Below are 57,671 nucleotides of genomic sequence, written 5' to 3' on the forward strand. Positions count from 1 at the left end.
AATTGTCTTTTTTTGTTCCTCATTTGCTACTTTGTACTTTTTAATATCTTTCTCATATTTATCTAGAACATTTTTTGAGTTAACATATTGAAAAATAAGCAACAATGCTGAAAAAATAAATAGGTACATAAATACTCTTGCCTTCATAATATTTTAAATAGTGATTTGTAAATTATCGTATGCTAAAAAAACGTTTTTTGGTAATTTTTGTTGCACCTCGTCATGAAAACCCAAAAGGTGACTAATATGTGTTAAATAGGCTCGCTTTGGGTTAACTTTTTTAATAAAAGCCAATGCTTCCTCTAGATTAAAGTGCGACATGTGTGGTTCTTCTCTAAGAGCGTTAACCACTAATACTTCGAGGTTTTGAAGCTTATCTACCTCAGTATCTGCAATAGTTTTCATATCTGTGAGATAAGCAAAGTCTTTAAACCTATAGCCATACACTTGTAATTTATAGTGAAGCCCATCTATGGGTACAACTTTTAGACTACCTAAGCTAAATGACTTATTATTAACAACATGCTTTGTAACACTAGGTACACCAGGATATTTTACTTTAGAAGTAAAGATATAATCAAAGCGCTTTTCTAAGGCTTTGAATACACGTTTATGCGCATATAAATCTATATCTCCCTGTCTAAAGAAGAAAGGCCTAATATCATCTAAGCCCATGGTATGGTCTGCATGCTCATGCGTAAAGAGAATACCATCTATTTTAGAAACCTTAGCATTAAGCATCTGTTGCCTAAAATCAGGACCACAATCAATAACATAAGTATACGCATCCCATTCTACTAAAACAGAAACACGTAATCGTTTGTCCTTTGGGTTTTGACTCAAACAAACAGGATGATCACTGCCAATAATTGGTATTCCTTGAGATGTTCCTGTCCCTAAAAATGTTATTTTCAAATGGTACTAAGTTTAAAACAAAAATAAGCTTATTTTTTTGTTTGCAACACTAAATTAATACCTTTGCAAAAACGATACAATCCCTATATAGATGGAAGAAATAACGTATAAAGGCGACTTTGAAATTGAAAATATCCCTTCACTTAAAGACAAGGCCTTACGTATAAACCTCAACAAAGACATTTACGGTACATTTGCAGAGATTGGCGCAGGACAAGAAACTGTACGTCATTTCTTTAGAGCTGGAGGTGCTTCAGGAACCATCGCAAAAGCAATGTCTGCGTACGATAAACTTTTTAGTGATGCTATTTATGGTATTGAAGATGATAAGCGTTATGTGACAGAAGCTAGACTTCGAAAAATGCTAAATCACGAGGTTAATCTAATGGAAGAGCGTATTCCAAGAACCGATAATCCTAATAAGATTTTCTTTTCTTATGCAAATACTGTGGCTACTATAGATTTTGCAAAGAAATACAAAGGACATGGTTGGGTTGGTATCAAATTTCAAGTTGAACCTGAAGGTGAATACAATGAGATTGTTCTTCATATTCGTTTTAAAGAGAATGATGCACGTTTACAGCAAGAAACCCTAGGGAAATTAGGAACAAATCTTGTATATGGTGCGTTTTACAAATACAATCAACCACGTAAATTATTACGTTATTTATACGATCATTTAGATAAAGATCAGTTAGAAATTGATACTATTAATTTTTCTGGTCCAGTTTTTAAAGATGTAGATAACCGTTTAATGAGTTTACAACTGGTTAAAAACGGTATGACTGATGCCGTAATGTTTGCACCAGATGGTAATAATGTTTTGCCTGCTGCTGTACTTTATAAAAAGAATATTTTAACATTAAGAGGTAGTTTTAGACCTGTTACTAAAGTAAACATGGATATGTATGAGAAATCATACGAGATGTTTATTAAAGAAAATAAAGTAAATAAAGACAAAACTCAGGTAATCTTTGAAATTACCTTATCTAATTTACGTGCTGAAGGAGAAATTGATGAGCAAGACTTTATGGATAGAGCTAAGTTACTGTGTTCATTAGGGCAAACTGTACTGATTTCTAATTTCCAGGAATATTATAAATTAGTTGAGTATTTCTCTCAATACACCAAAAATAGAATGGGTCTTGCCATGGGTGTAAATAATCTTGTAGATATTTTTGATGAAAAATATTATCGCCATTTAAGTGGTGGTATTCTTGAAGCCTTCGGAAAGTTATTCTACAAAGATTTACGTGTCTACCTATACCCTATGCAAAAAGAAGATGGAAGCGTAACTACCAGCGAGAATCTTAAAGTTCACCCACGTATGAAAGAACTTTACAAGTTCTTTAAATACAACGGAAAAGTAGTTGATATTACTGATTTTGATACTTCTAACCTTTCGGTTTTCTCTAGAACTGTATTAAAAATGATTGCTAATAATGAAGATGGTTGGGAACGTATGCTGCCTAAAGGTGTTGCCAAATTAATAAAAGAAAAGAGTTTGTTTGGTTGCGAATCTGAAGAAGTAATTCATAAATAACGAATTATAACATCAAATACAAAAAAGACCTTTCAGTTATGAAAGGTCTTTTTTTTACTCGCCTAATATCTGCTCAGTATGTGCTTTAGTCTTAACTTTAATAATTACATCTTTTATAATACCATTTTCATCAATTACAAATGTCGTTCTATGAATACCATCATACACACGACCCATAAATTTTTTAGGTCCCCAAACACCAAAAGCTTCTATTACTGATTTATCTTCATCTGCTAAAAGTGGATATTGAAACCCATATTTATTCTTAAAATTTAATTGTCGCTTTGCACTATCTGCACTCACCCCCAAAATTTCATAACCTTGAGCTTTAAATCGCTCAAAATTATCATTTAAGTTACAAGCTTCTACTGTGCAACCTGGTGTACTTGCTTTAGGATAGAAAAAAACTACTAGTTTCTTTCCGTGATAATCTGATAATGAAATTGTATTTCCTTGTTCATCTTTTGCTGAAAAATTAGGTGCCTTATCACCTACTTTTAAATGCGTCATAATGCTTAAATTTGTTTTTACAAAAATACATGAAATGACCAAGCAAGAAAAGGTAGCGTTTGTTATAAATACTTTAAGTGAATTATATCCAGAAATTCCAATTCCATTAGATCATAAAGACCCTTATACACTGCTTATTGCAGTTTTAATGTCTGCACAAAGTACTGATGTTCGCGTTAATCAAATCACTCCACTCCTCTTTGAACGCGCAGACAACCCTTATGATATGATAAAGCTTAGCATCGAAGAAATTAGAGAAATTATTAAGCCTGTTGGTTTATCACCTATGAAAAGTAAAGGCATTCATGGATTATCTCATATACTTATTGATCAGCACAATGGTAAAGTGCCACAAACCTATGAGGAACTAGAAGCCTTACCTGCTGTTGGACACAAAACAGCTGCTGTAGTATTATCGCAAGCTTTTGGAATACCAGCTTTCCCAGTAGATACACATATACATCGCTTAATGTATCGTTGGAATTTAACAAACGGAAAAAATGTTACTCAAACAGAAAAAGATGCTAAACGTCTTTTTCCTAAAGAACTATGGAATGATTTACACCTTCAAATTATTTGGTACGGTAGAGAATATTCACCAGCTAGAGGTTGGGATTTAGACAAGGATATCATTACCAAAACTATTGGTAGAAAATCTGTTTTAGACGAATATTATAAAAAGAAGAAATAATAAGTTATTGGTATAGTTGTTGATACTTTTTCAAAAACTATCCATCAATGAAAAGATTATTATTTGGGTTGCTCTTTATAAGCTTATCATCTTGTATTACCATAAGAAAAGCTCCCAAAATTACAACTCATAAAATATCTACTGCAAAAAAGTTTCAACGCAAATTCCCTAAGGAAAAAGCTTTTATTTTTGAAGATCCAAAAAATGCAGATGAATTCTATCATTTTATAAATACTAAGTTTAAACTAAATGATATAGACGTTGGTTTTGATGTTCCAATAACCATTAATAATAAAACCTATTATTTCACCTACTATGAGGCCGAAATACCAGATAAAAAATTTAATTTATTAGGTCTAGCCGTTGATGCTACACTTAAAGTAAAAGGTATGGATCCTTTGTTTGATGAAGGCTATGTAAAACGTAATGGACATTGGTATATTGCAATAACAGTATACGATGAAGAAAACAAAAATTGTTTAAAATCTAAATACCCAAACCGCAAAGCAATATTAGATTACCTAAGACTATTACATAATGAATATTTGCATAGTCCAACATATTAAACAAAAAAATCCTGATTTTTCAATCAGGATCTCTTATTTAATTTAATTCTGAAGTGCTTCAAACTTCAATTTATTATAATTTATAACACTTAAAGCCTTTGAGTAATTCAAAAGAAAACGTATTGTTTCATCTTTTGGTTTTAGGTTATTATTTTTTGGGGAAGCGCTAGAGTAAATATTTGCCATATTTATAATTTATAGTTGATAGTATGACAATAACGTACTTACATAATCTTTTATTGCATCAATTTGTTAAAATAATATTATTCTGCTCTATCACCTTGCGCATATTAATAAGCGCATAACGCATTCTTCCTAATGCAGTATTGATACTAACTCCTGTTCGCTCAGAGATTTCTTTAAAACTCATATCCTGATACATACGCATCAATAAGACTTGCTTTTGGTCTTCTGGAAGTTCTTCTATAACACGTCTTACATCAGATTCTACCTGAGTTTTAATCATGCTTTTCTCAGCATTTAAACTAGAATCGCTTAAAACAGAAAAAATACTAAACTCACCTGCATTATCAAACTTAGGCATACGACTATTTTTTCTAAAATAATCAATAACTAAGTTATGTGCTATACGCATTACCCAAGGTAAAAACTTACCTTCTTCGTTATATTTTCCTCGTTTTAATGTTCTAATAACTTTAATAAAGGTATCTTGAAAAACATCTTCCGTTACATCTCTATCATAAACTTTAGAATAGATAAAGCTATAAATCTTTTGTTTGTGCCTTTCTATTAAAACTGATAATGCACTTTCATCTCCTCTAATGTAATTGCTGACTAACTCTGAGTCTTGGATAAGTTCTGATTTCATAATATTACTCTTATTAGTAAGAAGCGAACTTCTTAGCAAGGGGTTAAAGTTTTATAAAGTAATATTATGCTATAAGCAGAGTTTTTTGAATGAATATGTGGTAAATATAACAACATTCATTCCGAAAAAACAAAAATAATGACCAAATTTTAACATTTTATCTGTTATTAATGCATTTTATAAGCTTAAATACTTTAGGTATCTTTGCAAAATTATATCTGCAACAATCTTATGAATACTACTATTTTAGACGTAAATCCTAAAGAAAACATCATTATTAAAGGCGCAAAATTGCATAACCTCAAAAATATAGATGTTATAATTCCTAGGAATAAATTAGTAGTTATTACAGGATTATCTGGCTCAGGAAAATCGAGTCTAGCCTTTGATACGCTATATGCAGAAGGTCAAAGACGTTATGTAGAAAGTCTATCGAGTTATGCACGTCAATTCTTAGGAAGGCTTAACAAGCCTAAAGTAGATTATATAAAAGGTATTGCACCAGCAATTGCTATTGAACAAAAGGTAAATTCTACCAATCCTCGTTCTACAGTTGGTACAACAACAGAGATTTATGATTATTTAAAATTACTATTTGCTAGAATTGGTAAAACCTACTCACCTATTTCTGGTGAAGAAGTGAAAAAACACACAGTCACAGATGTAATAGAACATATCTCAAAATTTGATGAAGGCTCAAAGCTCTTGCTGTTATCTCCAATTTCGCTTGAAGAAGGAAGAACTCTAGAAAATAAGCTTCAAACGCTTTTGCAGCAAGGCTATGCTAGAGTTAAGCACAACAATGAAGTTTTAAGGATTGATGATGTCATAAAGCAAAACATTACATCAGATAAAGGATTGTTCTTGGTTGTAGATAGAATTATTTATAAAGACGATGAAGATTTTCTTAACCGATTAGCTGATGCCATAGAAACTGCTTTCTTTGAAGGAGTTGGTTCTTGTATTATAGAATCACTTTCAGATAGTAAACAAACTCTTTTTAACAATAAGTTTGAATTAGATGGCTTAACTTTTTTAGAACCTAATTCGCACTTATTTAGTTTTAATAACCCTTATGGTGCTTGCCCTAAATGTGAAGGCTATGGAGATGTCATAGGCATAGACGAAGATTTAGTTATTCCAAACACAGCACTTTCTATATATGAAAATGCAATTTTTCCTTGGCGAGGTGAAAGCATGAGTTGGTATAGAGATCAATTGGTTAATAATTCTCATAAATTCGACTTTCCCATACACAAACCCTTTTTTCAGTTAAGTGACGAACATAAAACCTTAATATGGAAAGGAAATGAATACTTTGAAGGTTTAAACAGTTTCTTTAATGAGCTAGAATCTAAAGCCTATAAAATTCAGAATCGCGTAATGCTATCTCGCTATCGTGGTAAAACTAAATGTAGTGTTTGCCAAGGAAAACGATTACGAGAAGAAGCTAGCTATGTTAAAATTAATGGTTCTACAATATTAGATTTGGTAGATCTACCTCTAAATGAACTTACTGTTTTTTTTGAAAAATTAGAATTAAACCCATATGATGTTAAAATAGCTAAGCGTTTATTGACCGAAATTAACACACGTTTAGAATTTCTATCTAATGTTGGGTTGAATTATTTAACCTTAAACAGACGTTCAAATACCTTGTCTGGCGGTGAAAGTCAACGCATAAACTTAGCAACATCTTTAGGAAGTAGCCTTGTAGGCTCTATGTACATTTTAGACGAACCAAGTATTGGTTTACATCCTAAGGATACTGAGCGTTTAATTAATGTTTTAAAATCTTTACGCGATTTAGGCAACACAGTTATTGTTGTAGAGCACGATGAAGATATAATGCGAGCTGCAGACGAAATTATAGATATTGGCCCTGAAGCTGGTACTTTTGGAGGTAATGTTGTTGCTACAGGTGGATTTAAAAATATTTTAGTTTCCGATACGTTAACAGCAAAATACCTTAATGGCCAGCTAGAGATTAAAGTACCTGAAAAACGAAGAACTTCAAAATACCATATCGATATTATAGGAGCTCGCGAAAACAACTTAAAAAATATTGATGTAACTTTCCCTCTAGAAATGTTAACTGTTATTACAGGTGTTTCTGGTAGTGGTAAAAGTACATTAGTTAAAAAGATTTTGTTTCCTTCAATTCAAAAGAAACTAACCGGTTTTAGTGATAAAGCAGGTCAGTTTACAGAAATGAAAGGTAATTTTAGCAATGTGCAACATGTAGAGTTTGTAGATCAAAACCCTATTGGTCGTTCTTCGCGTTCTAATCCAGTCACTTATGTAAAAGCTTATGATGACATTAGAGCACTATTCTCTTCTCAAAAGCTTAGTAAGATTAGAAACTATGCTGCAAAACACTTTAGTTTTAATGTAGATGGTGGACGTTGCGAAACCTGTAAAGGCGAAGGAGAAGTGACTATTGAGATGCAATTTATGGCAGATGTTCATTTAACCTGCGATACCTGTGGTGGAAAACGATTTAAAAAAGAAGTCTTAGAAGTTACTTTTGAAGGTAAATCTATTGATGATATTCTTAATATGACCATTGATAATGCCATTGAATTCTTTTCAACGCATAAACAAACTAAAATTCAGAATAAATTACAACCTTTACAAGATGTGGGCTTAGGCTATGTTACTTTAGGGCAGTCCTCTTCTACCCTTTCTGGTGGTGAAGCGCAACGTATTAAGCTCGCTACATTCTTAGGTAAAGGCAGTAAAAGGGACAATGCGCTTTTTATTTTTGATGAACCAACAACTGGTTTGCATTTTCATGACATACAAAAACTACTAAAGTCTTTTAACGCTCTTATTGCTAAAGGACATTCTATTATTGTTATTGAGCATAATGTTGATTTAATTAAATGTGCAGATTATATCATTGATTTAGGTCCAGAAGGCGGAAAACAAGGTGGTAACCTTGTAGCATCTGGCACGCCAGAACAAATAGCTTCTGATAAAAACTCTGTTACTGGGAAATATCTTCAAGGAAAGTTATAGTCTAATAAAACAAAAACGAAATAAACCCTAAAATCGTAAAGGACAACGGTAAAACAAAAAGCAAAAACAAAAAACTTACGACACCACTTTTTATAAAGCTTAAAAACCAGTTTTGCTTATAAAATTTAATGATTGCTATTAATAAATAAAAGAATGTAGATAGCGCTATAAGCCAATCTATCCCATCTGGTATTTCCCAAAATCTATTGATACCAAAAATGATACTAAATACCACGAATAGAAATGAAAAATAGTAAAAGCTAAACACAAGATGATGCGCATACCTCCCTTTATTAAAAAAGAATAGCTTTAAAAGAAAAGCAAATATCGGCAGCAAAAAAAACATCGCCAACGGAATACTATCAATAAACGTCTGCATAATCTGGCCCAATCCCATAGATTTATAAAACTTTAAGCCTTGAGCATAGAATTTTCTGGTAAAATATCCTGCATCTTCTTCCATACCTAAGTGTTTATATATTTCCTCATCAGATGCACCAGAAGCAATTAAAGAATCCATCTCTCTTTCATTAAAAGTAAAAGATGAACCAATATTATTTTTCGGGATTTTAATATTAGATATTGAGTCTAACGTTTTCAAATCCTTTTCATCTAAACCAATTGTAACTCTATTGTCTTTTAAAGGTTTTACAAAATTATCTATTGCTATAGAATCTTGTGAAATGCTATCTTTAACATTAGCTCTCTCTTTTCGGTCAGCCAATACGCGCTCCATATTTTTATCGAGTTCTGCTCTACCTTCTCTTACGTAAAAATTAAAAATAAAAAAGAAGATAACTGCCACAAAAAGATACATCTGCGCAGGATGCAAATACAACAAACGCTTCCCTTTAACAAACTCTTTAGCTAAATAACCTGGTTTGAACATTAAAGGAATAAAACTCTTTAAAAAACGAGCATCAAAAGAAAAATAATTACTTATGGTATTATAAAAAAGTACACCAATAGTTAACTCATCATTGGTTTTTTGTCCGCAATGTGGACAGAATTTAAAACCACTATCAAACGGTTGTTCACAATTTTGGCAAGAATCTTTGTTGGTGTTAGCGCTCATATATAATGGTTAATCAACATTAAAATTAATGAAATTAATCATAAATAAGTTTAATTATCTGAAGATCTAAAAACAACAATGTTACAAAGTAACCTTATTAAAACACACTAATCCTCTACATATAAACCACTTAACAATCTTGGCACGCTAATTGGTTTTCCTAAAAATATTAGCGTAAACCCAAAAGTTCTAAACGAGTTAGCAACTGGGTAAATCTAAAAACCTATACATTATGAGAAGTAAACTACTTTTTATGGCAATGGTGTTAGTAGGACTAACATCTGCCACAGCGACAACAGCAGGAGATGCTGTTTTAGATGGGGAAGATTTAAACCAAAAACGTTATCGTTTTACACAACCAATAGAGTTTGTAGAACGTGGTGTAGAATTCTTAATCTTTCCGGATGGAAGCTTCGATTTTAATACCGAAGTGTTTCCTACAGAACCAGATAATGATAATTACTACTACAGACGTAACAGACGTAGTACAAACCGAACTTACGGAGCTCCAGGCACAAGATACCATCATGGAAATAGAGGTGTTCTCATTAGACATGATAGACAAGGTCGTATAAGACGTATTGGAAACGTATTTATTAACTACGATAGACAAGGCAGAATAAAACGAGCTGGATCAGTATATATGAGTTACAGACGAGGGCAGTTAAGACAAGTTGGAGGGTTACGTATTATTTATAACAGATACGGAGACGTTATTGGAACAAGAGGTTTTGTAAACTTCAACAATCAAGGAAATGGCTTCCCTTCTAACCAATTTGATTCTGACTATTATGATAACGACTGGAATGATGATTATTACTACTATCGAAAAAATGGTGAAGTAAAAAAGCATAAAAAAATAAAATCATAGATATCACATTGATTTTATAACTATTTAATGGATTTAAAACCCTGAATTTTTCCTCAAATAATTCAGGGTTTATATTCTCATAAACCAACCACTTATTCGCAAACCTCTACTAGTCAATAATTAATAATCGAAAATATTTTTTGGCACACTGTTTGTTTTATATTAATCGAGTTTAATTTTAAAACCTTTATCTATGAAACGGATTCTATTTTTATTAGCAAGTTTAGTAGCTTTTTCTACAACTTCTTTCGCAACTACCACAAGTACCTCTGAAGCTGAAGCTTCAGCAAACAATTATGTGAGAGGTTATAATAATTCTTTCATATTTAATGAAGGCGGTATTGAATTCTCTGTCTACAGAGATGGTCAGTTCGATTTTTATATTCCAGATTATGGACCAGACGTAAGTGTAAATATAGATACACCTGGCTTTACATTAAGCTTTAACTCTGGTTACAATTATAATCCTTACGTACAGTATGATCGTTTTGGTGCAATTATTCAAATTGAAAACACACCAATTTTCTATGATTTTTATGGCAGAGTAAATCAAATCGGTGATATTTTCATTACATACAATGGGTTTAATAGAATTAGTAGAATTGGAGGCTTAAATGTGTATTATAGAAATAATGTATTCTGGAGATATGATGGCTATATCAATGCTTATAACAGAGCTTATGTTTGGAGACCATGGCACAGATTATACATAGTACCACCTGTAAACTTTTGTGTGATTAATGTAAATCCGTACAGACAGTTTTACTCACCTGTAAGACACATTTGGTACAGACCATACAGAAACAATGTAAGGTATTACAATGTAAATACAGGTAGACGTGGAAATACTACACGAGTAGTAACAAGAAGAAACAGTAGTAATAGCTATCTACAGACGCCTAGAAACAGAAGAGAGCGTACTGTACAGAGAACTGTTACTCACAGAAATGCAGAGATTACTAGAACAAGAACTACGCGTTTGGCTGAAAACACAACAACGCGTACTACAACAAGAAGCACATCTAGAAATGCAAATACTGGTACATCGAGATCTGTAACCAGAAGTAATAACGAAGGAACAAGAACTGGTTCTAACACTCGTATGACTTCACCAAGTACAAGAAGTAATGATAATAGCCGAAGTATAAGATCTACACGTTCTAGTACAAGAGTATCAACTCCTACAAGAACAACCCGTAGTATGACCAGAAATTCTGGAAATAATGTGACCAGTACCAGAAGTACTGTGTCTAATAAAACAAAGAGAACAAAAAACACTTCGGTGCGTAAACCAAGAACAACTACTCCTCGTACATATAATAGAAGTAGCTCTAAAAGTAGCAAGCAACGAAGCACGGTTCAAAGTAAAAGAAAGTCATCTTCAGTATCGTCTAGATCTAACACAAGTAGAAAAAGCAACCAAAATTCTACAAGATCTAGTTCAAGACGATCTAGAGGATAAAAATAAAAATGATTTTTTTGGTTGGTTAGTAGAAGTCCCGTATGATGTATGCCTCAGAGCACCTTACGGGATTTCTCGTTATACGATTCTCACGTCCGCGTTCGCCATAGCTTTAGCGGAGGTGCAAAGTGGGAATCTTTTTTATTATAAATAATATAAAACTTTGTAAAGCTAAGTCTAAAATTTTTATTAATTCAAACGCAAATACTTCTTTATTTGCTCAGAAATATCATCAGAAATATTCAATTTAAAAATTATAGTAAAGTATAAGAGTGTTATTAAAATAGACTTTAATGCAATATTAATTATTGGATGAAATGAAAACTCCCAAAAATACATTGCTAGAGCAAGCACAATTAACAACAACACAATTTTTAATGAAGACCAGGAAAAAGGCTGCATATTTAGCTTCTGTTTAACAAATACTACTTTGATGGTATTATAAATCGTAACAGCCAAAAATGTTGCAAATGCCGAACCTTCAATACCATGAATAGGAATAAATATAAAATTAAGAATTATAGCTATAACAGCTAAAATCACACCAAAGAGTAACACCATTTTATAATAATCGCTATTGAATAAAATGGCATTATTATTACCTAAACTATTGTCATACAGCTTTGCTATACTTACTATAAGCACTACAAATAGACCTCCTGTGAACTCTTCTGGAAGAATTTTATACAACTGATTAATATTCAATACAATTAACAGAAAAATAAAACCACTAATTACTAATAAACTTATTGAACTGCGTTTATATAAATCTTCAAGCGATAAATGATCTTGTTCATTTAAGTACTTGGCTGTTAAAGGCATCATTATTTGATGCATTGCGCGTTGCGGTACAGCAATAACTGTTGCAATAAAAATAGCAACACTATAATAGGCTACTTGCTCAATATTTTCTAGCATTAAACCAATCATAAACTTATCAATATCTAGAATAAGCATAGCTACCGATCCTGCAATAATCATAAGTGCTGCATATTTTAAAATAGAAGATAAACCATCTACTCTCTTAAATTTAAACTTTGGAAATCTAACATAATATGCATAACCTTTCATTATTAACATTCGCAATACATAAATACCAACTAGAGCTAAAATAAAATCATCTGCATTTAGCCATTTTAGATAAACAAAATACAATAAAATCATTATGCCCACACGATGAAATATTTCTTTCATCACGTTACCAAAAACAGTCCTTAACTGTACTTTAGACCAAGCAAAAAAGATTTCAAAATATGCCATGGCTATTGCTAAAACAAAAATGTGCCAAACGTAATTTCCTGCAATAGCATTCTCTTTTGAAAGCAAAGCTCCTATACTTTCGTAAGAAACGTAACCAATTAACATTGTAGGAATTATAAAAGCAAATGGTAGAAACAACATTAAGGTTAAAAAACTATTGACACCTTTTTCAGTATTAAAAGACGAATAATATTTAACGATAGCATTGTGTACACCAAATGCCATAAAAGGCATCATTATATTCGCTGCAGATAGTAAAAACGCAACCAAACCATAATACTCATCGGTTAAAAAATTGGTATAAAGAAAAAGGGTATTAATAGCACCAATACCAAAGCCTAGATAAGTACTTATTGTATTTGCAAAAGATTGTTTTAATACAATGCCCATAGTGCTGTAAATTACAATTATAAAAAATCAAATACCAAACGATTGCAAAATAGCATTAGAAACTTTTATAAGTTCGCTTAACTTTCCTGTTAAAGCTTTTCTACTATAAGGCTGTAAACCAATAGCATTCACTCTTAAATCGTTGTTTTTATAAGCTTCAAAATAACTTAACAACTGCGCTTTAAGTTTTTCTTTTTCTTGATAATTAAAATAAACACCTGTATTGGTCGACACAATAATTTGTTGCACATCTGAATCTTTTGGACCAATGGCTAGTATTGGAGTTTCTGAAATTAAATACTCAAATAATTTTCCGGGAATAATAGCTTTTGTGTCTTCGGAATCAATTTCTATTAATAATAAAACCTGAGATTGCATCTGAAATTTAATAGCCTCATCATGGTTTACATAACCAACAATATTTACATGTTTTTTAAGACCAAAATTATATATAGATTCCAATACATCATCACTAACAACACCTATTAAATTAAGCTGAAAGACTTTTGAAAATGCTTCATTTTCTACAACTAATTCTGAGAGCACCTCCCATAAAACCTTAGGGTTACGTTCTGATAGTAAAGAACCAATATGCGAAAGTGTAAACTTTTCATCCTTCCCTTCTACTCTAACCGAATGATTATCATAACCGTTAGTAATAACAGAAATAGGTTGTTGGGTTTTAGAGGCAAACTCGTTCTTTGTGTGGTTACTGGTCACAATAATTCGATCAGCTGTATTTAGAACCTGAGACTCTAAAGCTATATGCTTTGCTTTAGAAGTCTTTGTCAATTTTAAATCTTTATGATAGCCAATGGTTGTCCAAGGATCTCTAAAATCAGTAATCCAATTTACATTAAGCTTTTTTTTAAGGTGTAATCCTATTAAATGCAAACTATGCGGTGGACCAGTAGTAATTACTATTTCAATATTGTGTTCTTCAATATACTTAGAAAGATAATTTACAGATGGCTTTACCCAATTTTTACGAGCATCTGGTATAAAGAAGTTTCCACGTACAAAAAGCATCAGTTTCTCAATAAAGGATTGTTTTTTAGTCTTTGGAATAACACCAGAACTAATTTTTTTAGAGCTCTTTTTTGAAAACAAACTCGCCAAACCATACGGTTCTTTAATTGGCTGCTTTAAAGTAATGATATCCTTTGGAATCTCATCAACTAAACTTTCATCTATAATTGGATAGCTAGGATTTTCAGGACAATAGACAACAGGCTCAACATCAAAGTCTGGCAAATACTTTACAAACTTTAGCCAACGTTGTACACCAGGACCACCAGCTGGTGGCCAATAATAGCAAATGATTAAAACTTTTTTTTTAGAGTCCATTCAGACAAACTAAGATTTCTCTTTTTGTTGCTTGAACTGATAAAATATACCTAGTAGCAATAAAATACCAAAAACAGTAGAGCTTGCTAATGCAATGTTACTACCTGTTTTTACCACTTGTGGTTCAAACTTAAATTCTATAGTATGATTGCCTTTAGGAACATTCATACCACGTAAAATATAATTAACACGTCCATGAGGTTGTAATTCTCCATTTATATAAGCATTCCAACCGCTTTTGTAATAGATTTCAGAAAATACAGCAAAACCATCATTACTGTTAGTAGATTCGTATTTTAAATAATTTGGTTTAAATTCTTTAAGCTGAATTAAAGTCGTTGAATCAGTTTTATATTGCATAACTGGTTGACTACTTAAGTCTAACATTGTAGTCACAGCTTTATGCTTTGTATCTAAACTACCTAAAGCTTTTATCTCAGTATTTGCATCTGGTAGTTGTTTTAATTCGTTTATAAACCAAGCATTACCATTAGCATCTGGGTTATCATAAGGAAACACCTGCCCTTGATCTTCTGCTATAATGTACTTAGTATTTAACATGTTAAGCACATTCATATTATTATTATAAATATGAAATTCCATAACATCATTATAGCGACCCAATTTAGCGGCATGATATCCAAATAAAGCGTTATGGAAATAGGCCGTTCTACCAGGTTGACGTTGACCTTCAGTAGACATATCTAAAACTCTATAATGTCCTTTGTCTTTTAAAATTTGTTTGTCAGCATTATTAGGCGAATAAGGCTTATCTACACTCAATGCAGAAATAAAATCATCATTGTTAACATAAGATTTATTCACAGATACCAAATCAAATAAAATCAATGCAGCAAAAACTACTACTACTAAAGTTTCTGATAATTTTTTCTTTATAAAGAGATATATAGTTCCAGCAGAAAGCAATACCAATATCAAAGTCCTAATGGTATCTGTATTAAATAAGGTTTTTCTATCATCAATTATAGCACCTAGTAATACATCTGGTATGCCTTCATCTCTAAAGCTTTTAAAATCGAAGAACGTAGATTTAAACAGTAAGAACACTAAACATAATCCTGCTGTAATGGCTACTGAATATTTTAGAGCTTTTAGTTTTTCTTCATTTTTCTGAAAATTATTAAACAAGCGTACCAAGGCAAAAATACCCAACACAGGAATACACAATTCTAGTATCACTTGTATAGAACTTACTGCTCTAAATTTATCATACAACGGTACAAAATCTATGAAAAAATTTGTAATTGGGTTACTATCTGGTTGAGGGTTTGAAACAAAAGGCCAATTCTTCCCTAAAGATAAAACCCAAGAAATCACTGTCCCAGCTACCAACCACCATTTTAATCTTCCTTTTACTAGGAATAAACTTAAAACAAAAAGAAAAATAATAACTGCTCCAACATAGGCTGGTGCTTCAACTATGGTTTGGTCTCCCCAATACATTGGTGCATTTTTAGAAAGTTCTAAAGCTTCAATAGGTGAAGCTCCCATTGTAACATAGGTTTTATAGGTTTCAGAATCTTTTCCGATATCTTCGGAGTTTCCACCACCCATAAATCGTGGAATAAACAGATTAAAGGTTTCAGCCAGTCCGTAACTATATTCTGTAATATAAGCTCTACCTAAACCAGAGGTTACTTCTTTCGTTGAACCATCAGCATTAATAGTTAATTCACTCTTTCCTCGCGTACTTTCTTTGGCATATTCTTGTGTTGCCATAAGGTTTGTAGCATTAAGTCCGACAGCGAGAAGTGCTGCTACAGTCAATATTCCAACAGATTTAAAAAAATGTGGTAATACTTGTTTTTGATAAGCATCTACTAAATAGGCTATACCCAACACAATGACCAAAAACAAAAGATAGTAGGTCATTTGAGGGTGGTTTGCTACTATTTCTAAACCTAAAGCTACTACCGTTAACAGAAAACCGAGTATGTATTTTTTTCTAAAAGTGAGAGTAATTCCTGCTAAAACTAAAGGCATATAAGCAATAGCATGTGCCTTAGCATTATGACCTACACCAAGAATAATAATGAGATAGGTTGAAAATCCGAAGGTTAAAGCACCGAGTGCAGCGAGTTTAAAATCTACTTTTAAAGAGAGCAATAGAATATAGAATCCTATAAAATATAAAAACAAATAATCAGCTGGTCTTGGCAAAAAACGTAAGGCAAGGTCTAGCTTCTTAATATAATTATGTGGATATTTTGCTCCCAATTGATACGTTGGCATACCACCAAAGGCACTATTGGTCCAATACGTTTCTTCACCTGTAACTTTGGCAAACTCTTTTTGTTGCTGAGCCATACCAATATAATGCATTATATCGCTCTGAAATATTTTTTTGCCTTGTAAAACCGGACTAAAATAGGCTAATGAAAGTACCACGAACCCAATAATAACAAGTATATGTGGCAAAAAACGCTTTAAAGAAAATGACATGAAAATTAAGTAAATAATTGAGTCTGAAAAGTACTATTTTTTTGGGAATAAAATCTTACTAAAAAGAAAAACACAGTTCTAATACCTTTATCATCAATCAATCTCTTCGTAATCGATATATTCCCCAACTTCTTTGTTAGATGTTTTATTACGCTGTGGCATTTTATCTATTACTGTTTCGCCTTCATTTCTTTTCTGTGTATTACGCTGCTGCGTTTGATTTTGAAAACCTCCAAATTGCTGTCCAAACTTTTCTTCAGCTTTCTTAGCAACAAATCTCATAAGAAAAGGTGCAAATAATCTGGCAAGAATTTTAACCCCAAACCAAACTAGTAAAATAATTAATATAGTTCTTAATAAACCCATTAAGGATGCTTCTTGTATCATAAAGAAATTAATAATTCAAAAATACAATTATAGTTACTTATATTCCGTTATTATTCCTTAAAAAAAGTATAAAATCTATATATTTGAACCTAAACCAAAAGATAATGCGAGTTCTCAAATCTATTTTCATTCTATTATTAGTACTCACTTATAATTCTGCTAATGCACAATATACCGAAGTTATTAACTCTAATCGACCAGGTTTATCTGAGAGTGCTTTTTCGGTTGGTACTGGTATTGTTCAGTTTGAAGCTGGAGCTTTTACCGTAAAAGAAAAGCATACTCCCTTAAAATACGAAGTAGCTGGTTTTGGGCTAGACTTTTCTGTCCGTTATGGTTTTTTATTTGAAGAATTAGAGATTGCATTAGATGGTGTATATCAAAACGATAAAATTACTCAAAACAGTTCTCTTGTTCCATTTGAAGATAAACGCTCTAACTTTAGAAATTTTACGCTTGGCGCTAAATATCTAGTTTACGATCCATATAAAAATGCCGAAGAAGCTAAACCAAATTTATATAGCTACCATGCCAATAGAAAATTTCAGTGGAAATCACTAATACCAGCTGTTTCTATTTATGCTGGAGCAAATTTCGACACAAAAAACAATCCTTATACTGCGCCAGATGTTGAAGGTGTTAGCCCTAAAATAATGATTGCAACACAAAACAATTTTAATGGTGGATGGGTTTTTGTGATGAACTTAATCAAAGATAGAATTGGTTCTGAGTATTCGGACTTTCAATATATTTTTACTTTAACACATTCTTTTACTCCACAATGGGTAGTTTTTGGTGAAGCACAAGGGATAAACAGTGATTTTTATGCTGACAACATCTTTAGATTTGGTGGTGCTTATCTTTGGACTAAAGATTTTCAGTTAGATGCTAATATTGCTTTTAACACAAAAGACACACCTTCCGTTTTCAATATCGCCTTTGGAGCATCTTACCGCATAGATTTTCATAAGGATAAGAAAATTGACAATGGTAATGGCAATACAGGAAAATTCAAGAAAAAAAGAAAAAACAAAAAGAGAAAGAAGAAGAAAAAAGCAGATAATAACGATTCTGAAGGTTTATAAACTACTGCATGGTAACTGTTAAAGAAGCAACATCAAAAAAAGACTTAAAAACCTTTGTTAAGTTTACGTTTAAGCTTTACAAAGATTCTAAATATTGGGTTCCTCCAATTATTAAGCAAGAACTAGAAACATTCAATAAGGACAAAAATCCTATTTTTAAAGACGCTGAAGCACGTTTTTTTCTGGCTTATAAAAACAATGAAATTGTGGGTCGGATTGCTGCAATTGTTAATTGGCTAGAAATTAATAATCAGCAAATAAAAAAAATGCGTTTTGGCTGGTTTGATTTCATTGATGATCTTGAAGTCAGTAAAGCATTACTAGAAACTGTAGAGAATATAGGAAGAGAACATCAGTTAGAATATGCTGAAGGTCCTGTTGGATTTTCTAACTTAGATAAAGTTGGTGTAATGACTGAAGGTTTTGATAGCATTGCTCCTATGATAACTTGGTATAATCATCCATATTATATAAATCACTATATAGCACATGGCTATACTATTGAAAAACAGTATTCTGAAAGCAAATTCCCTTTTGAAAATGTTAAACCTGAAGCATTTAAAAAAGCACAAGAACTTATTAAACGAAGATATAAACTAAGAGCGTTACGTTTTACAAAAACAGAAGAGGTAATGCCTTATGCTGATAAGATGTTTGACTTATTTAATGAAAGTTATGCTTCTCTTTCATCATTTGTTGAAATTACTGATTTACAAAAAGAATATTTTAAAAGTAAGTTTATAAGTTTTGTAAACCCAGAATACATAAAATTTGTTATTGATGAAAATGATAAGCTTATTGGTTTTGCTATTGTAATGCCAAAGTTTGCTGAAGCTTTGCAAAAGGCAAAAGGGAAGTTATTTCCTATTGGGTTTAGCCATATTTTAAAAGCTAAAAAGAATAGTAAAGATGTGATCTTTTATTTAATTGGCATTCATCCAGATTATCAAAACAAAGGTGTACACGCTGTTATTTTTAATGAGTATTACGAAACTTTTACAAAAAAAGGTATACAAACCTGTTATAGAACACCAGAATTAGAGGATAATGAAGCTATACATAAGATATGGAAGCATTTTGATCCTAAGGTATATAAACGCCGAAAAACATTTAAAAAATATTTATAAAAAAACAGGCTTTGTGTATTACAAAGCCTGTTTTTTTTATATCACTTATTAGGAAAACTTATTCTCCCATCGCTGCAATTAATGCAGCCGACATTCTTTTATAAGTTCCGTTTTCAAGTCTATCTCTAATAGCATCAAAAGCGTCTAATGTTTCCTTTACATCTTCTAATGTATGCGTAGCTGTAGGAATCATTCTTAGCAAAATTAATCCTTTAGGTATTACAGGATAAACTACTATAGAACAGAATATTCCGTGATTCTCTCTTAAATCTTTAACTAAAGCCATTGCTTCAGGAATGCTACCTTTTAAATATACAGGAGTAACACAACTTTGCGTTGTTCCTATATCAAAACCACGCTCTTTTAAACCAGATTGCAATGCATTAACTATAGTCCAAAGGTTTTTCTTAAGCTCTGGCATAGTACGCAACATATCTAAACGCTTTAGTGCACCTACTACTAATTGCATCTGCAAAGATTTGGCAAACATTTGCGATCTTAGATTGTATTTTAAGTAATCTATTATTTCTTGATCACCAGCAATAAAAGCACCAGTACTAGCCATAGACTTTGCAAAAGTTGCGAAGTAAACATCTATATCGTCTTGCACACCTTGTTCCTCTCCTGCACCTGCACCAGTTTCACCTAATGTACCAAAACCATGAGCATCATCTACAAACAATCTAAAATTAAATTTCTTCTTAAGCGCAACAATTTCTTTTAAACGTCCTTGTTCGCCTCGCATACCAAAAACACCTTCAGAAATTACTAAAATACCACCTCCTGTTTGCTCTGCCATTTTGGTAGCACGCTCTAAGTTCTTTTCTAAACTATCTACATCATTATGCTTATATGTAAAACGCTTACCCATGTGCAAACGTACTCCGTCAATAATACAAGCATGAGCATCCACATCATAAACAATGATATCATCTTTTGAAACCAATGCATCTATTGTAGACACCATACCTTGGTATCCAAAATTTAGAAGGTAAGCAGCTTCTTTGTTTACAAACTCTGCTAATTCATTTTGTAATTGCTCGTGTAAATCTGTATGACCAGACATCATACGAGCACCCATTGGATAAGCAGATCCGTATTGTGCGGCTGCTTCAGCATCAACTTTTCTTACTTCGGGATGATTAGCTAAGCCTAAATAATCGTTAATACTCCATGTAATTACTTCTTTTCCTTGAAATTTCATTCTATTTGAAATCTCTCCTTCTAACTTGGGAAATACAAAGTAACCTTCTGCTTGTGCAGCCCATTTTCCTAACGGTCCTTTATCTCTGTAAATCTTTTCAAATAAATCCTTCATACGTTGCGTTTGCCATTAATCTAAAATCTATTTCACAAAAAAACAGAATAGATTGTAGTTATAATTTAGTTTTGTTAGTGTCAGCAAAATTAGGCATTATTATTATGACTGCATAATAATATTTTATCTAACTATTCACTAAGTTTTAAACATAAAAAAGCCTACCATATTGGCAGGCTAAATACTTAATATTTTATTATTATTTTATATACTCAATGGTTGTAGAAACTTCATTTTTAACATCAAAAAAGCCTTGATCTGCCATCCATTTATCGCTATAAATTTTACTCATGTATCTAGAGCCATGATCTGGAAAAACAACAACGACCTTGTCTGTTGGCTTAAATTCACCTTCTTCATTAAGTTGTTTTAAAGCTTGCATAGCTGCTCCACTAGTGTAACCAACAAAAAGCCCTTCGGTATTTGAGATCTCTCTTGCAGTATGTGCACTTTCTTCATCTGTAACTTTAACAAATCTATCAATAAGATCAAAATCTGTTGCTGTTGGTATTAAATTTTTACCTAAACCTTCTATTCTGTATGGGTAAATTTCTTTATCATCAAACTCTCTTGTTTCATGATATTTTTTTAATACTGAACCATACGCATCTACACCAATAATATTCACATTCTGGTTTTGTTCTTTTAAATACTTAGCTATACCAGAAATTGTACCACCTGTTCCACTACATGCTATTAAATGCGTTATTTCACCATTGGTTTGATTCCAGATTTCTGGTCCTGTAGTATTGTAATGTGCATCTATATTTAATTGGTTAAAATATTGATTGATATATACTGAACCTTTAATTTCTTCGTGAAGACGCTTAGCTACTTGGTAGTAAGATCTTGGATCATCTGCATTAACATGAGCTGGGCAAACATATACCTTAGCTCCCATAGATCTTAACATATCTATTTTATCTGCGGAAGATTTAGAACTTACTGCTAAAATACACTCATAGCCTTTAATGATACTAACCATGGCAACACTAAATCCTGTATTACCAGAAGTTGTTTCAATAATGGTATCGCCAGGCGTTAAAATACCTTGGCGTTCTGCTTCTTCTATAATGTGTAATGCAATTCTGTCTTTTGAAGAGTGACCTGGATTAAATGCTTCTACTTTAGCATAAAAGTCGCCATCGAAGTTGGCTGTCATTCTGTTTAACTTGATAAGAGGTGTATTACCTATAATTTGTAATACATTATCAAATACATTTTTGCTTTTGTCCATAAATGCTATTTAACAAGTGTGATAAACACACTTTAAAACCTCGCAAAATTAATACTTTTTTTTTAAATCAACTTGAAATACCTTCTAAATCTAATAGAAAAGCAAATTCTTCTGCGTCTTCTTTAATGCTTTCAAAACGACCAGAAGCACCACCATGTCCTGCATCCATATTAGTTTTTAAATAAAGTTTATTAGAATCGGTCTTCATTTCTCTTAATTTTGCAACCCACTTAGCGGGTTCCCAATATTGTACCTGAGAATCGTGCAAACCTGCTGTAACCAGCATATTTGGATAATCCTTTTCTTGTATATTATCATATGGTGAATAAGACTTCATATAGTTATAAAACTCTTTTTCATTAGGATTTCCCCATTCATCATACTCGCCTGTTGTTAGTGGAATTGAATCATCTAGCATTGTCGTTACCACATCTACAAAAGGAACTGCTGCCACTACCCCATTATATAACTCTGGAGCTTTGTTAATTATTGCTCCCATTAATAAACCACCAGCGCTTCCTCCCATTGCATAAAGATGCATAGAAGACGTGTATTTTTTGCTAATTAAATGCTTAGAACAAGCTATAAAATCAGTAAATGTATTCTTCTTCTTTAATAGTTTTCCTTCCTCATACCATTGACGACCTAAATATTCACCACCTCGTATATGTGCAATAACATAAATAAAACCTCTATCGAGCAAACTTAATCTAATGGTTGAAAAATATGGGTCTACAGTAGAGCCATAACTTCCGTAAGCGTATTGTAACAACGGATTGCTTCCATCTTTTTTTATACCTTTCTTATAGACTAAAGACATTGGGATTTTTGTACCATCTTCTGCTTTTGCCCAAATACGTTCTGATGCATAATTATCTTTATTAAATTTTCCACCTAAAACTTCTTGCTCTTTTAAAACTGTTTTAGTTTTTGTACGCATATTAAATTCAATAACAGAAGAAGGTGTTGTTAGAGAATTATAACCATATCGTAATAATTCAGTATCAAAATCTACATTTGTACTTGTGTAAGCTGTATAGGTTTCATTATCGAAGGGCAAGTAATAATCTTCTGTATTATCCCAACGCATAATTCTTATTTTATTAAGCCCATTATCGCGCTCGCTCACTACTAAATAATCCTTAAAAATATCTATATTTTCAATAAGAACATGCTCTCTATGCTCCATTACTTCTTCCCAGTTTTTCATAGTTCTATCGTTCTCTGGGCATTTCATTAGCTTAAAATTGATGGCTTTATCTTTATTGGTTAGAATATAGAAACAACCATTATAATGAGCTATACTATATTCTAATCCTCTTACACGTGGTTGAAAGACTTCAAATTTATCATCAGGATTGTTAGCGTTAAGTATATGATATTCGTTTGTTAAAGTGCTGTAACATGCTATTATAATATACTTTCTAGATTTAGACTTATAAACTGCGGTGCCAAAAGTATCATCCTTTTCTTCAAACACAAGCTCATCTTCTTTCTTCTCACCTAATTTGTGCTTATAGATTTGATAAGCTCTAAGTGTAATTTCATCCTTTTTGGTATAAAACAATGTTTTATTATCATTAGCCCAACTCGATGAACCTGTTGTATTATCAATTCTATCTGTTGCTACTTTATGCGTCTTTGTATCTTTAATGTAGATAGTATATTGTCTTCTTCCACTAGTATCTATTCCATAAGACACCAATTTATTATCTGGACTTATACTAATACCTACTAATTTAAAATAACTATGATCTTTAGCCATTTCATTACAGTCGAATAAAAGCTCTTCAGGATTATCAAGGGTGTCTTTTTTTCTGGAATAAATAGGATAATCCTTGCCTTTTTCAAACTTGGTGATGTACCAATAACCATTATACTTGTATGGTACTGAGGAATCATCTTCTTTAATTCTGGCTTTCATTTCTTCAAATAAATCTTTCTGAAAGACTTTTGTATGAACCATTTGAGAATCGCAATAAGAATTCTCAGCATTAAGATATTCAATTACGTCTGGTTGATCTCTATCATTCATCCAGAAATAATTATCTATTCTAATATCATTGTGTTTTTCTAATTGATGTGGAATCTTTTTTGCAGATGGTGGGTTATCGCTTAAGGTCTTTGCCATGTGTTTTATGAAAAATTTAATCTGAAAAGTGGCGCAATTTACTAATTTTGCTTTGTAATTTTTAAAAAGATAAAATATATGTTTGGAGATATGATGGGCATGATGGGTAAATTAAAAGAAGCTCAGAAAAAAGTTGAAGAAACTAAAGAACGCCTTAATACTGTACTAATTGATGAAGCTAGTAGTGATAATAAACTTAAAGTGACTATTACTGCCAATAGAACACTTAAATCAATTACTATTGATGATGAATTGTTACAAGACAAAGAAATGCTAGAAGACTATTTAATTCTTACCCTAAATAAAGCTATAGAAAAAGCCACAAGTGTTAACGAGTCTGAAATTGCTGCTGTTGCAAAAGAAGGTATGCCTAACATTCCTGGTATGGATATGTTTAAGTAATAATTATTATAACTTATTAAGTATATCTAATAATATTTCATGCTTATTATTGTCATAATCTAGATGTGTTACCATTCTTAGCTTATTGCTTCCCATGCCAATAATAAGTATGTTTTTTTCTTTGAGTTGATTTAAAAAATCTATCTCATTTATATTATTATTCAATTCAAAAATAACGATATTAGTTTCTATAGGCTCTACTGTTTTTATAAACGACAATTTAGATAAAACATCTCCTATTTCTTTCGCCTTTTTATGATCTTCGTTAAGTCGTTCTATGTGATTATCTAAAGCATAAAGTCCTGCTGCAGCCAAATAACCTACTTGTCGCATTCCACCACCAAGAATTTTCCTAACACGTAATGCCCCTTTCATTAACTCTTTTTTTCCTAAAAGAACAGAGCCCACAGGACACCCTAAGCCTTTGCTTAAGCATACTGAGATTGTATCAAACAGCTCACCATATTGCTTAGGATTTTCATTTTTAGCAATAAAAGCATTCCATAATCTTGCTCCATCTAAATGATAGCCTAAATTATGTTTATTGGCTACTTCTCTAATTCGTTTTAGCTCATCAAAATCCCAACAAGCACCTCCTCCTTTGTTTGTTGTATTTTCAATAGCAATTAATGATGTTAATGGACTATGATAAAAATCTGGCGGATTAATTGCTTCCTCTGCTTGCTTTGCTGTAAACATGCCTCTATGACCATCAATTAGCTTACACGATATCCCACTATTAAATGATGCTCCTCCTCCTTCATAGTTATATATATGCGCATATTTATCACAAATTACTTGTTCACCTGGATTAGTGTGTAGTTTTAAAGCTGCTTGATTAGCCATACTTCCAGTAGGAAAAAACAAAGCTTCATCTACACCAAACATCTTTGCTAGTCGCTTTTCTAAAGCATTAATAGATGGGTCTTCTTTATAAACATCATCACCAACTTCTGCAGATAGCATGGCATCTAACATGCCTTTTGTTGGCTTAGTTACTGTATCACTTCTTAAATCTATAATCATAGTTATCCAATCAATAGGCTAAAAGTAATACAAACTACTATAATTAGAACTTATTCTTAAAAACTTTTGTAGCTATAATATTATTAGTTCTCCAGAAAAATTTACACAGCAACACTAAAGGATCTTTAAGAATAAATCGCAATGGTGTATGCTTTTTAACGAAACTAATTTTAAAAATAAAGAAAGGATTATGTATTAGTTTTTTCATTAAAGCTTTAAGATGTAGAAAAGTACCTTCTTTTACTTTATTAAACTCAATCTTTTGATGATTTGAAGATAAATAATATAAATACGGGAAGTTTACACCTGCTAAAGCAGAAGCCTCTGTATTTAACCAAAACCTTGGGTTAATTTCAATAACTTTATAATCTTGAGTTTTTTTATCAAATCTAAAATCTATATTAGCAACACCAGACCAATTCAAACTCTTCATTAAACTTTTCATTAATTTCAACAGAGCTTCATCTTCAAAAAAAACAAACTCATGCTGAGGTGCTACTTTACAATATTTATCTTCAGATGTTTTTTGCATTGTATAAGCTTGAATTTCTCCATTACAGCACAAAACATTACAAGTTACATCATACCCATCTATAAATTCTTGTAGTAAGATGTTCTCACAATTATTGTTTATTTGTTTGTACTCTGTAAGCTCCTTTTCATTATTTATATACATTACTCCCATACCTCCATTAAACCCAAAGGTTGGTTTTGCAATTAAAGGATAGTCTAACTCAACATCATTTCTAGCTTTTGAATCTATAATAATGCTCTTCGGACTTGGCAAACCATTAGATTTAAGGTGTAAATACAACAAATCTTTATGCAACGCTTTATTAAAATCTGAAAGCTCTGGTAATAAAGCAAGCTTAGATTTGTTTACAAGAAACTGCTTGTTTTCTAAAATTCGCTTAGCACTTACATCAAAAATTGGCATTATAACATCTATATCATAATCATTAACAATTGTGTCTATCTTTTGTATCCATGTTTCATCACTTTTCGGTGAATAATAAATAAACTTATCAATAAACCTCGAATATTTAAAACAATTATTATTAAGAGAAAACTTAAAGTATTTACCCTTGTGAGAAGACAACACATAAACTTTAATCTTTTTTATAAGTGATAAACTATAAACCACATTAGACAGCAAAGTAGATTCGCCATCTGGAATTAAAACAGATATAGTATTATGATTATATTTCATTTAATTTGGGTGTAGAAGCATCAATTACTTTCAACTTCTCTTATTAAGCACATCAAAAGTAAATACATTAGAAATCAATCAAAAGTTTCTTCGATTAATTGAGCACTTATCTAGACCACTTATTTAAAACATCAAAAATAGTACGAAAATTCTTTGTAGAATAACTCTAACACCCTTATAACGATAGAATATGACTTTCGTCTATTAATCTAAAAAAAAACATGTTTCAACAACTTTTTAACGAGATAACAATTATAACAAATACTTTTACAGCATTATTAAAATGCTATTAACCTTTAATTTAAAATTATGAAACAATTTACTAAATTGTCATTACTGTTAGTGCTTATAATCTTTGCGTCTTGCCAAAGCGAAAGCACTCAAGACAATGGCGAACAACAACAAGCCGAATTAAGATTTGACGAAAGAGGCATGGTTGTATCTGATGGTGAAGAAGACAAAGAATTAACCTTTAACGGAAAAAGCGAAGAGCTAGCAACATCATTCACTGTAGCTCAAAGAGGTGGTGGTCACCATGGTGGTGATAACGGAAATGACGATTATTCAGATTGTACTCCAGATTTACTTGATACTGGTTACAACACAACTGTAAACATTGAAGTTATAGATAAGCCTGGTACAAATGGCTACTTTGACATTTCAATTGATGGTGCTGATATTGTACAAGCGTACTGTTCTGATAGATTACCTAGCCTTGGTGCTGATGATGATTTCATTGATTTTACAGTAATTTCTAGTTATGATACGGCTATTTTAGCTGGTGGAGCTTTTGAAGATGTTTATACAAACCCTCAAAATTTTGACAAAGTAAACTGGATATTAAACAACATTGATATCAGTGCAGAATCTCAGTACAAATATGGTCATGTACAGTATGCTATTTGGAAACTTATTGAAGGTCCATATAATAATGACTTTACAGACTTTTTAACTCCTATCCCAGGTGATTGGAATAAAGTTATCGATAATGCTTTAGGTGATGAAATCTATGATGCTGCTGTAGCAAATGGTGAAGGATACACACCTGGTTGTGGTGAAAAAGTAGGTTTACTTCTTATTCCTGCAGATTATCACAATGTACAAGCTTTATTAATCTCTAAAGAGATTCCTGCACCAGAATGTAATGATTGTGTTGGAAAGGTAAACCAAATTACATTTAAGTGGGACTGGCCAAACGATTACAGAGTTAGATTATATCAACGTCATGAGAATACTTGCTACGCTACTAAGATATTTGATGGTGTTGTAGGTTTAGATGACGAAATGTCTGTAAGTGGTGCTAATTCAAATGGTACTTTTGGTAAGTGGATTTACGTTTACGTAGGTAACTGCTACTACACTAAGTTTAAAACTAACTGTCACTTAAACATAGGACCAGGCTATAAGCGTGGTGTTGTAGAAGTAGTTAGCGGAACAAGTACTTTAGGTGGAGAATTATGTGAGTATGAGCCGCCAACATACTGGTGCTGGTGGTGGTAATCAGTAACTGATACTCTTACATAGAATGATTAAAAACCGCTTAAATTATTTATTAAGCGGTTTTCTTTTTTTAATAAAACCTATTCTTTATAGAAGAACTTATCATTTTTACATACTATTTTTAATTACTGGATAATTTTCTTTCATTTCGTATTAGAAAATTTTCAAACTAAAAAAATCATGTACTTTTGCAAAAACACTAAAATTTATGATAACATCAGATCAAATAAAAGATCTTAACTCCCGTCTAGACATACTTAGACAGTATCTTTGACTTAGACGCAAAACTCATAGAAATCACTAACGAAGAGGAACAAACTTTCGATCCTAATTTCTGGAATGACTCTAAAAAAGCCGAACAGATTATGAAATCTATTCGTGAGAAAAAAAGTTGGGTCAATGATTATAATACTGCCAAATCATTTTATGAAGATTTAGAAGTCATTTATGAGTTCTACAAAGAAGATGAAGCACCTCTCGAGAATGTAGAAGCTCATTTTGAAAAGGCTATAAATGCTATTGAAAAACTCGAATTTAAAAACATGCTATCAGAAGAAGGTGATAATCTTAGTGCAGTCTTACAAATTACAGCCGGAGCTGGAGGAACCGAATCTTGCGATTGGGCAAGCATGCTAATGCGTATGTATTTAATGTATGCTGAGAAAAACGGTTTTAAAGTAAAAGAGCTCAACCATCAAGAAGGTGATGTTGCTGGTATAAAAACAGTAACTCTAGAGATTGAAGGTGACTATGCCTTTGGTTGGCTAAAGGGTGAAAATGGCGTTCACCGTTTAGTGAGAATCTCCCCTTTTGACAGTAATGCCAAACGTCACACCAGTTTTGCTTCGGTTTACGTTTATCCAATGGTAGACGATTCTATAGAAATCGAAATTAACCCTTCAGACTTAGAAATCACAACAGCACGTTCTAGTGGTGCAGGTGGACAAAATGTAAATAAAGTTGAAACTAAAGTTCAGCTTTTGCATAAGCCCACAGGTATTCAAATTCAATGTTCTGAAACTAGATCGCAACACGATAACCGTGCTAGAGCATTACAAATGCTTAAATCGCAATTGTACGAAATCGAGTTACAAAAACAAATGGCACAACGCGACGATATTGAAGCTGGTAAAATGAAAATTGAATGGGGAAGCCAAATTAGGAACTACGTAATGCACCCATACAAGCTTGTAAAAGACGTACGTACAGCTCACGAAACTGGCAATGTAGATGCCGTTATGGATGGCGGTTTAGAACCTTTTTTAAAGTCATATCTTATGATGATGGGACAAAAAGAAGAAAACTCAGAACAGCTTTAAATGAAAAAAATTGACACAGTAATCTTCGATCTTGGAGGAGTCCTTATAGACTGGAATCCAGAATATCTCTACTTAGATGTTTTTAATGGCGATAGAGAAAAAATGCAATGGTTTTTCGATAATATTTGTACCACTGATTGGAATGAAAATCAGGATGCAGGCTACCCTTTACAAAAAGCAACAGAAGAACGCATAGCATTATTTCCTGAACAAGAAGAGTTAATACGCATGTATTATGGTCGTTGGGAAAAAATGCTTGGAGGCGCTATTGATGGTACAGTTTCCATTCTTAAAAATCTCATTGAACATCCGAATTACAAAGTAGTCGCACTTACCAATTGGAGTCACGAAACGTTTCCTATTGCTTTAGAGCGTTTCAATTTTTTACATTGGCTTGAAGGCATTGTGGTTTCAGGTGAAGAAAAGACCAGAAAGCCTTTTAAAGATATTTATGAAATTACCTTAAACCGCTTTAACATTACACCTGAAAATGCTGTTTTTATAGATGACAATCTTAGAAACATTAAAGCTGCTGAAGCCTTAGATATAAATGGCATACATTTTGAATCTTCTGAGAAGTTAATCGATCAGTTAAAAACATTAGAAATTAGTCTTTAAAACTATGATAACAATATACCATAACCCAAGATGCTCAAAATCTAGAGAAGGGTTAGAATTATTAGAAAAATCTGGAAAAACATTTGAGGTTGTAAAATATCTCGAAGATAACCTTACAAAAGAAGACTTAGAAACCATTATAATCAAATTAGGCATACAACCAATTGATCTGGTTCGTAAAAACGAAGCCATCTGGAAATCGGATTATAAAGGTAAAAACCTATCCGACAAACAAGTCATAGATGCTATGATTACAAACCCTAAACTGATTGAACGACCAATTGTCGTTAATGGCAGCAAAGCTGTAATAGGCAGACCAAAAGAGTCAATATCAAAAATTATATAAGTATTAATAAATATCTTTAACATATTATAAAACTCATTAAGATGAAACGATTAATTCTAATAGCCTTTGCTCTATTTCTAGGATTTAGTACTAGTGCGCAAATACAACGAAATCGTAATAGAATTCCTCAGGCTAATAATGAACCTTCACAGGCTGATATTGAAAAAAGAAAACGTGAAATAGAGGTTCAAAAAGCAAAATATATCCAAAACTTCTTATCAACTTTAGAAGCAGACGATTTTCAGAAAGAAATCATAAAACAATACCTCAACTCATATTTCGATGAAAGAAAAAAACTCTTAAAAGTAAAATACGAAAGAAGTTTTGAAAGACAAGATGCCATTAAAAAACTTAACGAAACCCATTTTAAAGAACTCGAAGAATTGATTTCTAAAAATGATATGTCTAAAATAAAAGAGATGGTAAATGGTAATTTTGACGAAAAAGAAGTAAAAAAGGAAAAGAAGAAGAAGAAGAAGAGAAAACGCAAAAACAAAAATTGAGATTAACCTTTCTCTGTAATTAATAATGGTGTATTTTTCTTTAACATAAGATTAACCTTATGCAGCACAAGTAAAAGTATTTTTACGCATCTAAAAAGCGTAAAATCCAACTACTTGTAATGAAACTAAACATTCTTTTTACACTAATTCTATTATTTATATTTTCAATATCTTTTGCTCAAAAAGATATAAAAATTGAAGGTAAAGTTGTTGAAGAAGACACAAACATACCTCTTGAATATGCTACAATAACACTTAAAGCCGTGTCTAGTAACAAAGTAATAACAGGTGGTATTACAGATAGTAAAGGTAAATTTAGTATAGAAGTCCCTACAGGAGTTTACAACATTTTTGTAGAATACATTTCATACAAAGCCAAAGAATACTTAAACAAATCCCTAACAAAATCTATTAACTTAGGAACTGTAAGTTTAGCTTTAGATGTGGCTTCATTAGAAGAAGTTACTGTTACCGCAGAACGCACTACAGTAGAAATAAAACTAGATAAAAAAATCTATAATGTAGGTAAAGACCTCACAGTTAGAGGAGGAACCGTTAGTGATGTACTAGATAACGTACCTTCTGTTTCTGTAGATGTAGAAGGTAACGTAGCTTTACGTGGCAATGACGATGTTAGGATTCTTATCAATGGCAAACCATCTGGCTTAGTTGGTTTAAATTCTACTGATGCTCTACGTCAGTTACCTGCCGAATCTATTGAAAAAGTAGAAGTAATTACATCACCATCTGCACGTTATGATGCTGAAGGCACAGCTGGAATTTTAAATATTATTTTAAGACGAAGTAAACTACAAGGGCTTAACGGAGCAGTTACAGTAAACGGAGGTTACCCATGGCAGGCTGGTGTTTCTGGAAACATTAACTACAGAACAGGTGATTTAAATTTTTTTAATACATCTGGGTACAGTTACAGAGAAGTTCCTGGAAATTCATTTACCAAAACCGAATTTTTTAATGATGATGACCCAAATACTTTTTCTACTGAAGATAGAGATTTTGATCGCATTCGTAAAGGACTAAATACTAATTTTGGTTTAGAATGGTATGTTAATGAAACTTCGTCTATTACTACTTCAATAGTGTATAGAAATAGCGACAATGAAAGTAACACTTCTAATAACACATTGTTAGTGGATGAAAATGGCACTACTTTAGAACATTTTCTAAGAAGAGATCCAGAACTAGAAGATGATAGAAATGTACAATATTCATTAAATTATGATAAACAGTTTAATGGAGATAGTCAGCATAAATTAACATTCGCATTTCAATATGAAGATAGCCAAGAAGTAGAAGAATCATTTATAGTCAATGAATCTTTTACAAACAACTCAGCTCCTATAGATGAACATGTAATAACAGACGAAAATCAAGAAGAAATTCTTCTTCAATTAGATTATGTAAAACCTGTTGGTGAAAATGGACAATTTGAATTAGGTTATCGTGGACAGTTTCAAAATCTTAATACCGATTTTTTAGTAGAACAATTTGATGACAACACCAATAGCTTTGTAAATAACACTGGTTTAACCAACAACCTAGATTTCACACAACACATCAATGCGTTTTACTCTCAATATGGCAATAAAATAGGAGAAAAATTTTCCTACCTTTTAGGATTACGCTATGAAAGTACAAGAATCACTATAGATCAAGCCACTAGTGGTGATTTTAATAAAAAAGATTTCCAACAACTATTCCCAACAGTTAATTTAGCTTATGAAATTTCAGAAAAAGAGAACTTTACACTTGGGTATAATAGAAGAATTAGACGGCCACGCTCTAGGTTTTTAAATCCATTTCCATCAAGAAGTAGCCCTACAAATTTATTTCAAGGTAACCCTAACTTAAATCCAAGTATATCTGATGCTTTTGATATTGGTTATTTAAATAAATTAGGAAAGCTTACGCTTAATGGCTCTGTATATTATCAACATGCTAAAAACATCTTTAGCTTTGTGCGACGAACTACAGGAGAAACAGTAAATGTAGGTGGTTCTGAAATTCCTATAACAGCAAGAGGTCCAGTAAATTTAGCAACTAACGATCGTTATGGTGGTGAAATAACAGCAACTTATAGACCAAATAAAAAATTTAACCTTAACGCCAATATTAACCTATTTCACTCAGTAACTAAAGGTGTTTTTGAAGATCAAGATTTTGGTGCAGAAAACTTTAGTTGGTTTGCACGTTTAAACTCAAAATATACATTACCTGCCAATATAGAATGGCAAACACGTATGTTTTATAGAGGACCAAGTGAAAACGCTCAAAATAAAAGAAAAGGTATTTTTTCTACAGATTTAGCTTTTAGCAAAGATTTATTTAAGGATAAAGCGTCACTGGCACTTAGAATAAGTGATGTTTTTAATATTAGAAAATTTCGTAGCGAATCATCTACTCCTACATTTAGAGACGATAATGAGTTTCAGTGGAGAGAACGTTCCTTCAATCTAAGCTTTACCTATCGCTTTAACCAGAAGAAACAACGTAATCGTAATGGTCGTGGTGGTAATGGAGGTGATTTTGATTTTGAAGGCTAACAACTATACCATTTTAGCAACAAATATGACACTTCTCATGTGTTAGGCTTTATTTTTTAGCTAAATTGCTGCTATGAATACCATTGCAGAACGCATATACGATTATTTAAAGGAATATCCACCATTTAATCTATTAACAAAAACACAGCTTTTAGCCATATCAAAAGCTGTAGATGTTATTTATCTAGAAAATAATCAGTTGCTTTTTAAAATTGGTAAACCTGTAGAAAATCATTTTTATGTGGTAAGAAATGGTGCTATTGGCTTATTTAGAGATGATAATAATTTAGCCGATAAATGTGATGAAGGTGATATTTTTGGTTTACGTGCCTTACTCCGTAAAGGTGATTATAAACTGAATGCCAAGGCTATTGAAGAAAGCATCGTATATAGCATTTCATCAGAGCTTTTAGAAAATTACATCACCACCAATGCAGATGCCAGTCAGTTTCTTATGGCTAGTTTTGCTTCTAATACAAGAGTAAAAAGCCCTGCTACAAATACTTTTATTGAAGAATTTCAGCGTTCATCAGACTATACTTATTTACAAACAGCTGACTATTCTAAAAATCCTGTGACTTGTAACACAAAAACAAGTATTAAGGAAGCAGCTACTATAATGACCGATAAGCATGTTGGCTCTATTGTCATAATAGAAAACAATGAGCCTATTGGTATTATTACAGATAAGGATTTGCGTACCAAAATTGCTACAGGCCAGTATCAAATAGATGATTTAGTGTCTTCTATAATGTCCTCACCTGTTATTACATATCCTGAAGCCATTACTGTTGCCGAAGCACAAATTGCAATGTTAAAACATCGTATTACGCATTTATGCATCACCAAAGATGGTACAAACACTTCCGAACTCACAGGAATTTTATCTGAACACGACATTATTGTTTTAAGAGAAAATAATGCATCTGCACTAATCAAAGAAATTAAACGCTGCCAAACTGCAATACAACTAAAAGACATTAGACAACGTGCCGAAAAACTACTATCTCGCTATTTAGAACAAGGTATTCCTATAGATTTTATATCACGATTAATATCTGCAATTAACGATGGTATTACACAACGTATCATTGAGTTTTCTATAGCTAAAATGAATACAATGCCTCCTGTAAAATTTGCATGGCTCGCTATTGGTAGCCAAGGAAGGCAAGAACAACTACTAATGACAGATCAAGACAATGCACTTGTTTTTGAAAACGTAGATGACACGCTTTATGATGAAACAAAATCGTATTTTTTAAAACTTTCAAACTTCATCAATAAAGATTTAGAAACGGCTGGTTTTGAGCTTTGTCCTGCTAAAATGATGGGCAAAAACCCTAAATGGTGCAATTCGGTTTCTAAATGGTCTCAGCAATTTAACAGTTGGATAACAGCTCCAGATCAAGATAATCTAATGTTGTGTACTATATTTTTTGATTATGAACACGTATATGGCGATAAAGATTTAATCAACCAGCTTTCTGAAGGCATCTTTAAAAGCATAGATTCTCGCGATATATTTCTAAGTTACTTAGGAAGAAATGCACTACAAAACCCTCCACCTTTAAGCTTTTTTAGACAATTTTTAGTAGAAGATGATGGCGAACATAAAGATCAGTTTGACATCAAAGCTAGAGCCATGATGCCTTTAGTTGATGCTGCTAGATTATTGATATTATCCTATAATATTAAAGCTGTTAATAATACCGTAGAGCGTTTTGAAAAACTAGTAGAATTAGAACCTCAAAACAAAGATACCTACATCCTCTGTATTGAAGCCTATAAAAATCTTCTACGCTTTAGAACAGAACAAGGTTTAACTCACAACGATTCTGGTCGTTTTATAGATTTAGAGTCTTTAAACAAAAGGAATCGCTTGCAGTTAAAAAGAAGTTTTAAAGCTGTAAAAGCAGTTCAAGAATTAATTAAAACACGCTTTAAACTCTCTCAATTAATTTAATTATGAATTGGTTTAAACACAAATCTTATCCTAAGTTTTGGGAAAACTATGTTTCTAGCTTTTCAAATTCACAAGAACAAAAAATTGAAGCTATTCGATTTGTGGTTTTTGATACTGAAACCACAGGTTTAAATATTAAAAAGGATAAAATTTTATCTATAGGATGTATTGCTATTGAAGGTTTAAAAATAAAAGTATCTGATCAATTAGAAGTGTATTTAGAACAAGAACATTTCAATATAGAAACAGTTAAAATACACGGTCTTTTAAGAGAAGGAAAGCTTACTAAAATCAAAGAATCTGAAGCTATACAACAGTTTCTTAACTATACTAACAATGCTGTTTTAGTAGCTCATCATGCAGCTTTTGATGTCGCTATGGTTAACAATGTACTTAAAAGGTTAAACTTACCTAAATTAAAAAATAGAGTTTTAGATACAGGACACATATTTCAAAAAACAAATATAGACGCAAGCAAAGCACATTTTAGTTTAGACGAATTAGCTAATCGTTTTAAAATACCACTTCACGATAGACATACCGCTTCTGGTGATGCATATATAACAGCATTATTATTTATGAAGTTATTGTATAAACTAAACACAGGGTCAAAACTAACATTGAAAGATTTAGAACGACCGATTAAACGTGTTGGATTGTTATAGTTTTTTTATCAATTAAATATTTTCGCTCAACATTTTTCATTATTGATTATTATCCTTTATAATAAAAAACACACCCAGTTTTGGATGTGTTTAATAGCTTCTATTAATATTTATAAGTTAATTTATAATCACTTTTTCTGTTCTAACAGCTCCAGAAACCTCTAACTTAACAACATAAACACCAGATTGAAATTCTTCTACACTAATTGAATTAGAATTACTATTACTTTTTAATTCTTTTGTCAACACCAATCTACCTTGCACATCAAACAAACTTATTTTTGATGGTCCATTTAGCAAACCTTTTACATTTAAGTAGTTTGGATTTGCGCTTGTATAGATTTGCAATCCATTAAGAGTATTAGATACTGTTGATAAAGTAGAAGGCGAAAAATGAAGAAAAAATCTACCTGTACCAGTTAAATCCTCTTCTGGTATAAAAGCATAGTTAGCAGAAGTCAACAAAGTAAATGTATTGGTTACGTTATCTTCTAAATATATATTTACATCTTCAGACAAATCATTTTCATATATACTTACATTTACGTTATCTCCAGCTGTTGCATTTATTCCCAAAGGAACAATAGAAGTTTCCATATCTGAATATGATAAGCATTGTATAGCTAAGTCTACACCAACATTATCTGAAACTAAATGAGAATACAATGAAAACTCTAAACCATTAGCATCTAAAGAGCCTGCATCATAACCTATATCTAAACCAGAAGAGCAATTATCGGAAAAATAAAAATCTGTATTATAGTTATTTGATGAATCTTGAATTCTTAAACTAAGATGAGAAATTGAGTTACTATTTCGGCCTAATATAAAATCATCATTACCTGTAATAGTTCTCATCGTTGGTGTAAATGATAAATTATTTACACCTCCTGCACCATTTGAGTTCACAAAAAATCCTTGTCCTGGCGCAATGTTCTTTCCTACGTTTTGTACATTATTAATAATAGTCCAAATACCTACTCCATCTGTACCTGCATTATATCCATAAACTGCATTATAACTAGCATCTAAAACATCATTACCTAATGCCCCATTTTCATTAATAAAGGCTTGTGCATCTACATAACTTGTATAAGGATTCCCTACCAAATTCCAAGAGCTAGACGCTCCTGATGATATTGTAGTATTTATATTTCCTATACTAACCTCACCTGTAAATATTACTGGGCTTCCATCTGCAGTTGCAGCACGATATCCTTTACCAGCCTCTAGAGAGGTTGTCTCATTAACAACAATATCATAATTTTCATAATTACCAGACACATTATTAAAAGGCGCAAAAGCTCTGAGGTTATTTAAAGCCGCTAAATTCTTATTCCAATCTGCAAAATCACTAAAAATTTCCATAGAACCATTAGTTAAAGGAGATGCTACTAAGTCATTTCCTCCACTAGATGAAGATCCTACTTGGTTAACATATCTTTCATATCTTACTCTTCCTGAAATAGTGCTTGTAGCAGTAGGATTTAAGCTTGAATACTTATCAGAATCAGATTCTAAAACAATACTATTAGCTGTTAAACTCACACCAGAATCTACAATCAAGTTACCTTCAGGATTAACAACAACTGTATTAAACGTTGTGTTAGATGATATTGTGGCATCACCTGATACTACAACTAAATCATGAAGATTTGTTGCTACACCATTTGGATCATTTCCATCTTGCCAACCATTGTCATACACATAATCTGGGCCTTTATGTATGGTAAAATTATCTTCAATAACACCTGTATCTCTTAAATATTTCATTGTGAGATTATTCCCATCTACTTCTAAAATACCAGAACCATAATTTCTTACAGAATAATACATCGCATTATGATCTAACTCACCACTTGCACGACGAGATGCTGTTGCGTTTACTGAATAGACAGTGCCTATACCTGCATTATTTCCAATAGTAGATTTACTATATGCACCATCTCCGCTTGGTTTACCATCACCATCTCCATTTGGACCTACAGTATTATTCCGTAAATCAAAAGCAGCAGACTCCTCATAATGGCCATTAATAAAATATGATCTTTCATATGACTCACTGTGTCCTGCTATAACTAAATCAATTCCATTTGTCTCTAGCATTGGTAAAATATTCTCTCGCATTTCGATCAACTCTATTTCAGCAGGATTACCATTCCTATCAAAACCCTCTGAAGGATGCCATCCTTTTGAATACGGTGGATGATGCCATACACCTATAACCCATTTCTGTGTTGTATTTTGAATATCATTCAAAGCCCAATTGTACATAGCACCACCTACCGATCTATCTTCCCCAAAAGAATTTAAAACTATAAAATGAATATTGCCATAATCAAATGAATAATATGACTCTGTACCTGAAGCTAAACCTCCTGACTCTCCAGCAGTAGGAAAAGAGAAAATATTATAATATGCACCTTCAGGATTAGTAGACCCTATATATTGCCCATCAATATTACCTATAGTAGACCATAAAATAGAATTCTTTAACTTTTGAGTAAAAAAATCAAATAAATGATTCTGATATTGAATATCTGTTCCGTGAGAGTCAGCATTATCTCCTGTTAATATAATTCCGTCTGTAACTGTATTAGCTACATAAGAATAATAAGCATCTCTTACAGCGCCTGTATTGATTGGATTAAAATATGTTTTTCCAATACCTCCCAAAATCCAAAAGGTATAAGGATCTGTTGAACCAATTGCAGGATGAGTTTTAAAATAAAGGTCTGTATTATTTGATAACAAGCTACCTCCAGTTCCTATTCTATAATAATAAACTGTCCCAGATGTTAAACCAGTTATTTCAGCTTCATGATCTGTTTCTAATGTTGCATCACTATAAGTTGAATAAGATGCAAAAGCAGCATCAGTACTATATTCTACAATAGATGTATCATTTATATCTGTACGCCATTTAATAGTTATACTTGTTTCCGCACCTTTTTGAAGGTATGGAATCCTAGTAATTGTTTGCCCAAAAGAAGACAATGTTACCAGCAATAAAAGTAATAATGTGTAATTTCTTTTCATCAGTTTTCTATTTTTTTAAGCTCAATTTTTTTGATTGTAATTCTGAATAAAATTCCTTCATAAATTTGGTATTCCTTATTCTATGAGGCAATTTTTTATAACTCGCTTCAGATTTTTCAATAGAAATCTCAGCTTCTTTAAACTTTTCTTGTTGAATCTGTATGTTGGCAAGTTTTAAGTAAGCACGTTCTTTTCTGTTACTTATTTCAATTACTTTGCTCTGAAATCTTAATGCAGAATCGAAATCTTTTATATCTACATAATTTGAAACAAGTTTGTCATATAAAACAATAACATCACCTAACTTTTCAATACCTTCAATTAATATCTGTTGAGAAAATTCAAATCCAGACTTAGAATTAGTCGCAAACCATGCTTTAGAAGCATATAAATAATGCTCTGGACGTGTTTTTTTTGAATATTGAATAACAGACTGATATAGTTTTGCTGATTTCTTAAACTTCTTCTTTTTAAAATAGATATCAGCTAGTAATCTTAAAGCATCTACATTCTCTGGTCTATCTCTTAAAATATTTTTGATTATAATTTTACTCTCCCTAAATTTATTAAGGTGATAATTGCTTTTAGCTACTAATAAATCTTGCTCAAAATTATTAAATCCTAATGTTTTAGAAGCATCAAAATCTTTGAGACTATTAGTGTAATTACTGTGTTGGTAATATAGCTTCCCTCTTTTAAAATAAAGATTGGCAGAGTCAGGATTTTTTTTAATCTCTTCTGTTACTTTTAGTATTCGCTTATGCAAATCTCCATGAGCATTAGTGCAGATACTAAAAAATAAAAATGATAATATAAAAAGTGATTTTAAACGCAAAGAGTGAAATTTGGGATAATTAATAGCTACTCAAAAGAAATAAAAAATTACACTGTAAATGAATAAATTAGATAAAGAGTAATAATCCTTGATTAATTACATTTCTGTAGTCTTCATAATAGACAAAACGCATTTTAAAACATTAATTTACAAACCATTAACACTTGTAATAAAAAACACATCCAATATTGGATGTGTTTTCTACTAACTAAACTAAGAAACAAAACTATTTATAAAAAAAAACTGTTTTGTAAATACTTTTAAACAGCAACGTTTATTTGTTTTTTATCCGCATTGCTTTTGGGTATTGTATCAAACTGATTTGATGTATTCTTTACACCTCCTGCCTTTAACGCTTTATCACCAGCAAAATATGTTTTATGATCGTCACCAAGGTCAGAACCAGCCATGCGCTGATGCTTAACACATGATACTCCCTTTCTAATTTCTTGTCGTTGTACTTCTTTTACATATGCCAACATACCTTCTTTACCAAAATAACCTTCCGTTAAATCATTCATATGTAACGCAGTTGTGTGATAGGTTGGTAGTGTTATTAAATGATGGAAAATGCCTGCTTCTCTAGCTCCATCTAACTGAAACGTTTTAATCTTCTCATCTGCTCTATGGCATAATTCTGTGCCATCATATTCTGAAGCCATTAAATTATTTCTATCATAAGCTGTCATGTTTTCTCCCTCTAATAGCATTTCTTCATAAACTTGATTACGGAAATTTAAGGTCCAATTAAACGATGGTGAGTTATTATAAACCAACTTTGCATTTGGCAATACTTCTTTCACTCTATTAACCATGTGCGCAATTTGCTTAACGTTTGGTGTTGGTGTTTCAATCCAAAGTAAATCAGCACCATTCTGTAAACTCGTTATGCAATCTAGCACTACTCTATCTATATTAGTTCCTTCTTTAAATTGATATAAGCCATTTGGTAAGCGTTTAGGACGCATTAATTTACCTTTTCGTTTTAGCAATACATCATCTTCTTTAGCTTGTTCTATAGTAATTTCTTCAGCATCAACAAAAGCTAAATATTGAGATGCTAAATCACCTGGTTCTTTACTTACAGGTAATTTTTGAGTTAAACCAGCACCTTCAGAATCTGTACGTGCTACAATAACACCTTCATCGATGCCTAATTCTAAAAAGGCATAACGCACCGCATTAAGCTTTGCAATAAAATCTTCGTGTGGCACAGTTACCTTACCATCTTGATGCCCACATTGTTTAGCATCTGACACCTGATTTTCGATTTGAATAGCGCAAGCTCCAGCCTGAATCATTTTTTTTGCCAATAAATACGTAGCTTCTTCATTACCAAAACCAGCATCAATATCTGCAATAATAGGCACTACATGTGTTTCAAAATTATCTATTTCATTTTGCACATCTTCTCCCAATTCTAATCGTCTAAACAAATCATTAAGTGCTATAGCATCTGCCTGACGTAAGAAATCGTAAATCTCTCCAATTAAAGCTGGCACAGCTGTTTTCTCGTGCATAGACTGATCTGGTAATGGACCAAACTCTGAGCGCAAAGCTGCCACCATCCAACCAGAAAGGTATAAATAACGCTTGCTTGTTGTTTTATGATGCTTTTTTATTGCAATCATTTTTTGCTGCGCCACAAATCCATGCCAGCATCCTAATGACTGTGTGTACTTAGATGAATCTGCATCATATTCAGCCATATCTTTTCGCATAATAGCCGCTGTATATTTAGCAATGTCTAAGCCTGTTTTAAAACGATTTTGCACTGCCATTCTTGCAGCACTTTTTGAGCTAATGGCTGCCCATGTATTTCCGTATTTTGCCTTAAGATCTCTTACAGTTTGTAAAGCTGAAGAATAGTTAGTTTGTGATAAATTTTTCATAATTTTGAAAATGTATTAATGATATATTAGATTTAATATGAATCCCGCCTAATGTTGCCGCATTAGCGGGATTTGCTTTTTATATTTGTTTATAGGCTTGAGTGGTTAAAAATTCTTCAAAAACTTCTTGAGTTACCAAAGTTTTAAATAACGTTATAGCTTCGTGGAATTTGGTTTCTTTAATCTTAGATTCATCAATTTCAGTAATGATCTTTTCAACTTCGTCATCAAGAATAGACTCAAAAAGCGCTTTGGTAAATTGACGCCCATTCTCTAAAAGTGTTTCATTCTTTAACCATTGCCAAAGTTGCGTTCTAGAAATCTCTGCTGTTGCAGCATCTTCCATAAGATTGTATAAAGCCACTGCACCAAAACCTCTTAACCAAGCTTCCATATACAGAATACCTACATTAATGTTTTTTCTAATGCCAGCTTCTGTAATTGTTCCTTTAGGCAGTTCTACCAAATCTGATTCCGTTACATTTATATCTTCTCGTTTTTTAAAGATTTGATTAGGTGTTGGCATATATTTATCGAACTCTTTCATCGCTACTTCCACTAATGCAGGATGCGCAACCCAAGTACCATCATGGCCATTTTTTGCTTCGCGTTCTTTATCTATACGAACCTTTTCTATGGCTTGTGCATTAGCCTTAGGATTATTTTTAATTGGAATTTGAGCAGCCATTCCTCCCATGGCATGAATACCACGCTTATGACAAACCTGTATAACTAAATCTGAATAGGCTGCCATAAAAGGAGTGGTCATTGTTACCTGATCTCTGTTAGGGACAATAAAACCTTCATGATTTCTGAATTTTTTAATGTAAGAGAAAATATAATCCCAACGACCACAATTTAAACCTACTATATGATCTTTTAATTCGTAAATGAATTCATTCAATTGAAAACTAGCTGTAATTGTTTCAACTAATAACGTTGCTTTAAATGTACCTTTAGACACACCTAAATAGTCTTGCGCAAACTCAAATACATTATTCCACCAACGTGCTTCCAAATAATGTTCTAACTTAGGAAGATAAAAATATGGTGCAGTGTTGGTTTCTTTTAAAATATTAGTATTATGAAATACATATAACCCAAAATCGAAAAGACTGCCTGAAACCTCTTCATCATCTACTAAAAGATGTCGTTCGTTTAGATGCAATCCTCTAGGTCTTACCAAAAGCACTGCTGTGTTTTCATTTAGTTTGTAATGCTTGCCACGAGCTTCATCTATAAGCTCAATTGTTTTTTGATTAGCCTCTAAAAGATTTTGCTGACCTTCAACAGTATTAGACCAACTTGGTGCATTACTATCTTCAAAATCTGCCATAAATGTTTTTGCACCAGAATTTAAAGCATTGATTACCATTTTACGATCTACTGGTCCTGTTATCTCAACACGTCTATCTTGTAAATCTTCAGGAATATGATTAACAACCCACTCACCTTCTCTTATATGTTTTGTCTCTTCTTGAAATTTTGGATAATTACCATTATCAAAAAATGTTTGCTGAGCTTTTCGTGCTTCTAATAATTCTAACCTTTGTTTATTAAACTTTTTATGAAGCTGTTTTATAAACTGCAAAGCTTCTTCAGTTAAAATATTAGGATAAAATTGTTTTACTTCTTTTGAAAAAGTCACTTGGTCTGGTGTTGTAATGATTGCATCCATAGCTATTTAATTTATAGACACAATGTTACAACAAGAAATTAAAAAAAACAAGCGAATGTTCGCTAAATTATATTTTTCGCTAAAAACTTAAGTTCGCAAATAATATTATATTTGCATATATGGAACAAGATTATATCAAACTTATTTTTGGCTTAAAATTAAAGCAAATCCGCACAGAACGTGGTATTTCACTATTTGGACTATCTAAGCTAACGGGACTTTCAAAATCTTATTTAAACGAAATTGAAAAAGGAAAAAAATATCCTAAAACCGATAAAATTTTATTGTTAGCTGAGCAACTTGAAGTGCCTTATGACCATATGGTATCGTTAAAACTCGATAAAAATCTTGCTCCAGTTGGTCGTATTCTACGTGGTAAAATTTTAAGAGAAATTCCTTTAGAACATTTTGGCATACAAGAAAGCACACTTATAGATATTATTGCCAATGCTCCTGCTAAAGTTAACGCATTTATAAACACTATTATTAAGATTGCCCAAGACTATAGCTTTACAAGAGAGAGCTTTTATTTAGCCTCCTTAAGAAGTCTACAAGAAGCCAACAATAACTATTTTGATGTTATTGAAAACGAAGTTTTAAAGTTTGCTAAAGCCTATCATATAGATTTAAATACTCCCATAAAATCTAACGAATTAGAAGATATTTTAGTTGAAGAATTTGGATACACCATTAATAAAACAGCTTTAGACGACCAAAGCCATATCGAAGGTTTACGTTCTATTTTTGTTCCGAAGACTAAAACATTATTAATCTCTAGCCATCTAGATGATCCTCAATGTACTTTTATATATGCTAAAGAAATCGCTTTTAATTATCTTAATTATAAAGAACGTTTATATACATTCTCTTGGATAAAATTCGATAATTTCGATCAGGTGTTGAATAATTTTTATGCTTCATATTTTGCAGGTGCATTGTTAATACCTAAAATAACACTCTCTAGCAAGATTAAGCAATTATTGGAGCAATCTACATTCAATACTAAAGACTTTCTAAATCTTATTGAAAACTATAACGCTTCCTCTGAGACTTTTTACCAGAGGCTTACTAATATTTTACCAAAGGATTATAACTTACTTAATCTTTTCTTTATTCGATTTTCACATCAAAAGGGAAATAACAATTATCACATTGAAAAAGAACTTCATCTCATCAATAATTTATCTGAAAAAGAAGATGAAACCAAAGAATTATTTTGCAGAAGATGGGTTGGTGTATCTAGTCTAAACAAAGCTATTACAAGAAAGAAAAACAATCATACTTTTAGGGTTAATGTTTTATCTCACCCAAAAAACAAATGCCGTTATTTAGTATTTACTTCTACAACTATTGATGAAAACAATAAGAATCATCACAAAAGTATTTGCTTAGGGTTATTAATAGATAAACAATTAGAAAGAAAGGTTGCCTTCTTAGAAGATAGCGCTATTAAAGAATCTGAAGTTAATCTTGAAAAAATTAAAAACTACAGCATTTTTGATAGTCAAAATCGCATTGAACAACCTATTGCATTAGAGCAATTAACTAAAAATAAAGCTATTGAAAATACTGTAAATGCTATTACAGATAAATTTAGCTAAACCATATTTAGTATTTTACGATATGTTATTTCTTTAAAATCAGATATTACAACATCAGCTTTTGTATAATCTTGATGCGAAGAGTGTGGACTTTTAAAACCTACACAATAAATATCTGCCGATTTAGCTGCCGCAATACCATTTGTAGAATCTTCAATGACCATGCATTCCTTTTTTGAAAACCCTGTAAATTCCGCAGCTTTTATAAAAATTTCTGGATGCGGTTTAGATTGTTTTAAGTCCGCTCCACTAAATTTCCCGATGAAATACTTATTTAAATCAAAACGTTCAAAAATCCTATTGATATTTGGCATAGATGCAGAAGATGCAACTACTAATTTTAATCCGTTGTTATAATAATCTTTAATAAGATCTAAAACACCATCTATTAAAGCTAACTCTGTATCATTTTCAAATAAATACTTAAAGTGTTTACGCTTTAAGGCTACCAAATCTTCTGGCTTTTCATTTAAATTAAAATGAGCCACTAATCGTTTACAAATATTAATCGTAGATTGTCCTGTAAAAGACGCATATAAATCTTCATCTACATTAATATTTACATCAGAAAACATTTTAAAATAGGCTTTTCTATGTAATGGCTCAGTATCAACAATAACACCATCCATATCAAACAAAACTGCTTTAAGCATCGCTTTTATTTTTTTGCGAATATAAACAAACAATCTTTGCTGTACATTTTAAAAGTTTTTATCTATATCACAAAAACTTAACGTACAAAAAAATCCCAAATTCCAGTGCACACATTTTTTTGGAATTTGGGACCTGCTATTAATACTTAAACCCTAAAGCACGTTGTCCATTATTTCTTGAACAACTTCTGGATTTAACAAAGTACTTGTATCACCTAAATTGCTAGTATCATTTGAAGCTATTTTTCTTAAAATACGTCTCATAATTTTACCAGATCTAGTTTTTGGTAATCCATTTGTAAACTGAATTTTATCGAGCTTAGCAATTGGCCCAATTCTATCTGTTATTAATTGGTTAATCTCTTTACGCACATTATCATGTACTCTATCTTCTCCGGTATCTTTTAAAGTAATGTAACCATAAAGCGCATTTCCTTTAACATCGTGTGGAAAACCTACAATAGCAGACTCAGCCACTGCATTATGCTCATTAATGGCATCTTCAATTGGCGCTGTACCCAAATTATGGCCAGAAACAATGATAACATCATCTACTCTACCAGTAATTCTGTAATAACCAACTTCATCTCTTAAAGCTCCATCACCTGTAAAGTACATATCTTCAAAAGCAGAGAAATAAGTATCCTTATAACGCTGATGATTTCCCCAAATGGTTCTTGCCATTGATGGCCAAGGATGTTTTATACACAAGCGTCCATCAACTTGGTTTCCTTTAATCTCATTACCATCTTCATCCATCAAAGCTGGTTGAATACCAATAAAAGGCAATGTAGCATAAGTTGGTTTTGTTGGTGTTGAAAATGGTATTGGAGTAATCATAATACCACCTGTTTCTGTTTGCCACCATGTATCTACAATTGGACTCTTCTTTTTACCAATATTATCATTATACCAATGCCAAGCCTCTTCATTAATTGGCTCACCAACAGACCCAAGGACTTTTAGTGAAGATAAATCATATTTTTCAACCAACTCAACGCCTTGTTTCGCTAAGGCTCTAATTGCTGTTGGTGCAGTATAAAATTGATTTACCTTATGCTTATCTACAATGTCCCAAAAACGTCCAAAATCTGGATAGCTTGGCACACCTTCAAACATAACTGTTGTTGCGCCATTGCATAATGGCCCATAAACAATATAGCTGTGACCAGTAATCCAACCTATATCTGCGGTACACCAATACACGTCATCTTCTCTATATTGAAAAACATTTTTAAATGTATATGCTGTATATACCATGTAACCTGCTGTTGTATGCAACATACCCTTTGGCATACCTGTAGAGCCAGATGTGTATAATATAAATAACGGATCTTCTGCATCCATAACGGTTGCTGTTAAATCTTTATAAGCTTCGTCTAATAAGGGTTGTAACCACTCATCTCTTCCTTCTTTCATATTTATTTCTGAATTGATGCGTTTAGCAACCAATACAGACTCTACACCAGGACACTCTTCTAAGGCTTCATCAACAATACCCTTTAAATCTATGGTTTTAGAACCTCTGTAAGATCCATCTGAAGTCAACACCATCTTTGCATCGCAATCATTGATACGTGTAGATAAGGCTGTTGCTGAGAATCCTGCAAAAACTACTGAATGTACAGCTCCTATTCTTGCACATGCTAACACAGAAACAGCTAATTCTGGTATCATGGGCAAATAAATACAAACACGATCTCCCTTCTTTATTCCTTTATCTAAAAGCACATTTGCAAACTTACACACACGCTCATGAAGTTGTTTATAAGTAATATGTTCAGCTGTCTCGTTAGGATCATTAGGTTCAAACAAAATAGCTGTTTTATCACCTCTAGTATGCAAATGTCTATCTATACAATTTTCTGTAATATTTAATTTTGCGCCTTCAAACCACCTTATCTCTGGTTTTTTAAAATCCCAACTCAAAACATTATCCCATTTTTTTCGCCAAACAAAATGTTCTTCAGCAATTTCTTCCCAAAATGATTCAGGATTTCTAACCGATTTTCTATACACCTGAAAATATTCTTCAAAGTGTTTAATGTGATAATTACTCATGACTAATTAATTTTTTTATGTATTCCTATTTGATTTTTCTTATATACCGCTTTTATTTCTGAAATTATTGCTGTGTCATCTATGGTTGATGGCACATTATACTCTAAATCGTCTGAGATATTTCTCAGCAATTTACGAAGAATTTTTCCTGATCGTGTTTTGGGCAAACGTTTTACCACATATACATCTTTAAACGCAGCTACAGCACCAATTTCGTGACGCACTTCTTGAATTATTTCTTTAGATATTTGGCTTTCATCGGGTTGTTCACCAGACTTCAAAACAATTAAACCCAAAGGTTTTTGTCCTTTTAAATCGCAATGCACACCAAATACTGCACATTCTGCAACAGCTTTATGAGAGGCAACAATTTCTTCCATTTCTGCAGTAGATAAACGATGTCCTGCAACATTTATAATATCATCTACTCTTCCTGTGATAAAGACATAACCATCTTCATCTTTATAGCCTCCATCTCCTGAAAAATAATATCCTGGAAACTTATTTAAATATCCATTCTTAAATCGTTCAGGATTTCCCCAAAGATTCAATAATGTTCCTGGTGGCAATGGTAATTTTACAGCAACAAAGCCTTCTACACCAGCTTCTACTTCTTTTCCTGATTCATTTAAAATTTGAATATCATAACCACAAACTGGTAATGATGCAGATCCTGGTTTAACTTCCATTAACTCTACACCAACCATATTTGTTAACATTGGCCAACCACTTTCGGTTTGCCACCAATGGTCAATTACAGGAATATGAAGATGTTGCTCTGTCCAGCTTAACGTTGCAACATCGCATCGTTCACCAGCCAAAAACTGATATTTAAGACAACTTAAATCGTATTTATTAATAAACTTACCGTGAGGATCTTCTTTCTTAATGGCGCGTATTGCTGTTGGTGCAGTAAACATTACTTTAACCTTATGCTCACTAATAACTCGCCAAAATGTTGAAGCATCTGGTGTTTTTATTGGTTTTCCTTCAAATAGGATGGTTGTATTTCTATTTAATAATGGTCCGTAAACAATGTAACTATGACCAACAACCCAACCAACATCACTAGCTGCCCAATACACATCTCCTTCTTCTACTCCATAAACATATTTCATAGAAAATTTTAATGCTGTAGCATAACCACCAGAATCTCTAATTATTCCTTTAGGCTTTCCTGTTGTTCCTGAAGTGTATAAAACATATAATGGATGATTAGATTCAACAGATACAGGTTCTATTGCAACTGATTTTGACACCAATTCTGAATAATCAATATCATAAGATTTATAGGGAATATCTACACCTCGTTTTCTATCAAAAACAACAACGTGTTCTGGCTTATGCTCCGCTAACTCTATAGCTTCGTCTACAAATGGCTTATAAGGAATTATACGCTTTACTTCTATACCATTAGAGGCTGTTATTATAGCCTTTGGTTTGCAATCATCTATTCTAATTGCCAATTCATGTGGTGCAAAACCACCAAAAACTACTGAGTGTATTACACCAAGTCTTGCACAAGCTAACATAGCATACAAGGCTTGTGGAATCATAGGCATATAAATAACACAGGTATCACCTTTTTCTAAACCCAACGCACTTAAACCACCTGCTAATTTCGCAACCTGCTCGTGTAACTCATTAAAAGTAATATGCTGTTTAGTGTTAGTTACTGGTGAATCATAAATAATAGCGTTTTGATCGCCAAAACCATCTTCTATATGTTTATCTATACATAGATAGCTAACGTTTAACTTTCCATCTTGAAACCATTGCGGATAGTTATATTGGTCTGTACCAAGGATTGCTTGTGGTTTTTGATACCAAGCAAGATTATCGGCTTGTGCTTTCCAGAACGTATCTGGATTTTTTATACTCTCTTTATAAATCTTTTGATATTTCATGACTTTGCTTTTTTAGAGTTAAATAGTCCAAACCAATTTGGATTTAATACTTTGAGCTTAATCAATGCCCAAATAATAACAGCAAAGCAAATACCCATAATGAGGGATTCAAAAGGGCCAGTGGCGCTTTCGCTTTCAAATTTAAAACGGAGATATAAGGTTACTATAACGTAAAAGCTGATAATTATATCAGACGTTAAAGCATTAATTCGTAGACGTTTCATTTTGTTTTACTTTAATTAAACATGGTTTACTTTGCACACAAAACCAATATTTAATAAAGTAGAAACCTATGATGCAATTAGCTCATTAATTTCTGAAACTATTTTTTTTACTGAAAACGGCTTGGTTAAATATTTATCTGCTCCAAGTTTTAAGCCTTTTTCAATATCTGAAGCTTTATTTTTTGCCGTTAAAAACACCACCTTAGTGTTCTTTAACTCATCACTTTCTTTAATCAACCTAAGTGTCTGATAACCATCCACTTTAGGCATCATAATATCTAACATAATAACATCTGGAACAACATTTTCTAAAATATCTAATGCTTCGCTTCCATCTCTTGCAATATACACTTCAAAATTGTGTTTTTTAAAGGTATACTCTAATGTCATTACTATATTTGGTTCGTCATCGACGATTACAATTTTCTTCATTATTCAAACACGCTTACAATTTACTTAAAAGGTAGCTTAAAACCAAAGGTTGCACCACTTTTTTGATTGTTTTTTACCCAAATTTTTCCATTGTGGTTTTCTACAATCTGTTTACAGATTGCTAAACCTAAACCACTCCCTTCTGGTTTTTGGATATTTTGATTTTTTGATTGATAAAATTTGTCAAAAATAAATAGTAAATCCTGATTAGGAATACCTTTTCCATTATCTTTTACAGTAATCTCCAAATAACCTTTATCGTATTTATAATCTACAATAATTTCACCATTTTTATTGCTAAACTTAATAGCGTTAGAGATAAGATTTGTTAATACTTGTACAATACGATCTTCATCATACTCAGCAGAAATATCGCTCATATTAGAATTTATAATCTTTACCTCATTTTTATCGGCAATGCGATATAGACTATCTATAGTTTTCTGAATAGTATTTCTAATATTATGCTTTTGAATATTTAGCTGCTCTCTACCTCTAGATAACTTTTCAAAATCTAATATATTATGTATTAACCTTGAAAGTCTATCACTATCTTGCAGCATATTCTTTAAGAATTGTGTTTTAATTTCTGGTGGCATATCGTCTTCATCATCCATCAACAGTTCTGTAGTTGCTCTTATACCAGTAATTGGTGTCTTTAATTCGTGTGCAACCGTATCTAAAAACTCATCTTTTTGTTTATCTTTTTCTATTAATTCTTCGTTAGCATCTTTTAATTGATTCGTTAGCTTTGTAAGTTCACTAGATTTTTCTCTTAACAACTTATTTCTAGCTATAGTTTCTTTAGATTCTTCAAGAATTTTCAAAACTTCTATTAGACTTACTTCATCTTCCTTTACAACACTTGCTATTAATATTTTAGCAGAAGCACTTCCTATACTTCCTGTTAATAGTTTTTCGGAAAAATTAATTAATCTAGCATCTGCCATTTGTGTATCTAAAGGCAAATCGTATTTTCTAAAAAAAAGATTTAAAGCGCGTTGTGTTCTAGCTTCACCCAAAAACTTTACCAACACTTTCTTAATATCTGCAACATAGGCTTCGCCTTTCCATACAAGAGCTCCGTCTTGTAAGTCAGTGTAGTTTTTACTGTCCACAAACATTTCGGCATAATTACGCTCACGATAATTTCCCTTTGAGGATACAGAAAATGTGACATAGCAAAACACATTAACTATCATGCTCCAGAAAAAAGCATGTGTTGGTGGGCTTAAGAAATCTATTCCGAATAAAGCATGAGGTTTTAACATTTCGATATTAGCCAAACCATACTGAACAAGATCATCTGACCCAGTTACTGCATGAATTGTAAACGGTAAAATTAATGTATAAAAAACTACACTTAATCCTGTAATAATTCCAATTATAGTCGCTTTTGATGAACCTCGATTCCAAAACAATCCAATAAAAAATGATGGTGCCAATTGCGCTATAATAACAAATGCCATTAAACCTATAGAATACAAAGACAGTTCAAAAGAAAAATTTACATAAAAAGCATAGGCTACTATAATGATAGAAAAAATAGAGATTCTCCTAATGTTTTTTATATACTTAGCATTTCGTTCTGGATGACTTTTTACAAAATATTCTAAGAATCCGTATGGAATCACCAAATTATTACTCACCATTGTAGATAGTGCCAAAGTTGCTACAACCACCATAGATATTACTGCAGAAAAACCACCTAAAAACACTAAAACAGCTAAAAATGTATTTCCATTATTTAATGGTAATAGCAATGCATAATACTCTGCTTGCTCTGTGTTTCCTATGGTTAAATTTCCTGCCCAAGCAATAAAAATAACAAAGATGTTAAACAACAGAAGGTATAAAGGAAACATCCAAATAGCATTTTTCAAATGCTTTTCTCTAACATTCTCTACTACAGAAACTTGAAATTGACGTGGTAACAAGAATATAGCCATAAACGATAACATTATAGTGTATAGCCAATTAAACCCATTTTCAAAACCATTAATAGTTGTAAGTGATTTAAAGTTTTCTGCTTTAGACATTTTAGAATAAATATCTTCAGTACCATCAAATAAAACATAGGTTACATAAATCCCAACAAACAAAAAGAAAGCAAGTTTTATTACAGATTCAAATGCCACTGACATAACAATACCTTTATGTTTCTCAGATGCGTCTGTGGTTTGAGTTCCAAAAAATGTAGCAAAAACCGCTAATAATAATGCAATGTAAAATGTAGAATCATCATACACTGAAGTTGACACATAACTTGTGTCATCTGATAATAACTGAAACGTTTCTGAAACTGCTTTAAGCTGCAAAGAAATATAAGGCACAATTGCCATTAAGCAAACAATGGTAACTAAAGCTCCTAAAAATCTGTTGTTTCCATAACGCAACGAAATAAAATCTGCAATAGAACTGATTTTATGTTGTTTTGATATTCTAATTATTTTTTTCAGCAAAACAATCCAAAGTGGAGCTGCAATAACAGGACCTAAATAAACGGGTAAGAAATTAATTCCAGAATTAGCTGCTATACCAATACTTCCATAATACGTCCATGCAGTACAGTATACAGCTAAAGATAAGGTATAAACCACCGAATTATTAACCCATTTGCTCTTTGAATTTTTTTCAGCTACAAAAGCTATGAAGAACAAAGCTGCTAAATAAAAAACTATTATAAAAAACAAAACGTAATTACTCATAATAACGCTTTAAAACCAAATAAGACACTACGATAACTGCTAACCAAATACTAAAAATTAAAACATAAAATATAGGCACTCCAAACAAATGACCTTCACTATTAAATATTAATAGAAAAGGTACATTTAAAACAACAAAAGCTGTTATTGAAAGGATGATTAATTTTTGTTCGTGTCTTTTTTTCAAAGGTGAATTTGATTTTGCTATTGAAAATTAATAAAACATTTTGAAATAAATGATGAGATTTTGAAATACTAAAAAAATCAAGTAATAATAAAATCTTAATAAATACAAAAAACAGTGTTGTAATAACAACACTGTTTTTACTAACTAATAAACACGTCAACTAGTGACTGTGTGCTTCACCAGCTCCTGATGGAATTCTAATATTCTCTACGATTTCTTGTACATGTTGTGGTGGTGCTGGAGTCATTCTTGAAACAACTACAGAAACAACAACATTAACAAGCATAGCGATTGTACCGAACCCTTCTGGAGATGTACCAAACCACCACTCGCTTTTTGGTCTAGGATCCATTACTCCTATTAATCCTGTTTTGTAAACAATCATGTAGTATAGCATTAAAACAATACCAACTATCATACCTGCAACCGCTCCTTGTCTATTCATTCGTTTATCGAAAATTCCAAGAATAATTGCTGGGAAGAAAGAAGCTGCTGCTAAACCGAAAGCTAATGCAACCACTGCAGCGACAAATCCTGGCGGATAAATACCAAACAATCCTGCGATGATAATAGCCACTAAAATTGCTATACGAGCAGCCAATAATTCTCCTTTTTCTGAGATGTTTGGCTTTATTTGCTTCTTAATTAAATCGTGAGATATTGAAGTAGATATTACTAACAATAATCCTGCTGCAGTAGATAATGCCGCAGCTAAACCACCTGCCGCAACCAATGCAATTACCCAATTAGGTAACTTTGCAATTTCAGGGTTTGCCAATACCATAATATCTCTATCTACATAAAGCTCATTTGCGGAATCGTTAGCATTAGAAACCATACGCTCACCAAAAGCTCCTCTAGCATCAGTATATGCAGGCTTACCATCTAAAGCTTTACCAGCAACATATTGAATTTTTCCATCTCCATTTTTATCAGACCAAGCTATTAATCCTGTATCCTCCCAATTTTTAAACCATTGTGGTACTTGCTTGTATTCTGTATTACTTACAGTTTCGATTAAGTTTGTTCTTGCAAAAACAGCAATAGCAGGCGCAGTTGTATAAAGAATAGCTATAAACAATAATGCTAAACCTGCAGATTTACGTGCATCTTTTACTTTTGGCACCGTAAAGAAACGTACAATCACGTGAGGTAATCCTGCAGTACCTACCATCAATGCTAATGTAATTGCAAAAACATCCCAAGTAGATTTTGTACCACTTGTATATTCATTAAACCCTAACTGCGTATGGAGTTTATCTAATTTATCTAAGAGGAATTCACCTCCTTCAACACTACCACCCATACCTAACTGTGGAATAATGTTTCCTGTCATTTGCATAGAAATAAAGAAAGCTGGCACCATAAACGCAAAGATTAAAACACAGTATTGCGCTACTTGCGTATATGTAATACCTTTCATACCACCTAAGAATGCAAATACCAATACAATTGCCATACCTATGATTACACCAAGATTAATATCTACTTGTAAGAATTGAGAAAATACAATTCCCACACCTCTCATTTGTCCAGCTACATAAGTAAAAGATACAATTAAGGCACATATTACAGCTACTGTACGTGCTGTGTTAGAGTAATAACGATCTCCGATAAAATCTGGTACTGTAAACTTCCCAAACTTACGCAGGTAAGGTGCTAATAATAACGCTAATAACACATAACCTCCTGTCCATCCCATTAAAAATACTGACCCATCGTATCCCATAAAAGAGATTAGACCAGCCATAGAGATAAATGACGCTGCACTCATCCAGTCAGCTGCAGTAGCCATACCATTTGCCAAAGGAGATACACCTCCACCAGCAACATAAAAATCTTTTGTTGAGCCAGCTCTGGCCCAAATTGCAATTCCGAAATATAGTGCGAATGTGATCCCAACTAATATCCATGTCCAAGTTTGTACACTCATAATTTTTGTTTTTTTGGTTATTAGTTAAGACTATTCGTCGTAACCATATTTTTTATCTAGTTTATTCATTATACGTACGTAAACGAAAATTAAAATAACGAATACATATATTGAGCCTTGTTGCGCAAACCAGAAACCTAGCTTAAACCCTCCAAGTCTAATTTCATTTAAGGCATCTTTAAATAGAATACCACAACCATAGGATACTATGAACCATATGACTAATAAGATGGAAAGGTATTTTACGTTTTCTTTCCAATATGCTGCTGCATTTTGTTGTTTATCTGACATAACTTATTGTTTTTATAAAAAGATCATAGCCTGTACAGTGAAAACACCTGTAGCATCACCATCTCCTACTTTATTATTTGTATAATCGAAACTCAATTTAGAATGATGCCCTGTAAAGAATACATTAGCACCTACTTTAAATTGATTAGCATTATCATCAATAGCATCTATACTTCTTGTAGAATAGGCTAGATAAGGCTGAAGTCTTGTTTTTGTTTTATCTCCAGGAAGTACATAACCCACATGACTATATATCATACTACCTGTCGCATATGGACCTAAGAAAAAGTCTTCACCATAATCATTGTTTTGATACGTAGCATAAGCTGTTATTGCAGATCCATTATCACCAATTGGAGCATCGTAAAAAGCATCTACAGCAAACAGTAATACATCATCACCTTCTCCATTTGGTAACACGACACCATTAGGGTGACTAAAGAAACCTGCTCCAACATTGAACACTTTTTTACTACCCATATAAGTACCAACCTTATAAGGTAAAGCATTAGACTCTTGATCTAAAAAATTATAATCAACATAGCCTTGAATTACCTTACCTGCTTCATCAGAACCCAACACTTCTCTACCTCGATATACGGTTGCAGTACCTACATCTCTTGGTGTTCCGTCATTATCTAGAGTATTAGTATTTGCCTCATTTAATGCAAAACGGTATTGAAGCTTATCAAACTTACCTTTTATATACACACCTATATGACGAGCAAACTGATCTGAAAGTCCAATTGTAGACCAAGATGACCTATTGTTGTCTAACGTTAACATGTTTAAGGTACTTTGATTATTTAAACGAGAAATACCATTCCAATAATGAAGACCAGCTCCTACATAAAAGTCTTTTGCAACTTTATATTCTCCCCAAAAATCATGGAAAAATAATTGTGATGCGTCAGCATTTGAACCTTGACTACCTACTGGTGAAGTATTGTTACCATTTAAACTATTAAGCCCAAAGTGAGCTACCATAGAAAACTTATCACTGAATTTTATCCAGCTTAAAACTCTTGCTCTACGTACACTTAGAGCTAATTTCTCGGTACCTTCTGGAGCATCATCGTTGTATTGAGCCCAAAATTGTCCCCAAGAAATGAATCTCATGTACTTAGTACCATCATCGTTGAAATTAATTCTATAGCCTTTCCCATATCCTGTTTCTACATCAGATTGAGAAAAACCATAGAAAAAACATAAAGCAAATACTGCTATGCTAAGATTTAGTTTTTTCATAAAGATTAATGTTAGTTAGTTATACATTGGTTTTGTGTGCAGCACTAAACTCTAAAAAACAATCTCTATAAAAAAAATTAGTATAGTTATTTGTTAATTATATATATTTTAATCTCTAAAACGTTCCCATTTTATTAGCATGAACTTGTCACCCAGCTCTGTAACTAATGTACCTGCACCAGAGAGATTTTCTGCATTAGAAAAAAATGCCGAAAGCTCATCTGCATTAAGTATTTTATAGGTAGGATGGTATTTTGAATTGTACGGTCTTTTAATATTGTATTTCTTAACCCAATTCATAATACTCACATGCGAGATTCCTAAAATCCGTTCAATCTCTCGATATGTTAAACCCTCTAAATAAAGTTGCAAGGCCTTATTAACGTAATAGTCGTCAATCTTTTTACCAAGCTTATTTACTGTAAAGTAATAATTGCAAGATTTGCACCTATAACGCTGCCTCTTATTAACAATTCCGCTCTTTACATAATTATCTGAATTACAGTTTGGACAAAGATCAATTTTCATATATATTAATTTAGCATAAATATATCAATTTAGCAATAAACTACACAAAACAATTTCACTTGTTTTAATAATCCTTCAGCTTTTAACAAAAAACAATATGTATTTACCAA

46 protein-coding genes are annotated in these 57,671 nt (G+C 32.2%); 18 read left to right on the forward strand and 28 right to left on the reverse strand.

Translation table 11 applies throughout. The features are described from left to right. Positions 1-153 precede the first annotated feature (153 nt). Positions 154-915 carry an MBL fold metallo-hydrolase gene (locus tag N4A42_RS05310; RefSeq protein ID WP_294070953.1) on the reverse strand — a complete coding sequence of 254 codons (762 nt, stop codon included), beginning with the start codon at positions 913-915 and terminating at the stop codon, positions 154-156. 91 nt (positions 916-1,006) lie between these two features. Between N4A42_RS05310 and N4A42_RS05315 the strand changes: the two genes are divergently transcribed. Then, positions 1,007-2,458: a TonB-dependent receptor gene (locus N4A42_RS05315; protein ID WP_294070956.1), complete on the forward strand. Its 1,452-nt coding sequence runs from the start codon at positions 1,007-1,009 to the stop codon at positions 2,456-2,458. A 54-nt stretch (positions 2,459-2,512) separates the two neighbouring features. Here N4A42_RS05315 and bcp read toward each other — a convergent pair whose 3' ends face one another. After that, positions 2,513-2,968, reverse strand: coding sequence for a thioredoxin-dependent thiol peroxidase (gene bcp, locus N4A42_RS05320; protein WP_294070959.1), 456 nt, complete (start codon positions 2,966-2,968; stop codon positions 2,513-2,515). A 34-nt stretch (positions 2,969-3,002) separates the two neighbouring features. Here bcp and nth point away from each other — a divergent pair, with 34 nt between their 5' ends. Next, entirely contained in the window at positions 3,003-3,659 is a 657-nt protein-coding gene (gene nth, locus N4A42_RS05325) for an endonuclease III (RefSeq protein WP_294070963.1), read from the forward strand. A 47-nt stretch (positions 3,660-3,706) separates the two neighbouring features. Continuing rightward, entirely contained in the window at positions 3,707-4,225 is a 519-nt protein-coding gene (locus tag N4A42_RS05330; protein ID WP_294070966.1) for a hypothetical protein, read from the forward strand. Between the two features lie 244 nt (positions 4,226-4,469). Here the strand turns inward: N4A42_RS05330 and N4A42_RS05335 are convergent, their stop codons facing one another. After that, a complete protein-coding gene (locus N4A42_RS05335) occupies positions 4,470-5,054 on the reverse strand; it encodes a sigma-70 family RNA polymerase sigma factor (protein WP_294070969.1) in 585 nt (194 codons plus the stop codon). Between the two features lie 231 nt (positions 5,055-5,285). On the opposite strand from N4A42_RS05335, the gene uvrA reads away from it, so the two are divergent. Then, complete coding sequence (uvrA, locus tag N4A42_RS05340) at positions 5,286-8,075, forward strand: excinuclease ABC subunit UvrA (protein ID WP_294070972.1); 2,790 nt, start codon at positions 5,286-5,288, stop codon at positions 8,073-8,075. Position 8,076: 1 nt separating this feature from the next. On the opposite strand, the gene N4A42_RS05345 is transcribed toward uvrA, so the two are convergent. After that, entirely contained in the window at positions 8,077-9,150 is a 1,074-nt protein-coding gene (locus N4A42_RS05345) for a DUF3667 domain-containing protein (protein WP_294070975.1), read from the reverse strand. Positions 9,151-9,382: 232 nt separating this feature from the next. On the opposite strand from N4A42_RS05345, the gene N4A42_RS05350 reads away from it, so the two are divergent. After that, positions 9,383-10,021 (forward strand): hypothetical protein, encoded by a 639-nt coding sequence (locus N4A42_RS05350; RefSeq protein WP_294070978.1) that lies wholly within the window; start codon positions 9,383-9,385, stop codon positions 10,019-10,021. A 193-nt stretch (positions 10,022-10,214) separates the two neighbouring features. After that, positions 10,215-11,483: a hypothetical protein gene (locus N4A42_RS05355; protein WP_294070981.1), complete on the forward strand. Its 1,269-nt coding sequence runs from the start codon at positions 10,215-10,217 to the stop codon at positions 11,481-11,483. 189 nt (positions 11,484-11,672) lie between these two features. Here the strand turns inward: N4A42_RS05355 and N4A42_RS05360 are convergent, their stop codons facing one another. The 4 genes from N4A42_RS05360 to N4A42_RS05375 all read right to left on the reverse strand — a co-directional run bounded on the left by N4A42_RS05360 (position 11,673) and on the right by N4A42_RS05375 (position 17,330). Beyond that, complete coding sequence (locus N4A42_RS05360; RefSeq protein WP_294070984.1) at positions 11,673-13,133, reverse strand: lipopolysaccharide biosynthesis protein; 1,461 nt, start codon at positions 13,131-13,133, stop codon at positions 11,673-11,675. Between the two features lie 27 nt (positions 13,134-13,160). Further along, positions 13,161-14,480 carry a glycosyltransferase gene (locus tag N4A42_RS05365; RefSeq protein WP_294070987.1) on the reverse strand — a complete coding sequence of 440 codons (1,320 nt, stop codon included), beginning with the start codon at positions 14,478-14,480 and terminating at the stop codon, positions 13,161-13,163. Between the two features lie 9 nt (positions 14,481-14,489). After that, positions 14,490-16,943, reverse strand: coding sequence for a YfhO family protein (locus N4A42_RS05370; RefSeq protein WP_294070990.1), 2,454 nt, complete (start codon positions 16,941-16,943; stop codon positions 14,490-14,492). A gap of 93 nt (positions 16,944-17,036) precedes the next feature. Beyond that, positions 17,037-17,330, reverse strand: a complete 294-nt coding sequence (locus N4A42_RS05375; protein WP_294070993.1) for a DUF4834 family protein — start codon at positions 17,328-17,330, stop codon at positions 17,037-17,039. A gap of 104 nt (positions 17,331-17,434) precedes the next feature. Here N4A42_RS05375 and N4A42_RS05380 point away from each other — a divergent pair, with 104 nt between their 5' ends. Together N4A42_RS05380 and N4A42_RS05385 are read left to right on the forward strand one after the other, a co-directional pair. Next, the gene (locus N4A42_RS05380; protein WP_294070996.1) at positions 17,435-18,415 is read left to right on the forward strand and encodes a transporter; all 981 of its coding nucleotides are present in this window, start codon (positions 17,435-17,437) and stop codon (positions 18,413-18,415) included. A gap of 8 nt (positions 18,416-18,423) precedes the next feature. After that, entirely contained in the window at positions 18,424-19,542 is a 1,119-nt protein-coding gene (locus N4A42_RS05385; protein WP_294070999.1) for a GNAT family N-acetyltransferase, read from the forward strand. 58 nt (positions 19,543-19,600) lie between these two features. Here N4A42_RS05385 and N4A42_RS05390 read toward each other — a convergent pair whose 3' ends face one another. From N4A42_RS05390 to N4A42_RS05400, 3 genes are all read right to left on the reverse strand, one after another. Continuing rightward, positions 19,601-20,860, reverse strand: coding sequence for an aminotransferase class I/II-fold pyridoxal phosphate-dependent enzyme (locus tag N4A42_RS05390; RefSeq protein WP_294071002.1), 1,260 nt, complete (start codon positions 20,858-20,860; stop codon positions 19,601-19,603). A gap of 199 nt (positions 20,861-21,059) precedes the next feature. Next, complete coding sequence (locus tag N4A42_RS05395) at positions 21,060-22,097, reverse strand: PLP-dependent cysteine synthase family protein (protein WP_294071005.1); 1,038 nt, start codon at positions 22,095-22,097, stop codon at positions 21,060-21,062. Between the two features lie 67 nt (positions 22,098-22,164). Then, complete coding sequence (locus N4A42_RS05400; protein ID WP_294071008.1) at positions 22,165-24,228, reverse strand: S9 family peptidase; 2,064 nt, start codon at positions 24,226-24,228, stop codon at positions 22,165-22,167. A gap of 78 nt (positions 24,229-24,306) precedes the next feature. On the opposite strand from N4A42_RS05400, the gene N4A42_RS05405 reads away from it, so the two are divergent. Further along, on the forward strand, positions 24,307-24,630 hold the full coding sequence (locus N4A42_RS05405; RefSeq protein ID WP_294071010.1) for a YbaB/EbfC family nucleoid-associated protein: 324 nt from the start codon (positions 24,307-24,309) through the stop codon (positions 24,628-24,630). 6 nt (positions 24,631-24,636) lie between these two features. Here the strand turns inward: N4A42_RS05405 and N4A42_RS05410 are convergent, their stop codons facing one another. Beyond that, positions 24,637-25,656, reverse strand: a complete 1,020-nt coding sequence (locus N4A42_RS05410) for a low specificity L-threonine aldolase (RefSeq protein WP_294071013.1) — start codon at positions 25,654-25,656, stop codon at positions 24,637-24,639. 43 nt (positions 25,657-25,699) lie between these two features. Then, complete coding sequence (locus N4A42_RS05415) at positions 25,700-26,866, reverse strand: ATP-grasp domain-containing protein (RefSeq protein ID WP_294071017.1); 1,167 nt, start codon at positions 26,864-26,866, stop codon at positions 25,700-25,702. A 309-nt stretch (positions 26,867-27,175) separates the two neighbouring features. Between N4A42_RS05415 and N4A42_RS05420 the strand changes: the two genes are divergently transcribed. The 8 genes from N4A42_RS05420 to N4A42_RS05455 all read left to right on the forward strand — a co-directional run bounded on the left by N4A42_RS05420 (position 27,176) and on the right by N4A42_RS05455 (position 36,344). After that, positions 27,176-28,366 (forward strand): hypothetical protein, encoded by a 1,191-nt coding sequence (locus N4A42_RS05420; protein WP_294071020.1) that lies wholly within the window; start codon positions 27,176-27,178, stop codon positions 28,364-28,366. 208 nt (positions 28,367-28,574) lie between these two features. Beyond that, positions 28,575-29,685, forward strand: a protein-coding gene (gene prfB, locus N4A42_RS05425; protein WP_294071023.1) for a peptide chain release factor 2 whose coding sequence is annotated in 2 segments (ribosomal slippage) — positions 28,575-28,637 and positions 28,639-29,685 — 1,110 coding nt in all. Because the reading frame shifts where the segments join, the coding sequence is not laid out codon by codon here. Then, entirely contained in the window at positions 29,686-30,303 is a 618-nt protein-coding gene (locus N4A42_RS05430; RefSeq protein ID WP_294071027.1) for an HAD family phosphatase, read from the forward strand. Positions 30,304-30,307: 4 nt separating this feature from the next. Then, positions 30,308-30,649, forward strand: a complete 342-nt coding sequence (gene arsC, locus N4A42_RS05435; RefSeq protein WP_294071030.1) for an arsenate reductase (glutaredoxin) — start codon at positions 30,308-30,310, stop codon at positions 30,647-30,649. 41 nt (positions 30,650-30,690) lie between these two features. Further along, the gene (locus N4A42_RS05440; RefSeq protein WP_294071032.1) at positions 30,691-31,152 is read left to right on the forward strand and encodes a hypothetical protein; all 462 of its coding nucleotides are present in this window, start codon (positions 30,691-30,693) and stop codon (positions 31,150-31,152) included. Positions 31,153-31,271: 119 nt separating this feature from the next. After that, positions 31,272-33,716, forward strand: a complete 2,445-nt coding sequence (locus tag N4A42_RS05445; RefSeq protein ID WP_294071035.1) for a TonB-dependent receptor — start codon at positions 31,272-31,274, stop codon at positions 33,714-33,716. 73 nt (positions 33,717-33,789) lie between these two features. Then, a complete protein-coding gene (locus N4A42_RS05450; protein ID WP_294071038.1) occupies positions 33,790-35,679 on the forward strand; it encodes a DUF294 nucleotidyltransferase-like domain-containing protein in 1,890 nt (629 codons plus the stop codon). Positions 35,680-35,681: 2 nt separating this feature from the next. Further along, positions 35,682-36,344: a PolC-type DNA polymerase III gene (locus N4A42_RS05455; protein WP_294071041.1), complete on the forward strand. Its 663-nt coding sequence runs from the start codon at positions 35,682-35,684 to the stop codon at positions 36,342-36,344. A 117-nt stretch (positions 36,345-36,461) separates the two neighbouring features. Here N4A42_RS05455 and N4A42_RS05460 read toward each other — a convergent pair whose 3' ends face one another. The 4 genes from N4A42_RS05460 to aceB all read right to left on the reverse strand — a co-directional run bounded on the left by N4A42_RS05460 (position 36,462) and on the right by aceB (position 43,788). After that, entirely contained in the window at positions 36,462-39,383 is a 2,922-nt protein-coding gene (locus N4A42_RS05460) for a fibronectin type III domain-containing protein (protein WP_294071044.1), read from the reverse strand. 7 nt (positions 39,384-39,390) lie between these two features. Continuing rightward, positions 39,391-40,218, reverse strand: a complete 828-nt coding sequence (locus tag N4A42_RS05465; protein ID WP_294071047.1) for a tetratricopeptide repeat protein — start codon at positions 40,216-40,218, stop codon at positions 39,391-39,393. 260 nt (positions 40,219-40,478) lie between these two features. Next, complete coding sequence (locus N4A42_RS05470; protein ID WP_294071050.1) at positions 40,479-42,110, reverse strand: isocitrate lyase; 1,632 nt, start codon at positions 42,108-42,110, stop codon at positions 40,479-40,481. Positions 42,111-42,189: 79 nt separating this feature from the next. Next, the gene (gene aceB, locus N4A42_RS05475) at positions 42,190-43,788 is read right to left on the reverse strand and encodes a malate synthase A (protein WP_294071053.1); all 1,599 of its coding nucleotides are present in this window, start codon (positions 43,786-43,788) and stop codon (positions 42,190-42,192) included. A gap of 119 nt (positions 43,789-43,907) precedes the next feature. Between aceB and N4A42_RS05480 the strand changes: the two genes are divergently transcribed. Beyond that, a complete protein-coding gene (locus N4A42_RS05480; RefSeq protein ID WP_294071056.1) occupies positions 43,908-45,389 on the forward strand; it encodes an XRE family transcriptional regulator in 1,482 nt (493 codons plus the stop codon). Here N4A42_RS05480 and N4A42_RS05485 read toward each other — a convergent pair. From N4A42_RS05485 to N4A42_RS05535, 11 genes are all read right to left on the reverse strand, one after another. Continuing rightward, positions 45,386-46,042, reverse strand: a complete 657-nt coding sequence (locus N4A42_RS05485) for an HAD family phosphatase (protein WP_294071059.1) — start codon at positions 46,040-46,042, stop codon at positions 45,386-45,388. The two genes, N4A42_RS05480 and N4A42_RS05485, sit on opposite strands and share 4 nt — an antisense overlap. 153 nt (positions 46,043-46,195) lie before the next feature. Next, on the reverse strand, positions 46,196-48,103 hold the full coding sequence (gene acs / locus N4A42_RS05490) for an acetate--CoA ligase (protein WP_294071062.1): 1,908 nt from the start codon (positions 48,101-48,103) through the stop codon (positions 46,196-46,198). A gap of 2 nt (positions 48,104-48,105) precedes the next feature. Continuing rightward, complete coding sequence (locus N4A42_RS05495) at positions 48,106-50,010, reverse strand: acetate--CoA ligase (protein WP_294071065.1); 1,905 nt, start codon at positions 50,008-50,010, stop codon at positions 48,106-48,108. Next, a complete protein-coding gene (locus tag N4A42_RS05500) occupies positions 50,007-50,234 on the reverse strand; it encodes a hypothetical protein (protein WP_294071068.1) in 228 nt (75 codons plus the stop codon). Before N4A42_RS05500 ends, N4A42_RS05495 begins: the two co-directional genes overlap by 4 nt. 66 nt (positions 50,235-50,300) lie before the next feature. After that, positions 50,301-50,666, reverse strand: coding sequence for a response regulator (locus tag N4A42_RS05505; protein ID WP_294071071.1), 366 nt, complete (start codon positions 50,664-50,666; stop codon positions 50,301-50,303). Between the two features lie 20 nt (positions 50,667-50,686). After that, the gene (locus N4A42_RS05510; RefSeq protein WP_294071074.1) at positions 50,687-53,374 is read right to left on the reverse strand and encodes a sensor histidine kinase; all 2,688 of its coding nucleotides are present in this window, start codon (positions 53,372-53,374) and stop codon (positions 50,687-50,689) included. Beyond that, the gene (locus N4A42_RS05515; RefSeq protein WP_294071077.1) at positions 53,367-53,561 is read right to left on the reverse strand and encodes a hypothetical protein; all 195 of its coding nucleotides are present in this window, start codon (positions 53,559-53,561) and stop codon (positions 53,367-53,369) included. The genes N4A42_RS05510 and N4A42_RS05515 overlap by 8 nt, the downstream gene beginning before the upstream one ends. A gap of 160 nt (positions 53,562-53,721) precedes the next feature. Further along, positions 53,722-55,494, reverse strand: a complete 1,773-nt coding sequence (locus tag N4A42_RS05520; protein ID WP_294071080.1) for a sodium:solute symporter family protein — start codon at positions 55,492-55,494, stop codon at positions 53,722-53,724. Between the two features lie 30 nt (positions 55,495-55,524). Next, positions 55,525-55,785, reverse strand: coding sequence for a DUF4212 domain-containing protein (locus N4A42_RS05525; RefSeq protein WP_294071082.1), 261 nt, complete (start codon positions 55,783-55,785; stop codon positions 55,525-55,527). A gap of 12 nt (positions 55,786-55,797) precedes the next feature. Further along, positions 55,798-57,033: a hypothetical protein gene (locus N4A42_RS05530; protein WP_294071085.1), complete on the reverse strand. Its 1,236-nt coding sequence runs from the start codon at positions 57,031-57,033 to the stop codon at positions 55,798-55,800. Between the two features lie 108 nt (positions 57,034-57,141). Then, positions 57,142-57,561 (reverse strand): helix-turn-helix domain-containing protein, encoded by a 420-nt coding sequence (locus N4A42_RS05535; protein WP_294071087.1) that lies wholly within the window; start codon positions 57,559-57,561, stop codon positions 57,142-57,144. Positions 57,562-57,671 lie beyond the last annotated feature (110 nt).

It is taken from the genome of Winogradskyella sp. (assembly GCF_025210595.1).
Taxonomy (GTDB): domain Bacteria; phylum Bacteroidota; class Bacteroidia; order Flavobacteriales; family Flavobacteriaceae; genus Winogradskyella.

Bases quoted from the DNA above. Each gene is read 5' to 3' on its own strand.
- N4A42_RS05315 (WP_294070956.1), top strand. From the start codon at position 1,007: ATGGAAGAAATAACGTATAAAGGCGACTTTGAAATTGAAAATATCCCT.
- N4A42_RS05430 (WP_294071027.1), top strand. From the start codon at position 29,686: ATGAAAAAAATTGACACAGTAATCTTCGATCTTGGAGGAGTCCTTATA.
- N4A42_RS05420 (WP_294071020.1), top strand. From the start codon at position 27,176: ATGAAACAATTTACTAAATTGTCATTACTGTTAGTGCTTATAATCTTT.
- aceB (WP_294071053.1), bottom strand. From the start codon at position 43,788: ATGGATGCAATCATTACAACACCAGACCAAGTGACTTTTTCAAAAGAA.
- N4A42_RS05535 (WP_294071087.1), bottom strand. From the start codon at position 57,561: ATGAAAATTGATCTTTGTCCAAACTGTAATTCAGATAATTATGTAAAG.
- N4A42_RS05485 (WP_294071059.1), bottom strand. From the start codon at position 46,042: ATGCTTAAAGCAGTTTTGTTTGATATGGATGGTGTTATTGTTGATACT.
- bcp (WP_294070959.1), bottom strand. From the start codon at position 2,968: ATGACGCATTTAAAAGTAGGTGATAAGGCACCTAATTTTTCAGCAAAA.
- N4A42_RS05365 (WP_294070987.1), bottom strand. From the start codon at position 14,480: ATGGACTCTAAAAAAAAAGTTTTAATCATTTGCTATTATTGGCCACCA.
- N4A42_RS05405 (WP_294071010.1), top strand. From the start codon at position 24,307: ATGTTTGGAGATATGATGGGCATGATGGGTAAATTAAAAGAAGCTCAG.
- N4A42_RS05495 (WP_294071065.1), bottom strand. From the start codon at position 50,010: ATGAAATATCAAAAGATTTATAAAGAGAGTATAAAAAATCCAGATACG.
- N4A42_RS05500 (WP_294071068.1), bottom strand. From the start codon at position 50,234: ATGAAACGTCTACGAATTAATGCTTTAACGTCTGATATAATTATCAGC.
- N4A42_RS05510 (WP_294071074.1), bottom strand. From the start codon at position 53,374: ATGAGTAATTACGTTTTGTTTTTTATAATAGTTTTTTATTTAGCAGCT.
- N4A42_RS05375 (WP_294070993.1), bottom strand. From the start codon at position 17,330: ATGATACAAGAAGCATCCTTAATGGGTTTATTAAGAACTATATTAATT.
- N4A42_RS05450 (WP_294071038.1), top strand. From the start codon at position 33,790: ATGAATACCATTGCAGAACGCATATACGATTATTTAAAGGAATATCCA.
- arsC (WP_294071030.1), top strand. From the start codon at position 30,308: ATGATAACAATATACCATAACCCAAGATGCTCAAAATCTAGAGAAGGG.
- N4A42_RS05505 (WP_294071071.1), bottom strand. From the start codon at position 50,666: ATGAAGAAAATTGTAATCGTCGATGACGAACCAAATATAGTAATGACA.
- N4A42_RS05400 (WP_294071008.1), bottom strand. From the start codon at position 24,228: ATGGCAAAGACCTTAAGCGATAACCCACCATCTGCAAAAAAGATTCCA.
- N4A42_RS05410 (WP_294071013.1), bottom strand. From the start codon at position 25,656: ATGATTATAGATTTAAGAAGTGATACAGTAACTAAGCCAACAAAAGGC.
- N4A42_RS05385 (WP_294070999.1), top strand. From the start codon at position 18,424: ATGGTAACTGTTAAAGAAGCAACATCAAAAAAAGACTTAAAAACCTTT.
- N4A42_RS05440 (WP_294071032.1), top strand. From the start codon at position 30,691: ATGAAACGATTAATTCTAATAGCCTTTGCTCTATTTCTAGGATTTAGT.
- N4A42_RS05530 (WP_294071085.1), bottom strand. From the start codon at position 57,033: ATGAAAAAACTAAATCTTAGCATAGCAGTATTTGCTTTATGTTTTTTC.
- N4A42_RS05380 (WP_294070996.1), top strand. From the start codon at position 17,435: ATGCGAGTTCTCAAATCTATTTTCATTCTATTATTAGTACTCACTTAT.
- N4A42_RS05525 (WP_294071082.1), bottom strand. From the start codon at position 55,785: ATGTCAGATAAACAACAAAATGCAGCAGCATATTGGAAAGAAAACGTA.
- N4A42_RS05345 (WP_294070975.1), bottom strand. From the start codon at position 9,150: ATGAGCGCTAACACCAACAAAGATTCTTGCCAAAATTGTGAACAACCG.
- N4A42_RS05335 (WP_294070969.1), bottom strand. From the start codon at position 5,054: ATGAAATCAGAACTTATCCAAGACTCAGAGTTAGTCAGCAATTACATT.
- N4A42_RS05445 (WP_294071035.1), top strand. From the start codon at position 31,272: ATGAAACTAAACATTCTTTTTACACTAATTCTATTATTTATATTTTCA.
- N4A42_RS05330 (WP_294070966.1), top strand. From the start codon at position 3,707: ATGAAAAGATTATTATTTGGGTTGCTCTTTATAAGCTTATCATCTTGT.
- N4A42_RS05480 (WP_294071056.1), top strand. From the start codon at position 43,908: ATGGAACAAGATTATATCAAACTTATTTTTGGCTTAAAATTAAAGCAA.
- N4A42_RS05355 (WP_294070981.1), top strand. From the start codon at position 10,215: ATGAAACGGATTCTATTTTTATTAGCAAGTTTAGTAGCTTTTTCTACA.
- nth (WP_294070963.1), top strand. From the start codon at position 3,003: ATGACCAAGCAAGAAAAGGTAGCGTTTGTTATAAATACTTTAAGTGAA.
- N4A42_RS05470 (WP_294071050.1), bottom strand. From the start codon at position 42,110: ATGAAAAATTTATCACAAACTAACTATTCTTCAGCTTTACAAACTGTA.
- N4A42_RS05520 (WP_294071080.1), bottom strand. From the start codon at position 55,494: ATGAGTGTACAAACTTGGACATGGATATTAGTTGGGATCACATTCGCA.
- N4A42_RS05370 (WP_294070990.1), bottom strand. From the start codon at position 16,943: ATGTCATTTTCTTTAAAGCGTTTTTTGCCACATATACTTGTTATTATT.
- acs (WP_294071062.1), bottom strand. From the start codon at position 48,103: ATGAGTAATTATCACATTAAACACTTTGAAGAATATTTTCAGGTGTAT.
- N4A42_RS05350 (WP_294070978.1), top strand. From the start codon at position 9,383: ATGAGAAGTAAACTACTTTTTATGGCAATGGTGTTAGTAGGACTAACA.
- N4A42_RS05360 (WP_294070984.1), bottom strand. From the start codon at position 13,133: ATGGGCATTGTATTAAAACAATCTTTTGCAAATACAATAAGTACTTAT.
- N4A42_RS05390 (WP_294071002.1), bottom strand. From the start codon at position 20,860: ATGAAGGATTTATTTGAAAAGATTTACAGAGATAAAGGACCGTTAGGA.
- N4A42_RS05460 (WP_294071044.1), bottom strand. From the start codon at position 39,383: ATGAAAAGAAATTACACATTATTACTTTTATTGCTGGTAACATTGTCT.
- N4A42_RS05415 (WP_294071017.1), bottom strand. From the start codon at position 26,866: ATGAAATATAATCATAATACTATATCTGTTTTAATTCCAGATGGCGAA.
- uvrA (WP_294070972.1), top strand. From the start codon at position 5,286: ATGAATACTACTATTTTAGACGTAAATCCTAAAGAAAACATCATTATT.
- N4A42_RS05455 (WP_294071041.1), top strand. From the start codon at position 35,682: ATGAATTGGTTTAAACACAAATCTTATCCTAAGTTTTGGGAAAACTAT.
- N4A42_RS05395 (WP_294071005.1), bottom strand. From the start codon at position 22,097: ATGGACAAAAGCAAAAATGTATTTGATAATGTATTACAAATTATAGGT.